This window comes from Patescibacteria group bacterium (assembly GCA_026417895.1).
Lineage (GTDB): Bacteria > Patescibacteriota > Patescibacteriia > UBA2591 > CALHIP01 > CALHIP01.
In genome coordinates, this window is sequence record JAOACJ010000003.1 from 1 (window position 1) to 57,333 (window position 57,333).

Here is a 57,333-nt window from a genome sequence, read left to right on the forward strand (position 1 = left end):
GTTCGGATTTCGTTCAGGAGATGGAGCCAGACAGGAAGTTTTGAAAAATTAGTGTTTGTTTCCGCCTCGCTGCTTCGCGGCTCGGTGGCCAAATTGCCCCAAATTTACGAGTCTTCGCCGAATTCGAAAGTGATTAATCTGGCCCAAAATTATCCTGAAATTTTCGAACAGCCAAATTTACTGAAAAAAAAGAGACAATTCGAGAAAGCAATGCCCGAATTATCTCCTTTGCTCCGGCGGCAGGACTCGAACCTGCAACCCACTGCTTAACAGGCAGTTGCTCTAACCATTGAGCTACGCCGGAATAAATACCCAAAGGACACTTTAAACTCTAAACTTTAAACAGAAAAATTATACACTCTTTTATTATTTTTGCAAGAAACGACGAAAACCAGCTAGCTGAGCGATCAATTTTTCAGCTTTTTCTGTTTTAGGAATTTTGCCCAGAATTTGTTTGATCGCTTCTCTCCTAAATTTTCTGGCATCTTTATCAATCTGCCAATTTCTGAATTGAAATCCCATAAGTTTATAGTATAAAGTCTAGAGTTTATATTTTATTAAATTTTGTTTTACAAAACTTAATAATAATCTTTTATTTTCTCAACGCCCTTCATTTCACGAATTCTTTCTAAAGCTTTGGCCTCAATTTGACGAATTCTCTCACGGGTGACATTAAATTTCTTGCCAACTTCTTCAAGGGTGTGAGCAATGCCGTTAACTAAACCAAACCTCATTTCTAAAATTTTCCTCTCTCGAGGAGGTAATTCTTTCACAATTTCTGTGACATATTCTTTTAAAATTTTTAAAGCGGCGGCGCGGTCTGGAGTAATCGTTTTTAAATCTTCAATAAAATCACTTAAGACTGCATCTTTATCTTCATCTCTACCCACTGTTGCATCTAAAGAGACTACATCTTGAGAAATCTCTAGCAAGCTTCTTACTTTTTCTATATCTTCTCCGGCTTCGGCAGCAATTTCCTCTGGTGTTGGTTCACGACTCAACATTTGGGTCAAAGATCTTGAAGCACGCTGTAAGCGATTTAAAACCTCAACCATATGAACGGGAATTCTAATTGTTCGTGAATGATCGGCTAGTGCCCGAGTTACGGCCTGAGTGATCCACCAGGTAGCATAGGTAGAAAATTTATAGCCCTTTCGCCAATCAAATTTTTCCACCGCCCGAAAAAGCCCAAGATTACCTTCCTGAATTAAGTCAAGAAAAGTTAAGCCATAACCAACAAATTTTTTGGCAATGGAAACAACTAATCTCAAATTAGCCTCAACTAATCGTTGCATGGCGGCTAAATCTCCTTTTTCTTTTCTTTTTGCTAGCTCAATTTCTTCCTCAGGTGTCAAAAGCGGAACCTTACCAATTTCTCTGAGATACATCTGGATAGAATCGATGGAAATTTTATCTAAATCAAAAAACTCGGGCGTAAATTCAGTTTTTGCTTTCGGCTCTTTTTTTTCCACTTCTAATAAAGAATCTTTTGATTCAATTATTTTAATGCCGGCCAGATCTAAACGATCAAGCAAAGATTCTAGTTCGTCGAGGTATTTTACAATATTGTTGGGAAAGGCAAAAATAATTTCATTTTCGGTAACAAAACCACGGCTATGCCCCTTCTTCATTAAGGCTTCAATTTTTTCCGGTGAGAAGACTGAATATTTTCTCTTTTTTCTTGGCATATTATAAATATTTTTTTAATTGTTGGGTTAATTGATTCACTTCTTCGCTTAACACTTTTATTACTTCCTGATCTTTTTCTTTTTCTGCCTTTTTTAAGTTTTCACTCATTAAATTTAATTTTTTAAAAATAAAATTCTTCTTTATTTTTTTAAAAAGGAATTCTAATTCTTTATCAACCGTTTTTTTATCCAGATTAACAAAATCTTTCTCAATGGCTAGGATCAAAAAATCTATTGTCGATTTAGTCTCTTCGTCTAAATCTTTAATAAATTCTTCGTAGCTAATCAATTTATTCTCCAAAGAAATAAGACTATAGCATTTTTTTAAATGGCTAAGAATTTTTTTTAATTTTTCATTCGTAAAAATTTCTTCATCTAATTCTTCGTAAAAAGAAGAAACTTGCTCGGGAAATTTAATTAGCAACCCCAAAAATCTTTCTTGCGTCTCTAATTCTTGGTTTTTTTCTTGAATAACTGGTGTTTCTTCTTTTACTTCTGATTTTTTTTGATTAATTTTTCTTAAACTTTCTCTTAAAATTTCATAAGAAAGATTGGCTTTTTCGGCTAACTTTTTTAACCAGAAATCTTGTTCAATCAAATTACCAATTTTAGCAATGATGGGTAAAAGAATCCTGGCGACTTTTTTCTGATCCTCAACTTGATGGGGGTTAAAATGAGTAAAGGCAGAGGAAAAATAATATTCCATAATCGGTTGAGCTCGGCTAATCGCTCCAAACCAAAGTTTTTTGTTCTCTCGAATACATTCGTCTGGATCTTTACCGGCCGGAAGTTGAATGATCTTCACATTCATTTCCTCGGTCAAAGCAATATCAATGCCCCTTTGCGTAGCTGTTTCACCAGCCGGATCTAGGTCAAAGGCTAAAAATAAATTTGAGGAATATCTTTTCAAAATTTTTACTTGCGTTAAGGTTAGGGCTGTACCAGAGGTAGCGACAACATTTTTTGTGCCGGCTTGCCAAGCAGTAAGCAAATCCATATTGCCTTCAACCAAAATAGCAAAATTTTCTTTTTTAATTGCTAGTTTGGCCTGATTCAATCCATAAAGCAAGCGAGATTTGTTATAAATTAAAGTTTCTGGAGTATTAATATATTTCGGCACCCCTTCTTTTTCTAAAGAAGGCAAAATCCGGCCGGAAAAGCCAACCGGCTGATTAAAGATGTCAAAAACAGGAAAAATAATTCGACCACGAAAACGGTCGTAATAATTAAAGGTTGGTTCTTGGATATTAGTTGTCGGTTCTTTAACAATCAAACCTGCTTCTTCGATGTCTTCGGTCTTAAAACCCTTTTTTGTAAGAAAGGTATAAAGAAGGTGCCTTTGGTGAGGAGCGTAGCCAATTTGCCATTCTTTAATTGTTTTTTGAGAAATTTTTCTTTCTTCAAGATATTTTCTGGCGCTTTCGCCACCTTTAGCATTTAAAAGATACCAATGGTAGTATTGAGCTGCTTCACGACAAATATCTAAAAGTTTTGTTCTTTTACTCGTCAAATGATAATCGCGCGTTTTTAAAATAATCCCGGCTTTCTTGGCTAAAATTCTTAAAGCCTGAGGAAAGTCAACACCTTCAATTTCCATAATAAAATCAAAAAGGCCCCCTCCTTTGCCGCAACCGAAACACTTCCAAATTTGTTTTTCTGGCGAGACAAAAAAACTCGGTACTTTTTCTTTATGAAAGGGACAAAGAGCTTTCATGTTTATCCCGGCTGGTGTAAGACGAACGTATTCAGAAACAATCTCAACTAAATCCAACTTTGCTTTTATCTCATCAATCGGACTAAGGTTGGCCATATTTTAAAATGAAATTATAAGGCTTAAGAATAAAAAGCCTTATTTAAATTATAAATAAATAAAACATCTTGTCAATTAAGAAATTTTATCTCTTCTCACGATTAGTAAAAATCTTTGATAAAAATTTCTAAGAAAAGGAACGTTTCATCAAAAACAAGGTTTCACCTGTTTTTACTTTCGAAGCTTTCATGTTTTATTAAAAATCTATATAAAATCCTCGCCAATCTCTTTGTGGCAACTTTACTAAATATCTATTTTACAAAGTCGTAATTGGTCCCGAAAAAGATTATTATTGCCGCCAGCAATTTTAATATCTTTGGTTGAATTTTGATGAAAAAATTTGATATACATAGAGCCATTGTATCAATTTCATCAAGCTTGACAAGTGTTAAAAAACATGCTTTAATTTTTCGTGAGGAAATAAAATATGAACGACCCTGAGAAAGAAAAGTTTTTTCAAGAAATAAAAAATTTAAATACTCTTAATAATAGCCAGTTAATGGAAAAATTAATCGAGGCAATGAAAGTTTTTGATCAGAACTTAAAAACAAAAACGCCCGGCATAGAGTCAATAATCAAAGCCATTGATGAAAATAAAACTGCAGAAGAAATTTTACAAATGCTTAATACTCAAGAGGCGATAGAACAAAACAACCGGTTGGTTGTCGAAATTATAACCGAATTATCTTATCGAAACATGCCGGTCAATGAAATTCTTGCAGCTATCAATAAAGGTTTAACTGCAACCGAGATTTGTCAAGTCTTTGAAATTAAGCCTGATGATTTTCAGGGTCCAAAACCTAATATTCCTGATATTTCTGAATCAATGTAATAAAAAATGTGCAAAAATAGCCAAACAATAATGGCTATTTTTATTTTTCTCCAACAAATTTTTAGGCGATTTTTTGTTAAATTTTATCTTTTATTTTAAAAAGACTTGCCACCAGTTTATCATTTTCTTTTTCTAATTTTGCGATTTCTTTTTCTTTGCCTTCTAATTTTAATTGGTGGCATTTTTTAGAGATTTCAGCCAGTTTTTGATGAAGCGGATTTTGAGGGTCAAATTTGGGAATGCCAACATGCTCCATTACTGAAGTACCACCAAATCCTCGCCCAATTGTTATCTTATATTTGTTTCTTAATTTAAGATAGTTTCTTAATTTAAAATAATAACCTCTGAGAGATCACCAACTAATTCTTTAAACTTTTCTGGATTGCCTGGCGTTTCAGATAAACTGCCGTAGTGCATGGGCATCACTTTTTTTGGTTGAATCATTTTAACGGCTTCGGCTGCTTCGTTTTCATTCATTGTATAAGTACCGCCAATCGGCAATAAAGCCAAATCAATTTTACCTAACTCAGTCATTTCTGGAATTTTGTCGGTATCACCAGCATGATAAATTCTTTGACCTTCAATTTCTAAAATAAAACCAACGGCTTTGCCCCGCGGATGAAACGGCTTGGTCAGGTTATAGGCTGGCACGGCTTTTATTTTGACACCATTAATCTCCTTTTCTTCGCCCTCTCTGATATTTTCCCCACCAATCAAAATTTCTGTTTCTGTCTTAGCAAGAATTTGAATTGACCTTTCATCTTTGTGATCGAAGTGGTCATGGGTACACAAAATTAAATCTGCTTTCTCGCCAAAAGAGATATTAAAGGGGTCAAGGTAAATAATCTGGTTTCCGTTTTTAATTTTAAAACTGGCGTGGCCAAGCCAAGTGATTTCTAAATTTTCTAATTGATAAGTTTTGGCCATATTTTTAATTTAAACGGAGGGTGTGGGAATCGAACCCACAAATCCCTTGCGGGATCCACGCTCTCCAGGCGTGTGCCTTACCATTCGGCGCAACCCTCCTCTTTTTTTATTTTATTTAATTTTTCAAAAAAATCAACCCTTCTTTATTTAACTATCTCTGTCTCAACGTGTTAACACGCTGGTTTATATGACAGGAAACTTAGAGAGTCGTCAATTTAGAGAGTCGTCAATTTAGAGGGTCGTCAATTTAGAGGGTCGTCAATGGTGAAAAAAATATAAAAATAAAGAGAATAATTTTTAATTTTTAAAAAATATAAATTATTTTTCAAAAAATCAATGTGGATAAACTTTTTTATTTAATTTTTGAAATTTCTAGAGTTGTTTTTAAAATTGTATCTGGATTTAAAGAGATTGAATCAATTCCTTCTTTGACTAAAAATTTAGCAAAATCAGGAAAATCACTTGGTGCCTGACCGCAAATACCAACCTTTCGACCATAACGATGGGCGGTTTTAATTAAATGACGAATTAATTTCTTAATTGCTTCATTTCTCTCATCAAAAAGATGAGAAACTAAATCTGAATCACGGTCAAGGCCTAATGTTAGTTGTGTCAAGTCATTTGAACCAATCGAAAAACCATCAAAAATTTTAGAAAATTCTTCAGCAAAAATAATATTGGAGGGAATTTCCGCCATAACATAAACTTTTAATGGTTTAAGTCCTTTTAATTTTTTTCTTAAACTAAATGAATCAATAATTTTTAAAACCTTCTTTCCCTCTTCCACTGTTCGACAAAAAGGAATCATCACCACAACATTATCTAAACCAAAAACTTCGCGAACTTTTTTAATAGCTAAGCATTCTAAACCAAATGCCTCTTTAAACTTTTCATCATAATATCTTGAAGCACCGCGCCAACCAATCATCGGATTAGCCTCTTTAGGTTCATATTGAGCACCGCCGATTAAATTGGCATATTCATTGGTTTTAAAATCAGAAAATCTGACAATAACCTCTTTCGGATAAAAAGCCGCACAGATTTTACCAATACCTTCGGCTAATTTATCAATAAAATACTGCTTCTTATCTTGATAGCCAAAAGTAAGTTGATCAATTTGTTTTTTGATCTTCGGCGGTTGTTGCTTATAATTAATGAGGGCTATGGGATGTATTTTAATTTGATTGGCAATGATAAATTCCTCTCGGGCTAAACCAACGCCATCGTTAGGTAAAAAAGATAGACTAAAAGCCTGATCGGGTTCGCCTAAATTCATCATTATTTTTATCTTCGGTCTTTTTAATTTGGCGAGATTAATTTTTCTAATTTTAAATGGCAAAAGCCCCTCATAAATAAAACCTCTTTCTCCTTCAGCACAAGAAACAGTGACTTCTTGACCATTTTTTAAAATTTTACTTGCCTTACCTGTGCCGACAACACAAGGTACACCAATTTCCCGTGAAACAATAGCGGCATGAGAGGTTCGGCCACCACTATCGGTGATAATAGCCGAAGCAATTTTCATCACTGGTTCAAAATCTGGATTAGTTACTCTAGCCACTAGCACTTCTCCTTTTTTAAAATTAACCAACTCTTTGATATTTCTTATCACCCTCACCTTACCTTGACCAATTTTAGAACCAACGGCTAAACCTTCAAGGATGGGTTTACATTTTTGATTTTTGATTTTTAATTTTTCTAAAACATATTCCTCAAGATAATCGACTTTTCTTCTTGAAACAACAGTTTCCGGTCTGGCTTGTAAAATATATAACTTTTTATCTTTTCCATCTTTGGCCCATTCAATATCCATTGGTCGTCCATAGTGTTTTTCAATTAAACAAGACCATCTGGCCAAAGTTAAAATCTCTTCATCAGTTAAAACGAATTTTTTCTGTTCTTTTTTCAAAACAGCCACATTTTTTGTTCCGCCTTGATGATTATAAATCAAGCGCCATTCTTTTGTACCCATTTTTTTCTCAATAATTGGTTGAAAGCCATTTTTTAAAGTTTTTTCAAAAACATAATATTGGTCAGGATTAATTTTCCCTTTGACAATATTTTCTCCTAAACCATAACCAGCATTAATTAAAACGACATCAGGAAAGCCTGTTTCCGTGTCGCATGAAAACATAACACCTGAACAAGCCAAATCGGAACGAACCATTTTTTGGACACCAACTGATAAAGCAACTTTTAAATGATCAAAACCCATATCTTCTCGATAAGAAATAGCTCGATCAGTAAAGAGAGAGGCAAGGCATTTTTTTACAGCCAAAAGCAGTTCTTTTTCACCGCGGATATTTAAAAACGACTCCTGTTGACCGGCAAAAGAAGCATTTGGCAAATCTTCAGCCGTGGCTGAAGAACGGACAGCCACGTCTAAATTTTTTGTTTTATACTTCTGACAAAGTTTTCGATAAGCCCGGATAACTTCTTTTTCCAATTCTTTTGGAAACTCCGTTTTCAAAATTAAATCTCTAATTTTCGCTCCCCTTTCTTTAAGGTTTCTGATATTTTTCCTTTCTAATCCTTTTAAAATTTTTACAATCTGAGATTTGAGATTTGATTTTTTCAAAAATTGCCAATAAAAAAAATCGGTGGTAGCAAAACCATCGGGAATATTAATCTGTTTGCCTAAGTGTCGCATCATCTCGCCCAAAGAAGCATTCTTACCGCCAACCAAGGAAATGCTTTTCATGCTTATTTCTCTGTACCAAACAATTAATTTTTTGGCCATCATTTCATTAATCAAAAATAAATATTTATTTTATTATTTTCTCTGTATACCGATTGAGCCATGGCATCGACCATTTTTTACCACTAAGACCACTCAACATACCACGCAAGGCAAGTAAACTACAGAAAATTAAACCTATTAAACCTATCACTTGGCCAATAAATGGAATTGGGAAAATTAAAAGGGAAAAGAGCTCCACGATAAAAATCACTACACCCTGTTTAGCGTGAAAATAAACAAATTCATCTTTTCTTTTCAAAAAATAAGGCAAAAAGGCAAAAACCCACAAATAGGCAGGAATTGCCCACAATCGAGAGATTAAACTAACTTTATCTTTGTCCATGTTAGAAATTAAACTCTTTAGTATTCTTCCTCGGGCAAGGTTGGCGTTTTGTTCTCTTTCTTTTCCGGTACTTCAGCTACCACTGCTTCAGTAGTCAAAAGTAAAGCGGCGACCGAGGCAGCGTTTTGAAGAGCTGTTCGTGTTACTTTCGCTGGGTCAATCACGCCGGCTTTAACCAAATCTTCAAAACAATCAGTAGCTGCATTATAACCGTAATTACCTTCATGTTTTTTTACTTCTTCTAAAACAACAGCTCCATCACGACCAGCATTTTCGGCAATCTGTTTAATTGGTTCTTCTAAGGCGGCTTTCAAAATTTCTAAACCAACCTTTTCGTCTCCTTCGACTTTTACTTTTTCTAAAGCTGGTAGACAACGAATTAAAGCTACACCACCACCGACGATAATTCCTTCTTCTACGGCTGCCTTTGTTGCCTCAACAGCATCTTCGACACGATGTTGTTTTTCTTTTTGTTCTGTTTCAGTTGCCGCTCCGACTTTAATAACAGCTACACCACCAACTAGTTTTGCTAGTCTTTCCTCTAATTTTTCCTTATCAAAATCACTCGTTGTCTCTTCTTTTTCTTTTTTAATTTGTGCAATTCTCTCTTTAATCTTCTTAGGATCGCCCTTACCTTCGACAATAGTGGTTTTCTCTTTGCTAGCCACTACTCGTCTCGCTCGACCCAAATCACTCAGGCTCACATTTTCTAATTTTAGACCGACCTCCTCGGAAATAACCTTGCCACCAGTTAAAACCGCAATGTCTTGTAACATTTCTTTTTTCCGATCACCAAAACCAGGGGCCTTCACGGCTAAAGTGTTGAAGGTGCCACGGAGTTTATTCACGACAAAAGTGGCTAAAGCCTCGCCTTCAATTTCATCAGCAATAACTACTAAATCTTTTTTGCCGCTCGTCGCCATTTTTTCCATTAATGGCAAAATGTCATTAAGTGCAGAAACTTTTTGATCGGTAATTAGAATATAAGGGTCTTCGTAAACCGCTTCCATTCTTTCAGGATTGGTAATCATATAAGGAGAAACATAGCCTTGGTCAAACTGCATCCCCTCGACAACTTCAACTTCAATACCAAAAGCTTGAGACTCTTCGACAGTAATGACGCCATCTTTACCAACTTTTTCCATCGCTTCAGCAATCATTTTACCAATCTCTTTACTATTAGCGGAAATAGAAGCAACATGTTCAATATCTTCTTTGCCTTTAACCGGTTGAGCAATCCTCTCTTTAATCTCTCTGACTATAGCCTCAACACCCTTTTCAATACCTCTTCTAATCGCTAATGGGTTCGTTCCAGCTGCCACATTTTTTAAACCACCATTAATCAAAGCCTGGGCTAAAACAATGGCGGTTGTTGTTCCGTCGCCGGCTACGTCATTGGTTTTTGAAGCTACCTCTTGAAGAAGTTGGGCACCGATATTTTGATATTTATCTTTGAGTTCAATCTCTTTAGCGATCGTCACTCCATCAGAAACAATCATTGGCGAACCAAACCCTTTATCAAGGGCGACGTTTCTCCCTTTTGGTCCTAAAGTCAACTTCACTACGTTAGCCAATTTATCAGCTCCTTTCTTAAGAGCTGCTCTGGCTTTTTCTGAGAATAAAATTTCTTTAGCCATATGATTACATTAATTAAAAATAAAAAATTAAAAAATAAATATAAAAAGTTGTTTATGATTCAATGATGCCAATAATATCACTTTCATCAATCACTAAAAATTCTTCTTTACCGATTTTCACCTCATCAGGAGAATACTTCTTAAAAATAACCTTGTCGCCAACCTTAACGCTCATAGGCGCCCGCTGACCATTTTCAAGAAGTTTACCTGGGCCAACGGCAATAACTTCACCTTTTTCTGGTTTTTCTTTCTCTGCTGTATCTGGCAAAACAATACCTGCCTTAGTTCTTTCGTCTTCTTCGATGGGTTTAATAATAACTTTATCATGAAGGGGTTTTAATTTAGTCATAGGTTTATTTTTATTAATTTTTAATTAAAATTTTTTTCTTAATAAATATAAATAGAAAATCAACCGTCTGCTGTCAAGAAATTTTTAATGAAGTTTTCCACAGGAGACCTAAACTCAACCAGAATAAAATTATACCAAAGGAAAGAGAAAAAAGCCAATGGTCAAAAAGACCGACAACTAACAGGGGAAAGAAAATAGAATGTAGAATAGAAAATTTTGAAAGAGAATAAAATAAAATGAAAAGAAATAAAATCAAACCGAGAATCCCTAATTCGGCTAAAACGAGTAAATAGATATTAGGTATTGGTTGGTAATCCCAAACAGAAAGGTTCGGATATTTTTGGGCAAGGTGAAGGGTATAATTTCCCAAACCCACACCAAAGAGAAAATTTTCTTGAATCACTTTTTGACTTTGTTGAAAACTGGAAATTCTTTCGCTCAGAGAAATTTTCTCTAGTCTTCCCTTTAGTTGGGCTCTTGTTATCAAATCATGAACAAAAAAACCACCAAAGATTAAAGCAGCAATCAGGACTAAACCAAAAAATTCAAAAAATGGTGTCCGAAGATGGGCTAAATTCTTTTTTAACAACACTAAACTAAAAATAATAATAGTTAAAATTAAAGAAACCAATCCTGCCCTTGAGTAAGTTAACAAAAGACCGATCGCAATCAGAGAGGTGGCTAAAAGAAAAAAATATTTTTGCCAAGTTTTTTGAGTGAGAAAATAAGCAAGGAAGGCGATAAAGATAACAAAAACTAAAAAACCAGCCAGGATATTAGGATGAGGCAATGAACCATAAATTCTTAAAAGTCGACCACCACCCACCTCAATAACGGAAACACCCGCCTGGGCTGGATCTTGTGCTGCCATACCTAGCCATTTTGAAGAAAAAACTTTTTGTTGAATAAATTGACTTAAACCCAAGAAAAATTGAACCAAACCTGCTAAAACTAAAGTAAAACCAGCTTTTATCAAATCAAAATTAATTTTCTGAAGAAGAAAAAACAAAATTACGCTTTGACAAATCCTTAACCACCAGTAAAAAGATAGGTTTCTATCTTTTGCCCAGAAAGTAGAAGAAATAGTAAAGAGCAAAAAAATTATTACAAGAATATAGAATTTAGGATTTTGAGTTTTAAATTTTGAATTTGTTTGAAAATTAGAAATTGAAAATTGAAAATTTTTTGAAATCAGTTTCTCTAAACAAAATAATAGTAAAAGAATAATGAAAACAATATCAATCGCGTATAAAGAAATCGTTCCCCATTCCCAATATCCCCCATTCAAAACCCCTTCTTTCAAAATCAACCTCGTCTGCCAAGGCAATAAGAAAAGAAAAAGATAGAAAAAGTATTCAACAATAAGATCTAATGACCTTTTCATAAAATTTTTTTCGATATTCTTCTCTTTTATCTTTATCGTGAAATTTTAGAATTTTATCATTTATTATAACACTTGTGCTTTTATTAGCCATTTCTTTTAAATGCTTTGGTATAATTTTTAATTGAAGCCAGCGATAGAATTTTTCCGAAAGACCATTAAAACTTCCTGAATGAATTTTTTCACAGAATTTTTTAAAAAATCGACTAAATGGTTTTAAAATAATTTTCCTTCTTACAATTGGTTCCTGAGGAAAATGGTTGGGTAGATATTTTTTGATCCATTGATTTTTTTCAACAAATCTCTCCCATATTCCATCGTCATAGATTGGATAAAGCCAGGCTAGCCAATAGATAAAATAAATGTCTGGTAGATCATTTTTTTCTTCCAGCATTATATTTTCTAAATTTAAAGAATCTTCGGTGATAAAAAAATTAAGACAAATTTTATCCTTTTTATCAGCCAGGGTTGGTCTGGCTTTAAAAATTTTTAAAATTAAAATAGAAAAAAATCTGGTAAGCCAAATTCGATTCTTGGTAGTGATAATAAATAAATCTAAATCATCTTCTTCTTTAGCATTAGAATAAGAAAGACCGTTGGCAACGGCAATAAGTCTGATAAATGGTAAAAGGGCCAAAAATTTAGCAATTTTTAATAATTTTTGATATTTTTTCTCGGCAATTAAATATCTTTGCTTTCTGATCCTTATTAAATCATCTCGCCATTTTAAAAAGTAAAACCCGTATTTATAGCTAATGAGTTTTTTTAATTCTTCGCTTTTTTCTAATTGTTCTTTTATTTCTTCGAGTTTCGGGGTTGAAAAATTGAGATTTGAAGATTGAAAAAACCATTTATAAGCCTCCCACGCCGTTAAGGGGTAATCAAAAATATCAAACCAGGCGATTGTCTTAAAGATATTTTTCCCCAATTCGTCCATATAACCCTAAACTTGGTAATTGAAATTTGAGATTTTTAATATTATACCACAATTTGACAGGTTTTGGATCTCTGCTAAAATATTTGTATATTCGTAATAAATTTGTAATTAGTAGAAGTCTATGCAAAAATATCTTCAAATTATTCAAGTCATTGTTTCAATTTTATTAATTGGCGCCATTCTTCTTCAAGGAAAGGGGGTTGGTCTTTCTGCGGTTTTCGGCGGCGAAAGTTCAGTTTTTCGTACTAAAAGAGGCATTGAAAAAACTCTTTTTATTATCACCGTTATCTTGGCGGTTTTATTTTTAGGTTTAGGGTTGGCAAATATTTTCATGGCGCGGTAAATTTAAATTAACAATGTTTAAGTTCTTTAGAAATTTTTTTATTGACTTAAAAGATAAAGAAGATAATTTGATTAAAATTATCAAAAAGCATTTAGACTGGGAGCGAGAATTGATTAGAAAATTGTTTTCTCAGAAGACAAAAGGAATTAAATTTTCTAGTTTAAAAAAATTAAGTTTAAAACAATTAAAATATCTCCCCTCTTTGTTAAGCAAGAAAGAAAAAATTACTCTTGGGGCTCTCTTAATTTTGACCATTTTCAGTCTAAGCATTCTTTTTCTCAGAATTTATCTTCACCTCCCGCTTAAACCAAGCGAGGGCGGAGAATATACCGAAGGGATTATTGGTCAACCAAGTTTAATTAATCCTATCTTTATCTCACCCGATAAAGTAGAAGCTGATGTCGCCAGGCTCGTTTTTTCTGGTCTAATCAAATGGCAAAATGGAGAGGCGGTTCCCGATCTGGCGGAAAAATGGGAGATAGAAAATGAAGGAAAAACTTTTGTTTTTTATCTTAGAAAAAATGTTTTTTGGCATGATGGACAAAAATTTAATGCCGATGACGTTGTCTTTACCTTTCAAGCAATTCAAGATAAAAGAACAAAAAGCCCGTTAAGAGAGAGTTTTCTTAATGTTGAAATACAAAAAATCAATGATGAAATAGTTCGGTTCTCTTTAGAAAAGCCATTTTCTCCGTTTTTAAGTTTTTTAACTTTCGGTGTCTTGCCAAAACATCTTTGGCAGAAGATACCTCCTGAGAATTTTATTTCTCATGAATTGAATTTTTCTCTTATTGGCACCGGGCCGTTTAAATTAAAAAGAATGGTAAAAAATAAACAAGGAGAAATTGAGAGTTTAACTTTAGAAAAAAATAAAAGGTATTATCTTAAATCCCCTTATCTATCAAAGTTAAATTTAAAATTTCTTAGAACAAAAGAAGAGGGGTTAGAAAATTTAAAAACAAAAAAAATTGAAGGCCTTTCTTCTCTAGGGAAAAATCAAATTGAAGAGAGTCTTTTAAAAACGGTAAATTATTATCAATTACCTCTCTCCTATTACACGGCTATTTTTTTCAACCAAAAAAGCGAAGTTCTGTCGAATAAAAAAATTAGAGAAGCCTTGTCTCTTTCTCTAAATAAACAAGAAATTGTGAAAAATTTAAAGAATGTAGAATTAATGGAAGGTGCGCTTATTAACCAAGATTTTAAAATAGAAAAAATTAAAAATTATGAATATAATCCATTGTTAGCAAAAGAAGTTTTAAAAGAAATTGGTTGGCAAAAGAAAGGTCAATGGTTAACTGATAAAAATAATAGGCTTTTGGAAATAAAGTTAATTACCTCAGATCATTTAAGACATAGCGAGATAGCAGAAGTCATCAAAGATTTTTGGCAAGATCTAGGTATAAAAACGGATTTAAAAATTTTTTCTAAAGATGATCTTCTTGAAGAAATCAAAAAAAGAAATTATGATGCTCTTTTATATAGTCTAATCGAGGGTTATGATCCTGATCCATTTTCTCTCTGGCATTCGTCTCAAATTGAAAGTGGACTCAATCTTTCTAATTTCAAAAATATAAAAGTTGATGCTCTTTTAGAAAAAGCAAGAATAGTTTTTGATAAAAGCGAAAGAAAAAAATATTATACTGAGTTTCAAGAAATAATTTCTAAAGAAATACCAGTTATTTTTCTTTATCAAAAGAGATTAGACTATTTTCTTGATCAAAAAATAAAAGGATTTAAGTCCCAAAATTTAATTTTTCCCTCTGATCGTTTTAATAATATTGAAAATTGGTATATTTATACAAAAAGAAGTAAAAAATAAAAACTTTAACTGCATTAACTTTTTGAGCCGATGTGGTGAAATTGGTAAACACGCACGGTTCAGAGCCGTGTGCCGCAAGGCTTGTGGGTTCGAATCCCACCATCGGCACCAGGTGAAATTTAAAAAGGCGAGTAGCCATTATTTCACCTTTTTTTAAGTTTGGCTAAGAGTCGCCTCTTTGAAAATTTATAAATTATTTTCTTTAATGGCTTGACGGATTATTTTTATCAAATCAAAATAAAATTTTAAATTATGAATGCTGGCTAAACGCAAGGCCAATGGTTCTTGGGTAATAAATAAATGACGCAAATAAGCCCGTGAATAATTTCGACAGGTCTCACAACGACAATTTTCGTCAATCGGTCTAAAATCTTTTTGATATTGAGTATTACGTAAATTTAATTCTTCATAAAATTTTGAATTTTGAATTGACTTTTTGAATTTTGAATTTTGAATTTTGAATTTGTAAATTTTAGCGTGCCTCGCTTCTCTTGTCGGAATAACACAGTCAAACATATCAATCCCTATTTTGACAGCTTGAACTATTTGTTCTGGTTTACCAACCCCCATTAAATATCTTGGTCTATTTTCGGGTAAAAGAGGTGCTAAATAATCTAAAATTTGCCACATTTTGTTCACTGGCTCGCCAACAGCTAAACCACCAACGGCATAACCGTCAAAGCCGATATTTAAAATTTCTTGGGCACTTTTCAAGCGTAAATCTTTAAAAATTGAACCTTGAATTATTCCGAATAAAAGAGGTTTTTTAATTTTGAATTCTGAATTTGTTTTTCGATCAAAAAATTTTTTACCCCTTTTTGCCCATAAAGTTGTCCGTTCTACCGCTTGTTCGGCTTCTTTTTTTGTACACGGCCAACCAACACACTCATCTAAGGACATTAAAATGTCCGAACCTAAATCAAGTTGAATTTGAATGGCTTTTTCCGGAGTTAAAAAAATTTTTCGACCATCAATTTCGGAAGAAAATTCTACACCATCATTTGTGATATTTCTCATTTTGGCCAAAGAAAAGACTTGAAAACCACCAGAGTCAGTTAGAATTGGTTGCGACCAATTCATAAAGTAATGCAGGCTACCAATTTTTTTAATAATTTTTTCGCCGGGCTGTAAAAATAAATGATAGGTATTAGATAAAATCATTTCTATCCCTATTTCTTTTAGTTCTTCAGAGGTTAAATTTTTTACTGCTGCCCGCGTGGCGATCGGCATGAAAATCGGTGTCTGAACAAAACCGTGAGCGGTTTCTAATTTCCCTGTTCTTGCCATTGACCTTTTTGATTTCTTAGTTATGATAAAAGACATAAAATAATGAAAAAAATAGAAAAATTTATTCTCTCTCAAAATTGGATAAAAGCTGATTTAATCACCTATTTGAGATTTTTCATCTTTGCTCCTTTGGTCATTTTCCTCTCTTTAATAAAATGGTATGCAACGGCGCTTATTTTTTATCTAATGGGTCTATTGACTGATGCTTTGGACGGCTATGTGGCTCGACTAAAAAATCAAGTCAAAGAAAAGGGGACAATTTTAGATGCTAGTGCTGATAAAATTTTTATTATTATCCCCTTTTTAATTTTAGGTTTCAGGTTTTTAAATCTAACCTTTGTCATTTTAGTTGTGGTTTTAGAAATTATCCACGTCCTAGTTGTCCTTTTCAGCCGCTTTCTTCGTCTTCCTTTAAAAACTGCAGCTAATTTTCCTAATCGAATTAAAATGTGGTTCCTTGGTTTAGGGCTTGGTTTTCTTCTTCTCGCTCCTTTTTCCCTCGCTTTTCTCTCTTCAACCTTTCTTCATTTAGCCATTGTTTCGTCATTTACTGGTACTTCTTTACAGATTGGTAAAATACTGAAAAATTGATTACGATAAAATTATCTTTCTTTTTTGCCTAAAACGAGAAATAGTTTTTCTCTTTCAATCTCTATTTCTTTTTTTTGTTTATTTAACAGTTTTTCCCTTCTTTCTATCTTGCTGGCCAGTGTCTGTTTTTTAAGGATGGCTAAATTTTTTTCGATAATTTTTGTCAATTTTTTTGAATCTGTTTGATAATAAATCTTGACTTTATCTTTGAGGGTCAATTTTTTCTCTTTTCGCCAAAAATTAATTTGTCGTACCAATTCTCTCAGCACCCCTTCTTCTCGGAGTTGGGGTGTTAAGGTAAAATCAAGTTCTACTGATTTTTCGGTCGTTGGTTGATAGATAATTTTTTTAATATTTAATTCATCCAAGATGATCTGTTCCAAATTTCTCTCTAATTTCTTGAGTTGAGGAAATTTAATGGTAATTTTATTCAATGGCTGACGAAGAGGAATTTTGTTTTTCGCTCGTTGTTCAAGACCAAGGTGGGTAATTTCCCTAATTATTTTCATTTGATCAATAATTTTTTGTTGAAACCAGTCTTGGCGCAGAGAGGGCCAATTTTCTAAATGGACAGATGTGGCTGGTCCTTTTATTGTTTGATAAATATACTCGGCTAAAAAGGGAGTAAAAGGAGCTAATATTTTAGCTAGATTAAGGATGATGTATCTCAAAGTTTTTAAGGCTGTTAATTTTATCTTTCTTTTTTCACTTTTAAATCTTTCACGGCTTCGCCGTAAATACCAAGTCGATAGTTCATCAATAAAATTAGCTAGAGAGCGGGCGGCATTGGTAATCTCATATCGCTCTAAACAATCACTAACATCTTTAATTAAAAGATTAAATTTAGCAACAATCCAGCGATCAAGAACATGAACAAGATCTTGAGTAGTAAGATTAGTAATTTTTATTTTCCCTCTATACATCTCGTAAAAAGAAACAACATTCCACAAAATCAAAAAAACTTTTTTCATCACCTCCTCAACTTGTTTTTCAGAAAAACATTTTGCTTCACCGGGCTGGTTAATGGTATAAAAATAAAAACGTAAAGTATCAGCCCCATATTGATTAATAATTTTTTCTGGTTCAACAACATTACCTCTCGATTTACTCATTTTTTCTCCTTTCTCATCTAAAACTAATCCATGGCAAATAACGTTTTTGTAGGCTGGTCCTTTTTCTAATAAAGTGGAAATGGCTAAAAGAGTATAAAACCAACCGCGGGTTTGATCTATACCTTCAGCGATATAGTCGGCCGGAAAAACTTCATTTTTTTCATATCTTTTTTTATTTTCAAAAGGATAATGGTGTTGGGCAAAAGGCATGGCCCCGGAGTCAAACCAGCAATCAATAACTTCCGGCACTCTTTTCATTTTTCCACCGCATTTTTCACACTGGAAGACAAATTCATCAATATAGGGCCGATGTGGATCTTGTACTTTGCGACCACTTAATTTTTCTAATTCTTCAAACGAACCAATCACTTTGGTATTATCGCATTTTTGAGATTCGAAATTCGAGGTTTGAGATTTACCAGTTTGGCACTGCCAAACTGGTAAAGGTGTTCCCCAGTATCTTTCTCTTGATAAAGCCCAATCTTTCACTTCCTTAAGCCAAACACCGAAACGTCCTTCTTTGATAAAAGAGGGAACCCAGTTTATTTTTTCATTGTTTTTAATCAATTCTTCTTTTATCTTCGGCTCACTCATTCTAATAAACCATGATTTTTTCGCGTAATATAAAAGTGACGAATCGCAACGCCAACAAAATGGATAATCATGATGAATTTTTTCTAATTTCCATAAAATATTTCTCTTTTTTAAATCATCAATCACATCTTTGTCTGCCTCTTTAACAAACTTCCCTTCACCAATAATTCCTTTAGCCATATTTCCATCAGGATTGACAGTCATTAAGATGGGAAAGGTAGGTAAATTTTGAATTTTGAATCTTGAATTTTGAATTTTAATCACTTCCATATCTTCTTCACCGAAAGCTGGAGCAATATGGACAATACCCGTTCCGTCTTCCATTGAAACAAACTCGCCAGAGATAACTTCATAAATCCGTCCTTCAACTTGAGCAGGATAAAGTCCTTCATATTTTTGACCAATTAAATCTTTACCTTGATATTTTTCAACAATTTCAAAGTTTTCTAAAACATTAAGTCGTGGTTCAGCCAAGATAAAATATTCATCATTAACTTTTACTTTAACATAAGTCGCTCCTGGATGAATGGCTAAAGCAACGTTGCCTGGCAATGTCCAAGGCGTGGTCGTCCAGACAAAAAAATAAGTATTGGGGTCATCAATTTTTTTAAATTTAAGATAAAGAGAAATGTCTTCAACATTTTCATAACCCAGAGCTACTTCATGGGAAGAAAGGGTCGTCCCACAACGCGGACAATGAGGAACAACTTTGTAATCTTGATAAAGTAAACCCTTTTGCCAAATCTGTTTTAGAATCCACCAAACTGTTTCAATATAATAATTCTCATAAGTAATGTAAGCATTTTTGTAATCCAGCCAAAAGGCAATTCTTTCAGAAAAATTTTCCCATTCTTTTTTATATTGCCAAACCGATTCTTTACATTTCTTATTAAACTTAGCAATACCATATTTTTCAATCTCCGGTTTTCCGCGCAAGCCCAATTTTTTTTCCATCTCCAATTCGACTGGTAAACCATGCGTATCCCAACCAGCCTTTCTTTCAACATAATAACCTTTCATTGTCTTATAACGACAAATGATATCTTTGAAAATTCGAGATAAAACATGATGAATACCAGGTAGGGCATTGGCGGTTGGGGGGCCTTCAAAAAAGACAAACGGTCTTCCCCTTTTTGTCTTCTTTAAAGTTTTTTCAAAAATTTTACTTCTTCGCCAGAAGGCTAAGATTTTCTTTTCAATTTGTGGAAGGTTAATAGACATATCTTTGTAAGATTATTTTAAATTTTTTCTTTCCGTTAATTTTGCAAAGCAAAATTTTGATGGTTTCTGTTTGGGAAGAAATTTATGTGCAGAAATTAATAATTTTTATGAACAGATGGTTTTTATTATATCAAGAAGTATCAAATTAGCAAGTCAAGGCCCTTATCTTATCACCAAAAAACAACTTAAAAACGATTCTAAATTTTAGAATCGTTCACTAATCTCGACGGTCATCGTATTCAATGGAACAACATCTTGAAGTAAGATAATTCAAATAAACCAACTTATTACTGTCTTATAAATTACCACGATCGTTATAAAATGTAAGACGTTCATTCTCGATAATGGAACTAAGGGGTTGGTTTTATAATTTAAACCAGCCCATTTTTTATGCCGAGATCTCTAAAGAGATTGGCGGGATAGTGAGATAAGATAGAATAAATTGTTTTAAGATATTTTCTGTCGATTTTTTTGTTTTTTAAAATATATTGTTTAAAAAGTCGTTCTGACCTCCAAGCAACATATTGCTTTATGGTGTTTAAATCAAAAACAATGTTTTTTTTCTTTTGTAAATTTAATTTATTTAATTTGGCAGAAATAATTTCTAAATAATTTTTATGGTCAGAAGACAGGGGGGGGTTTTTAAATTTACATAGATTCCAAATACTTGAACTGTTAATAATTTCTTTCAGAAAGTTGGATAATTCTTGCCATCTTTCTCTTTTTATTGATCTAAGCCTTGATAATAATTTTAATTTTTTGTATAAAGAAAATTTATTGATTAAATTTTTATATTCGATTGTTTCAAAGAATAAATGACTTAATTCATGAAGTATTAACTTCCAAATAGAATTAATATTTTTCCCCCCTCGATCCAATGATCCGAGAACTAAAATTATTTTATTTTCACCGACAGTAACTCCTCCTTGCCAGTAAATTTCAGATGGCATAATTATGAGATAAATTATTACCATATTTTTTATTGTACAATTGGCGCCATAAAATACACTCAGTTTATTAAGAAGAGAAGAAAGATGTTTTTTTATTAGAGGGTACGATTTTTTTAGAATTTTATAATTCTCTTCTAACGAATAATAATATTTCCCCCAAAATTTCTCAAAACGAGGCTGGAAAATTTCAAAAATATTTTTTAAATTATCGGTTAATTGCTCTAATTGAAGTTTTGTAAATCTTTGATAAATCAGACGCCAAATTTTTGATGGTTGATTAATAGGCTTTAAAAAACACTCTCTTAAAGCATTGGGATGTCTTTTCTTTTTTATTTCTTTTGCTATTTTTTTATATTTTTTTAAAGCCTCCTTTTCTTTCTTAGTCAAGTGGCCAAATTGTTTTATATTTTCTTTGTTATATTCATGGAAAACAGTTTTTCTGTAACCAGCGAAGTTATCGATCAAAAAAAAGAAGTTAGTCCATTTACTGACGATAAATTTTAATTTAATTTGTCTCATTTTATAATAATTACAACATTATCAAAAATATAATTTTTTATTTTTAAAAAATATCAATTATTCTGAAAAGTTGATCGCCATTTTCTTCAATAGAAAGTTTTTATTTTCTTCTCGCCACTATTTCCACAATGTAATGAAAATGAGAAATTGGTTTTTTGTCTTTGATTTTTCTTTCTTGATAAAATAATATCTCAAATCCTGTTTGGAAATATTTCTTCAACTCATTTTTTTTGAAAAAATGCCACCAGTGAGGTGGTTTTTTACTCCAAAAAGTATTTTCTTCTATTGGTTGATGTTTCTTTTTAAATTTTTTAAAAGAAGAATCTTTAACTGTAAAGGCAGAAATAATAAATATACCATTTTTAATTAAACTATTTTTAATTTTTTCAATTATTTTCTGAAATTCTGATTTTTTAATAAAATTTAAAGATTGTCTGGCTAAAATCAAGGAGTATTTATTTGGAATAAATTTAAATTTTTTAAAATCAAGACATTTTGCTTTGATCGACAGTTTATTTTTCTGGATAATTCTTTTTATTTCGCTGATAGAATTTTTATCAATATCAATCGCCTCAACTCCAAAACCATTTTTTGCTAAGAAAAAACTATCTCCTCCTCGACCTGCCCCCAGATCTAAAGTAAAGCCTTTAGGTATTTGATTAAGAAATTTTAATATTAAATAATAAGGTTTAATCATTTTCGAATTTTTAAAAATTTTATTTTTTATTCCACTACCCCCCTGCCTTTTGCCCAATCATCAAATTCTAAATTAGTGTCAAGAGGGTTGGCTTCTGTATAAATTTTTGCCCCAGTAAAAGCATCTTCGGCTTGGAAGGTCGTTTTTTCTAATAAGGTCAAAATTTTGCCTCGATCATCTTCATTTGGCGTTAAACCAATTTTAAAACTTGCCTCTAAAAAAGAATATGGTCCGCCGGCGTATGATGGAATCGAATCAATCTGCCAGATAATTTTTCTAGAAAAATTATCAAAAGAAAGATAGCCAACAGAGACCCTTTCTTCATTTAACCAATTAACTTTAGAAGGTAAAATGGTTTCAATCTTGATGTTTTTAATTTCATTTGTTGTATTAACTGGTCGTAAAAAAATAAAATAAGCAGTGGTTTCGCCGACGCGAGGCGGCAGCGGGCCACTCCCAATTTTTAAACCTTCATCGCTAAAATATCTTGCTTCGGTTTCGATTTTAACCCGACTGTTAATTTTTAATTTAATTTTATTGGCTTCGGTCTGAAACACGATGGTTTGTCGCCGGAATAAATTGGCTTCACTGACAAAAGAGACGTCAAGATAGGGATTAATTGGTTTATTTTTAGAAACCTCTTCATAAGATTTAAGCTTTAAAGAAAAAATTATTTCTCCCTCTTGGCCGGCCTCAATGCCTTCTAGGTCTTTAATTTGGCTTTTATCCCAGATTAGACATTTTTTTTCCCCTTGTTCAATTTTCCATTGATTACTGTCAATTTTTTTCTCAGCTGATTGCCAGGTCCAAAAAAGAGAAGAAAGTTTCTCAAGGTTTAAAAGTTCGACTTGATTAAAACAAAGTTTAAAAAGAGGGTCAAAAAACTTTTCTTCGCTGATATTTCTATAACTTAAATTAAAAGCAACCATCTCACCAAAATTAGCGCTCTGCTCTTCGTTAAAGGTTTGATTAATCCTTAACCCAGTGACGAAGCCTGGTTGAATGACTTTTAGAATAAATTCTTTTTCTTTTTGGAGATAATTTTTCCCGGCCTGAACAAGAATAATGATAACTCTAAATTTCCTCTCTTCTTCTTGTTGACGAGAAAAAAATCCCTTGAAGTCAAATTTTTTTTCTTCCCCTACTTCAAAAGTTGCCAACCACCATTTTTCTTTATTCTCTGAGATAGAGATCTCTGGCTCAGAAAAAGAAAGAGAAAAATCTTCTGGAGAGATAAGAATAATTTTTGTCTCAACTTTTTCCTGGCCGTTATTTTTAATAGTCAATCTAAATTCACCCTCCTCGCCTCTCATCAACTCGGTTGGATTAAAAATTTCCCAATCAAAAGGATAAGCTGTTAAAATAAATTCGCTTGAAGTTTCTTTTTTAAACCAAGAAGAAAAATTTGCTAACTGAAAAGTTAAAGTAGAAGAAAAAATTTTCTTCTCGCCTGGCTGGCCGAATATTTTCCCTTCGATTTTTATTTCTTTTTGTTCATTTTTTTTTATTTTTTCAAGATTAATCAAGCAACCGATCGGTAAAGTTTCATGACAAAGGGGTTCAATATTTTTTAAAAAAAAGTCTTCTTGCGGAAAATTAATCATCAATTCGGCATTAATTAAATCAGAATTTTCATAATTTTTAATCATAACTGACCAATGAAAATTTTGACCAATAACCACTGTTTCTGGTCTTTCAATTCTTAAGTCAACACTTTTCTCTTTTTGAGAAAGTTGAAAGCGGGAAATAAAAAAATAAACCAGAATGCTAAAGAAAATGATTGTCAAAACAAAAAAAGAAATAAGAAAAAATTGCCTTTTTGATTTTTGACTTTCTGGTTGAAAATTTTTTCTAAAATAAGAAAATCTGTTCAGGCTGTCAACATTCATAAACGAGACTTACAAAACTAACGCAAGTTGAAAAATAAAGATTTAATTTCTATTCTAATTATAAGCTAGAAATTTTATCTCTTCTTTTCAAAATTTTCTATGGCTCTAACCACTTCTGAATCGGATTTTAAATCTTCAACGAAAATAATATGTTCTTTATTAATTCGCATCTCGTCTTCGGGACCGTGTGGCTCCTGGCCCAATTTAACGATCGAGAGTTGAGGCGAACCATCTTGCCCCTCTGACTGTTTTTGAGCAAACTGAAGATAATAAACTTTTTTCAAAACTAAAACATCTTTTGTTTCTTTAGCGATCAAACCGAAATAAGCCTGACCGTTTGACAAAAAAACCGCCTGCCAGCTATTTTTTTTACCTCTTAAGCCGGAAAAAACAGAAGAATTTTCCAAAATCAAGACTCCTAATAAAATAACTAAAATCAGCAGAATGAAGAGTTTAAAGATTTTAAATGGTTGAAGCTTCTCTTTAAAGACAGAAATTTTTTTTAATTTTTCCAGAAAGCCCGATGATACCTCATTCTCTAAATGAGAAATTTTTGATTCTTGATAATTTTCTTTTTCAATCATAAAATTAATGGTTATTTATTGAAAGAAATTAAACTTTGATAGGTTTTCAGTGTTTCTTCAGCAGTCCTTTCCCATCGATATTCTTGTGCCTTTAAGAAAGCTCTCTTTCTCAACCTCTGCTGTTTTTCCTCATCAACTAATAAATCAATTAATGCTTGAGTAATTTCAGAAATACGGTAAGGATTAACAAAAACAGCATTGCCTTCACCAACAATTTCTGGTAGTGAGGAGAGTTGGCTGGTAATAACCGGCACCCCTTTAGCCATTGCTTCAATAACTGGTAGGCCAAAACCTTCATAAAGAGACGGAAAAATAAAAACTTTTGCCCCTTCCAATAAAGCATTTACATCTTCGGCTGGAATATAACCGGTCAGAATAATATCTTTTTTATAGAGAGATTTTTTAACCTTAGATTTTATCTTACTCTTAGCTGAACCGGCCTTGCCAATGAGAACTAATTGAATATCTTGAAAATTTGGGGGGAATTTTCCTGGTGTCTTTTTAACCTTTTCCTTAAAAGACTCGAAAGAAGAAATAAGACGACAGATATTTTTCCTCGTCTCAAGGGGTGAAAGAAAAAGAAAGTAATCATTTTTGATCTTATACTTCTCTTTTGCTTTCTGAACAGCTTCTTGTCCTAATTTCTGGAAAAATCTCTGATCAAGTCCGTGATAAATAACATTAATTTTTTCTGAAGGAATTTTTAAAATTTCTTCTAAATCTCTCTTTGTCGAGTGTGAAACGGTAATAATTTTTTCGACGCGAGGAAGAAACGACAAAAGCTCTTTTTCTTTTTTTTCAACATCTTTTTTAGAAAATAAATTTGGCAGTCTCAAAAAAGCAAGGTCATGGACAGTAACAACTGTTTTAATATCCAATTTTTGGGGTGAATGTGGAACGGTTGGAAGATGAAAAAGGTCAAGTCGTTCTTTTTTTAAAATTGCCTCAAAAAGATAAAGAGAGATTGGTTTAATGATATATTTTTTGTAAAGAAAAAAGGGATAAAAAACAAATTTTACATTCTTTTGGCTAAATTTTTTTATTTTTTTCTTTTTAATCCGATGGTCAAAAAATAAAACATATTCGTTTTGCTGATCAATTTTTAAAAGGTGTCTTAATAATTGATAAACATAGTGTCCAACGCCACCCGCCTCTCCTTTTTCTGGATTTAAAATTGTGCGACAATCAATACCGATTCTCATAAAATGATTTTTATAAGAGATTTTTATTTATTATACTACTTCCGCAAAAAGGGGGAAATGATATAATTGTGGAAAACAGCTTTTTTGATGATGTCTTGTTTATGAAATTAATTACTATCAATAAAAAAGCATATCATAATTATGAAATCTTGGAAACCTATGAAGCAGGTATTGTTCTAACCGGTCCAGAGGTGAAATCGGTTAAAGCCGGGAAAATTGATCTGACAGGTAGTTATGTTACCCTTGACAAAAGCAGTATTCCTTGGTTAACTAATCTTAACATTGCTCCTTATCCACCAGCCAAAGGTGATCAAGAAAATTATCAACCATCGAGACCACGAAAATTACTCCTTAAGAAAAAAGAGATTGCCTCTTTGATTGGTAAGACAAAAATGAAGGGCTTGACAATAATACCTTTAAAAGTGTATAATAAACATGGTTTTATTAAAATTGAAATTGGTTTAGGGCGAGGTAAGAAAAAGTTCGACAAGCGAGAGGAGATAAAGAAAAGAGAATTGGAAAGAAAAATTAAAGAAGAATTAAAATATAAAATCTAAAGAAAGTAATGACGGGGATGTAATAAAATCGAAAGGAAAGGAAACTGTAGAATGGCTTTCCGGTTGAGAGCGCCGAGAATGTTCTCGTCAATTATAGATGCCAATCAATATGCTTATGCGGTTGCTTAAAAATTAAGTAACCGACTTTGATCTAAAATTTCTGCTATTAGGTCAAAGTATTAAATCAAGTTCCGCTAAAAATAAAGAGCGGAGCAAGCAGAATTGGACATTTTGACTGTCTGAGTCAAAATGTCGACAAGAATCAGACTAGGTTTCGGAAGGTTTTGTCTGGTTTTCACTTCCGAACTAAAGAGATAACCAGACTATGAAAGTAGAAGTTCTCAGTTTTCTTCTCCTTGACGTGGGTGAGAAGCCCGCCATCTCCACCACATATTTTGTTAAAATAATTTAAAAATATTTTTTAATTTTTTATTTGTATTTTTAATTTTACTTGTAGTGAAGTATTATCGTCTAAACAACCAAATTACGGCACCGAAAGTACGCCTCATCGACGAGGAAGGTAAACATTTAGGTGTTTTTAGTATCGAAGAGGCGCGGCGTTTATCTCAACAAAAAAATCTTGATTTAGTAGAAATTTCACCAAAAGAAACGCCGCCAGTTGTTAGAATTGTTGACTTTGGTAAGTTCCTTTATGAAACAAAGAAAAAAGAAAGAAGTATCAAAAAGAGAAAACAGGAAATTAAAGGATTAAGACTTTCTTTAAGAGTAGGCAGACATGACTTAGAGGTAAAGAAAAAGCAGGTTTTGAAATTTTTAGAGGCTGGTCAAAGGGTAAAAATTGAACTGGTTTTAAGGGGCCGAGAAAAGACTCATTTTGATTTGGCCAAAAAAATTATTGATGAATTTATTAAAGGTTTAGGAGAAATTAAAATTGAACAACCGCTTGTTAGACAAGGTGACCGATTGACCGTTCTTATTTCTCGCTAATTTTCAATAAAATTTACCATTAATTTTACAAATGTATTTGCAGAAATTCTTCTCTGCTATTCATACTTATCACGACATATGAAAACTTATCAATCAATCGCTAAAAGATTTAAATTAACTAAAAGGGGTAAAATTGTCCATAAAAGTACTGGCCTTGATCATTTTCGAACAAAAAAAAGAGGAAAATATATCTTAGTTAAAAGAAAAAGAAAAAAAATTTCACCAGTTTATAAAAAAACTATTTTAAAGATCATGAAAATGAAATAGTGCGAAAGGGTTGGTTATCGGTTTTTTTACCTTACTCTTATTTTTAATAAAATTAATTAATAGATAAAACTTAACCAAAGATTATAAACATGGCGAGGGTTAAACGAGGAAAAAGTCATCTTAAAAAAAGAAAAAGACTCTTAAAAAGAGTTAAGGGTTATCGTTGGGGAAGAAAAAGGTTGATTAAATTAGCTAAAGTGGCTGCTCTAAAAGCAGGTGTTTATGCCTATCGTGATCGAAAAAGAAAAAAAAGAGAATTTAGAAAACTCTGGCAGATCAAAATCAATGCCGCTTGTCGAGAATTGGGTTTAACCTACTCTAAATTTATTGCTTTACTTAAAAAGGCAAAAATTGAATTGGATAGAAAAATTTTGGCTCAACTAGCTGAATTTTATCCGGAAATTTTTAAAAAGATTGTTGAAGAAATAAAAAAATAAAAATTTTTTGGGCCCGTGGTGTAGTCAGGTTTAACACGTCGCCCTGTCACGGCGAAGATCGCCGGTTCAAATCCGGTCGGGCCCGTTTTTTTATTGTCATCCAACCACCGAAAAAGACAGTGATAAAAATCAATAGACTGATTATTTGTCCAAATCTTAAATCAAAAATTATCGGTTGTGGATCAATTCGTAAAAATTCAATAAAAAAGCGAAAGGTGGAATAAAAAAGAGCCAAGGAAATAAAAGTTGAACCACTGATTTGGCTTTTTTTTATTCTCAAAATTAAAAACAAAAAGACAAAAAGACAAAAAATTGACTCAATAAAAAATAAAGGCTGAAAAAAATCATAGCGCTCAAAACCAGGTAAACGATTCTCTAGACTAATCGGGATTCTCAAAAAAGAATCGGTTGGCAAACCATAGATTTCTTGGTTGAAATAATTGCCCCAACGAATAATGGCGATACCTAAAGCAACGGCTGGCGAAAATAGATCAAGTAAAGTCCAAAGATTAAAATGATATTTTCGACTATAAAAATATAAAAATAAAAAGCCAAAAATCATGGCGCCAAAAATTCCCAAGCCCCCTTGCCAGAAAAATAAAATTTCTAAAGGATTCTGCCAATAATAATTGATCTCTAAAATAACATGATACAAACGGGCGCCAATTAAACTAAAAATAAAAAGCCAAAAAATTAAATTAATTATTATTTCTTTTTTTATGCCCTTCTCTTCAGCTAATTTAAGAGTAAGAAAAAATCCTAACCAGAAAGCTAAAAAAATAAAAAAGCCATACCAGTAAATCGTCAATGACCCAATGCGCAAGAGAACAGGATTTGGTAAGTAAGAATGAAAAAACATATTTAAATTATATCACTTTCAAAAATAAAATCCCCATTCTTCTGCCTGCCAGCGTAAGGCCTACTTCGCACACGGCGAATCAACCTTAACTTTGGCTACTTCCTGGTAAGGAGGGCTCCCAGTTTCGCCACTGACAGGCAGAAGAATGAAGACAGTTTTTTATTATGAAAATAATAGCAATTTTTAAAAATTTTGTCAAGGGTCTTGACAAAAAAATAAAAAATGTTATCTTAAATTAAGATGAAAAATAATCAAATTAAAAATTTTATTATTTTTGGTCTTTCTTTGGGCTGCTTTGTCCCCCTATTATTTTTTTTACCGAAAGCCGCTCAAGCCATCACCACTGCCACTTTAAGAATTGCTCACAATGACGGGGTCCAGTGTTATCTTAATAATCTTGAAGTTATTAACACCCTTAGCGAACCACAAACGCATCGTTATTGGAATAAAGAAATTAATGTAAAAAACTATCTTCAGAGTGGTCGCAATCTCTTAGCCTGTCGGGTCAGTAATGGTGATGGTAATCCAGGAACAGGTATTGGTTATTTTGATCTCGAATTGAAAGTTGATTCCCAGACGATCATCGCTAGTCGAAGCGGTGATTGGAAATATTTTGGTCAAAGTGGTAAAACTACTCCACCATCGATTGATAGTTATGGCCGAACCTGGTTTCATCCTTATTATGACGACAGCTCTTGGCGTACTGGTTCAACTCCATTTGGTGGATGGGGAGCGTCAATCTTGGGTCAAGCTCCTGATGATGGTTGGTTTCGTAAATCCTTTACTATTTCTTTTGACGAATCAATCTCACAAAATTGTCCTCGTTTTACCGATCGTCTAACTTGTCTTAATTATGGTTGCTGGTGGTATAATTCCGCCTGTTTCAATAACCCACCGCCCATCAATTGTGCTCAATTCAATAATGAAACAACGTGTTTCAACCGTGGTTGTTGGTGGCATGGCACAGAATGTTCTAACAGCCCTCGGCCACCAGAAAAAATTGGTTTTAGTCCCTTTGGTTGTATTAGACCAACAATTCATCGTTTTGGTCAATATAAAGATCTCTCACGCGGCCCATATCAAATTACCCTAGAAGATTATCAACCGTTAATTACTGGCCTAGTAAAATATGGAAATCGGGTTGAGATTTATGTTGATAATCAATCAATTGGCAAAGCAGTGGTCAAGGAAGGAGAGGATTCGGGCATTGCAAATTTTTATTTTAAACCAAAAGGAACAATTGTTCCATCTACGGATCAACTAAACTTTCATCGTTTAAAAATCGTAGCTGTCAATCCGCTTGACCAAAGTCTTTGTGCTAACGAGTTGGTGAGTTTTAGAATTAAACCGTATCCTGCTCCCATCATTCATCGTTTAGGAGAAATCCCTTATGTGATGCGAGCCAATAAATTAACGATTAAAACTAAAAATCCTTTAGTTACCGGTCTCGTTAAAAGCGGCTCGGTGGTCGAAGTTTTTGTTGATAATCAATCGGTTGGTCAAGCAAAAATTCAAAAGGGAAAAGAAATGGACAATTTTTATCTTACTCTTCCAACTTTGTCTTTAGGCCAACACAGCTTATACGCCATTGCTAAAAAGGCCGGTGCCGAATCAATTGTTTCAGCCCCTTCACAAATTTTTGAGTTTACGGTGAGAGAATAATTTTTTGAAAAATAAAAAGATGAATTGATTAATCATTTTTTATTTTAGCTAAAATTTTTATTTTTTTTCTTTTGATAATCTTCAATTGCTGCCCGAAGTGCCTGTTCAGCCAAAACCGAACAATGAATTTTCTGGGGCGGCAAACCACCGGCTTGTTCAGCCACGGCTTGATTAGATATTTTTAAAGCTTCATCTAAAGTTTTTCCTTTAATCATTTCCGTCAAAATTGAACTGGTGGCAATAGCGGCGGCACAGCCAAAGGTCATAAAACTTGCCTCGGTAATTACATTATCCTTAACCTTGATGAAAAGTTTCATGACGTCGCCACAGGCTTTATTACCTACTTCACCTACCCCATCAGCCTCTTTCATTTCGCCAAAATTACGAGGTTTGCGAAAATGGTCCATTATTTTATCACTATAGTAAGCCATATAAAGATTAGTTATTAGTTATTAGTTATTTGGTTATTTGGTTATTGGTTATTGGTTAATTTTTTTATAAAAAGGAGAGATTGAACGCAATTTTTTTATTATCTGGGGGAAAATTTTCAAAAAATAATTAATCTCTCTCTCTTTAGTAAACCGGCCTAAGGTTAGACGTAAAGAAGAATGCGCTTCTGCATCGGAAAGCCCGATCGCTTTTAAAACATGTGATGGGCGAAGACTTTTCGATGAACAGGCTGAACCAGTTGAGGCAGCGATACCAACCTCATTTAAGGCAAGAACCATTGCTTCGCCCTCAACACCCTCAATGGAAAAATTAAGATTATTTGGCAGGCGTAGATGGGGATGGCCATTAAGACGAACATCTTTAATTTTTTCAAAAATACCCTTGATCATTTTTTCTTTTAACTGGATTAATTTTTGATATTCTTCATTCATTGTCTCTCGGGCCAATTCAACGGCTTTGGCAAAGCCAACAATGCCGGCAACGTTTTCGGTCCCAGAACGAATTCCTTGTTCATGTCCACCACCATGTAAGAGTGGTTCAATTTTTACGCCCCGACGAAGATAGAGTAGTCCAATACCCTTTGGTCCATATAATTTGTGGGCTGAGGCAGAAAGTAAATCAACTCCCAACTCATCAACATTAATTGGTAGGTGACCAAAACTTTGAACAGCGTCCGTATGAAAGTAAATTGGTATTTTGATACCTATTTCATACCTTCTGGCTCTAATTTTCTTAACTATTTTCCCAATTTCTGCAATCGGCTGAATCGTTCCGATTTCATTATTAGCCTGCATTATTGAAATTAAAATTGTTTCATTAGTGATGGCTTTTTCGACTTCATTGAGATTAACCAAGCCATTCCTATCCACTGGCAGATAAGTAATTTTAAACCCTCTTTTTTCTAACCAATGACAAGGCTCTAAAACGGCGTGATGTTCAATTTGTGAAGTAATAATATGCTGACCAAATTTTTCGTTGGCTAAAGCCACTCCTTTAATGGCTAAATTATTGGACTCAGTCCCACCACTAGTAAAAATAATTTCCTCTTTTTTAGCGCTAATAAAATTAGCTATTATTTCGCGGGATTTTTCAATGGCCTCCTTAGCTTCTTGTCCTAATAAATAAATAGTTGAAGCGTTACCATATTTTTTTTTCAAATACGGCAACATTGCGACCAAAACTCTCTTATCTAGTGGTGTAGTTGCCGCATTATCGAAATAAACTTTTATTTTCATAAAACAAAATTTGAAAGCTTATATTTTTCTATTTTATCCTCTTTCTTTTTAAAAGTCAAGATGATATAATATAAAATAAATAGATGAAAAACCCTCCACAAACTTTAAAAATTATTCCCTTAGGCGGTTCAGAAGAGGTTGGCAAAAACTGCACCGTTTTTGAATACGGCCAAGAAATCATTGTTCTCGACCTCGGACTTGATTTTCCAACCGAAGAGACACCAGGTGTTGATTATATTATTCCTGATGTTAGTTATTTGAAAAAAAATAAAGAAAAAATAAAAGCTATTGTCATTAGTCACGGTCATCTTGACCACATTGGCGCTATTCCTTATATAATTTCTGAGATTGGCTATCCACCCATTTACGGCCTGCCCCTTACTATTGGATTAATTGGTGAACGCTTAGAAGAGTTTAATTTAGAAAAGAAAGTAAGGTTAAAGAGAGTTAACCTTGATTCAGTTTTAGAATTTAAAAACTTCCGCCTTTCTTTTTTCCATGTTAATCATAATATTCCTGATTCGATGGGTATTGTTTTTGAAACACCGGTTGGCAAAGTTGTCCACACCGGTGATTTTAAAATTGATTTAACACCAACGGATCAAAAACCAATTGATTTAGAAAAAATTAAAAATCTAGGTAAACAAGAAATCTTGGTTCTTCTTTCTGACAGTGTCAACGCCGCCGAGCCTGGCAAAACCGTTTCCGAACAACAAGTCGCAACAATGATTGATAACCTTTTTTCGAAAATCAAGGGCCGGATTATTTTTACTACCTTCTCCACCCTTATCACTCGTATCCAAGAATTAATCAAGGTGGCAGAAAAATATGGTCGGCGGGTCGTCATCGCTGGTCTAGCTATGGAGAAAACTTGTCGGGTTGCCATTGAGCTTGGTTATTTAAAAGTCAAACCAGAAACTTTAATTTGGCCCCATCAAATGAAAAAAATTTCGCCGGAAAAAATTGTTGTCCTTGCTTCCGGCTCACAGGGAATGGAAAATTCCGCCCTCTCTCGCATTTCTATTGGCAAACATCGTTTTGTTAAAATTAAAAAGGGCGATACGGTTATTTTTTCTTCTTCGCCAATTCCTGGTAATGAAAGGGCTATTCATGATTTAATGAATAACCTTGTTGATCACGGCGCCAAAGTAATCTACGAACCACTTTTTGGTATTCATGCCTCTGGTCATGCTCAACGGGATGACTTGAGGTTGATTCTTTCTTTAATTAAACCTCGATATTTTGTCCCAGCTTATGGTGAACATTATATGCAAGTTGCTCATGCGGAAATCGCTCAGGAAGTTGGTTTGTCTCCAGAAAATATTTTTATTTTAAATAATGGTGATTGTTTAGAAATCGATCAAAATAAAATTGCTCGCCTCATTAAAAACAAAGCACCAAATGAGGCTATTCTGGTTGACGGTCTGGGAGTTGGCGATATTAAACATGTCGTCTTACGCGATCGCAAAACTTTGTCAAAGGCCGGAATTTTTGTTATTATCTTATTAACTGAGAGAAAAAGAAAGATTATTAATCATTTAGAAGTTGTCTCGCGAGGTTTTGTTTTTCTCAAAGAATCAGAAAAATTAATTAAAGAAACAAAAAATAAAATCAAAAAAATTACCAAAAAATATCTCAAATCGCAAGCAAAAATTATTGATTGGGAGCCATTAAAAAATAAACTTCGCAATCAGATCGGCGATTTCCTTTTTTCCAAAACTGGTCGCCGACCAATGATTTTGCCTATAGTGATTGAGATATAATTTATTATTATTGAATAAAAACTTATGCCTCGTGTTTTTTCTGGTATGCGGCCAAGTGGTGAGTTGCATTTAGGCAACTACCTCGGCGCATTAAAAAATTGGCTAGCTCTACAGAATCAATATGAGTGTCTTTTTTGTATTGTTGATTATCATGCCATTACCACTCCTTTTGAACCAAAAAAAATGAAAAAGAAGATTTTTGATTTAGCCGTCAGTTATTTAGCCGCTGGTCTCGACCCAAAAAAATCAATTATTTTTATCCAATCAGAAGTTCCGGAAGTAACAGAATTGGCCTGGATTTTCAACAGCATCACACCGATTGGCGAATTAAAAAGAATGACCCAATTTAAAGAAAAATCAAAGCAACACCCCGAATCGGTAAATATCGGTCTACTTGATTATCCAGTTTTAATGGCGGCTGATATTTTACTTTATAAGGCAGAATTAGTGCCAGTTGGCGAAGACCAAGTTCAACACGTAGAATTAACACGGACCATTGCGAGAAAATTCAACAAAATCTTTGGCCCAACCTTTCCTGAACCAAAAGTAGTTCTTACTAAGGCGCCGCGAGTAATGAGTTTAAAGGATCCAACAAAAAAAATGAGTAAGACTGGTGATGAGGGTATTGCTTTAGTTGATCCACCAGAAATAATCTGGAAAAAACTTTCTATTGCTGTTACTGACCCGGCCAGAAAAAGAAGAACAGACCCTGGCGAGCCCAAAAAATGTAATCTTTATAGTTTGCACGAATTATTTACTGAGGAAAAAATAAAAAGAGAGATGGCTAAAAAATGCCGCACCGCTCAAGTCGGTTGTTTAGAATGTAAAAAAATTTTGGCTGAAAACATTGCCAAAGAATTAGCGCCATTTAGAAAAAAATATCTCGAATTATCGAAAAATCAAGGCCTAATAAATAAAATTTTAGCTGACGGTGCTCAACGAGCTAAGAAAATTGCTTCGGAAACACTCAATGAAGTTAAGAAAAAAATCGGTTTGAGATAAATGAGATAAAAAAAGAAATTAAATAACAAAAAGATCGCCAAAAATATGGCGATCTTTTTTATACTATCTATATTGATCTTTTTATCAATCTTTTATCCCTTCAAAAGTTTCTCAATTAAGTCACGAAATTCTTTTTCTTCTTTTGGCAAACCTGCCGCACCCTCTCTTTCATAAGCATTGCCAATCCGATAATAACGACAGCCAAAAACAAAGGTTGGGATCGAACCATAAGGATTAAATTCTTGAAAAACATTCATCTCTGTCTCGGGGACTGAACCTTCCTTTTGCGGAGTTAAAGTGTCATCTTCTTGGCCTTTATCTAGTTGCCAGTGATAGGCAATGATTTTTTTCTTTTGAACATACTCTTTTGCCACCTTATCAAAGGTTTCTTTTATCCATTGACAATGAGGACACCAACTAGTGGTAAAAAGTCTGACAATTGGTTTACCGTCTTTCTTACAAACTGGTTTGCCGGTATCAATAAAGGAACCGACTGGTGTTCCTGAAGGTTCTTGTGGTGTGGGTTGGTTTGGTGTTTCACTTAAAGCACCAGTTGCTTTATTTTCTAAAGCCATATCCGCTCTCATCTTATTCATTACTGTATAGGAATAAACCAGACTCAGGGTAGCAAAAAGAGCAATTCCGGTAATAATACCGAAAATAAAAGTCGTTTTTGGCGAAACAACTTCCCAAAATTTCTTTTTTGTTTGTTCTCCGTTCATAAAGTTAAAGTTAATAAATTAAAGAAGATTTTATTCTAACATTAATAAAAAATTTGTCAAGTTCTCTGAAGTTGTATTTTCTGTCCTAACCAATGATAAGCAACCTCACGAAATTTTGGTGTTAAATCAGAAACGAAAAATTGATGATTGTGGCTTTTGACTATTTTTTTTTCAATCTCTGAATTTTTTTCTAAAAATTCTTTTAATTTGAAAATTACTTCCTCTCCCGGATCAACGAGTCTGACTTGCCGGCCGATTTTTAATTGAATCTGGTGGCGCAGTAGAGGATAATGAGTACAGGCCATAATTAAAGTATCAATTTGCGCCATCTTTAATGGATGAAGATAAGATTTAATAATCCTTTTTGTCTCGGCTTTTTTCAGCCAACCTTCTTCAACTAAGGGAACAAGCAGCGGGGCAGCTTGGGAGAAAACTTTAAGAGCTGAATTCTTCTCCTGAATTAACTTTTCATAAATTCGAGAATTAACCGTGGCTCGAGTGCCGATGACGCCAATTCTTTTGTTTCTTGTTATTTTGACGGCTTTTTCGACAGCTGGTGTTACAACTTCAAAAATTGGTAGTGAAAAATTCTTTTTTAAATTTTCATAAGCCACGGCTGAAACGGTATTACAAGCCACAACGATAATCTTGGCCCCTTTTTTAATTAAAAAATCAGCTGCTTCTCGGGCATACTTTTCAATTACTTCTTTACCCCGACCACCATAGGGCGTACGAGCCGTATCACCAAAATATAGAATTTGATATTCGGGTAAAATTTCAAATATCTTCTTAACAACTGTTAAGCCGCCAATACCTGAATCAAAAACACCAATCATAAAAATGACCTCATCAGATTCTAATTTCAAAATCTTCGATTTTTAAATTTTCTTTACTAAACATTAGAATAATTAGAAATTAAACTGTTTTAAAATTAAATTGAATCCTTCATTCTTTTTAACCACTTCTCCATTTTTTTCCTATTTGAGGATATCTTTCTAATTTTTTTCTAAAAATTTCTTCAATTTCTCTCATCCTTTTTTCATTTGTTGCTTCAAAGCCCAAAACTAGAACCGGTAAATTAGAAGAGGCGCGCACCAACCCCCAACCATCATCAAATTCAACTCGTACTCCGTTAATGGTAATTAATTTTTCTTTACCAAATTCTTCTTCAAAATCTTTAGTCAATTTTTCAATTATCTGATATTTAATCTCATCAGGACAGTCAACATGCCAATTTGGCGAATTTACATAACGACGAGCCGGAGCAACTAATTCAGAAATTTTTTTCTTTTCCTCTGATAGATATTCTAACAATTTAAGGGCAGCGTAAATGGCATCATCATAACTGTAATAATCTTCTCGAAAAAAAATATGACCACTCCGTTCACCAGCTAAAGCCGCATCAACTTCTTGAGCTTTCTGTTTAATATAAGAATGTCCAACTTTCCACATTACTGGCACACCTCCATGAGCCTTAATATCTTCAGCTAAAGCCCGAGTTGATTTAACGTCAAAAACAATTTTTGCGCCCGGTCTTTTTTTTAGGACGAGACGAGAAAGTAGAATCAAAATTTGATCTGGCCAAACAGGTTCTCCATTTTCATCGACACAACCCAAACGATCGCCATCACCATCGAAGGCCATTCCTAAATCGGCTTTCACTTCTCGCACTTTTCTAGCTAATGCCTCTAAACTTGCAACAAGGGTTGGGTTTGGCTCATGATGAGGAAAGGAAAAGTCTAAATCACAATATTGTTCGATAACCTCACAGCCGGCTTCTTTTAAAATTGGCGGAACGATCGGTCCAGCCGTCCCATTGCCAGCATCAACAACCACTTTTAAAGGTCTTTTAATCTTGATTTTTTTTAACACATAATTTTTGTAATCTTCATTAATTTTCTCATATTTCTTAATCTGACCCACTCTTTGAATAAAATCTCCTCTCTCGATAATCTGACGAAGTTCTTCAATTCCTTCCGGCAGTAAAGTAGTAGAAAAACCATAGCCCAACTTAAAACCACTCCAACCGTTCGGATTATGTGAGGCAGTAACCATGGCCACGCCTTTAATTTTAAGATGATATTGAGCAAAGTATAAAATCGGGGTTAGTGTCATGCCCACGTCAGTAATATTAACACCAGTTGACACTAGACCACTTACAAAAAAATTTTTTAATCTCTCAGAATATTCACGAGCATCATAACCAACAACTACTTCCCTGATATTTTTTTGATCCAGAAAAGTACCAAAACCTTGACCAATAATTTTAACCGTTTCTTCATTTAAATCTTTATCAACTCGACCTCGAATGTCATATTCGCGAAAAATTGTTGGGTTGATTTGAGACATTTTTGTGATTAAATTTTTTTAATTATCTCTCTTGTCTTTTTCCCTAGAAAAGTTTGGGCTAAAAAATTTTTAATCTCTTCACTCGTCGGCGTTGATTCTTTCTTTAAACCTTCGAGCTGTTTCGAAAAAAATTCTCGCAGATTACTGATAATTCTTGAGTAAGGCAGAAAAGTGGCTCTTCCAGTTTGAGAAAATTTCTCTAGCTGAAGATTCATTTGTTCTAAAAATTCATAAAGAATAGCGTTGATTAATTCATCTTTTTGAAAACTTTCGTCTTTTTTAAGTTCTTCAACTCTTGTTGTATGACTCAAATAATGAAAAAAGCGATTGATCGTTTCTAAGCCAGCTATTTTGGGCAGAGTTAAAACAAACCTCAAAGCCTCAGGATTATTTTTTCTTATTTCTGGAGGAATCTCTAGTGGGACAGGGTTACTGTTTTTAAAACATTCAAACTTTTCTTCTAGCACCGTTTCTTTACTATTTAGTGTCAAATCAATAGCTAATAAAATGTCTTTTTCTTCACCAAGATAAATAATTAAATCAACACCGTTCTGGTCGTCACGAGGATCGCTTAACCAAATTTTGGCATTTTCACCAAAAAATTTTTTCGCTGCCAAAATTTCAGCTAAAACATTTTCCCATTCTTTACCTACTTTCCATTCGCCAGTTCCTATTTTCTCCCACCGAATCCTTCCCCAACAACTTAATGTTCTTTTTGTCTGTTCTGAATAATTTAAAAAGGAAATAATCATTTTTCTTTTTTCTCGATTTTCCATCATTTCTTGATAGACCTCTTGAGTCTGTCGAAAAATATTAGGAAAGATTTTCTCTTTTTCTAATTCCATAATATTGGCAAGTTAATTGTTAATAGAAATTTATTATATCACTTTTTAGCTAAAGCAACAAGGTTAAAGCTTTTAAGCCAGTTTGACTTTTGGCCTCTTTCTTCATAAAAAATATCTTGAACTTTAAAATGAACTTTTTCTAAGATTTTTTTTAACTCTTTTTTGGTAAAAGCGTGGTAAAATCTTTGAATAATTTCGTTTGAAGAAAGATGCCAGGGGACAAAGAAATCTTTCCAACCTAAATCTTGATATAATTTTGGTTTTTTTAAGCGCTGAATGAAATTATGAAAAAATAATTTTGGTTGCCAAAGATTCCAGCAAGTTAAAAAAAGATAGCCGTCAATCTTCAAAACACGATACGCCTCACTTAGTACCTTAATCTGTAATTTTTGCGAGGGGAGGTGTGGTAAAACGGCTATCATAAAAACTGCGTCAAATTCTTCGTCTCGAAATTCTAAATTTAAAGCGTCCATCACCAAAAATTCTGACCTTGTCATTGGGAATTTCTTTTTCGCCATTTCTACCAACCTCTCTGAGTTATCAATCCCTACATATTCAATGCTTTTTTCTTTGAGTAAATCATAAAGTCTTCCATTGCCACAGCCAATATCTAAAATTTTATCCCCATCGTTTAGATAAGCCAAAAATAATTTCATCACCCCCCAAGGCCATTGTCTGGTTTGAGAAAATTGCTCAGCAATTTTCTCATAATTTTTCTTTGTCTCCTCTAAAATTCTCTGAGCTATTTCTTCTCTCATATTTTTATTATAATCTATAGAAAATTTTTGAAAATATGTTAAAATGTCTAAAATAAAATTAACTTATCCCCTCTATGACCTTTAAAAAAAATCGTCATTTTCTCAAAGCCTGGGCAACTTTTACCGGAACAATTGTTGGTGTCGGTATCTTTGGTCTGCCTTATGTGGCGATGAAAGCTGGTTTTTTTGTCGTTCTTTTCTATTTTCTCGCCATTATTTTTTTAGCCATTATTGTTCATTCTCTTTTAGGTGAGGTTGCCCGCGATACCCATAAGGTAGCACGCATTCCTGGTTACGCCGAAGAATATATTGGCCCAAAAGCAAAGAATTTTGCTTTTATTGTTTCCTCTTTGTCTCTAGTTGGTGCCTTACTTGCTTATTTGATTATTGGTGGCGAATTTCTATATCTTTTTCTGAAACCATGGTTAGGTGGCTGGCCAATTTTCTATATCCTCCTCTTTTTTCTTTTTGGTGCTTTTTTAATCTATCGCGGCATTGAGATTATTTCTCGTTTTGAATTAGTTATGCTAATTATTTTTGTTTTTCTTCTTCTTTTTTTCCTCTGGCGAGCCATTCCTTTTATCAAATTTGAACATTTTACGACTTTTAATTCTCGTTTTCTCACCTTGCCTTATGGTGTTGTCCTTTTTGCTCTTTGGGGTATTGCTTTGATTCCTGAAGTTAAAGAAATGGTTGAAAGAGACCAGGAAAAATTAAGAAAAGTAATTATTTGGGGTATTTTGACCGCTGCTTTCTGTTATCTAATTTTTATTTTTGCCATTTTAGGCGCCTCTGGTCTAAAAACTTCAGAAAATGCTATTTCGGGTTTTGCTTTTGCTATTGGTGACCGCATTATTGCCATTGGTTATCTTTTTGGTTTGATTACCACTTTCACTTCTTTTATCACTTTGGGTTTAACATTAAAGAAAATTTTTTGGTATGATTTTAAAATTTCGCCAAAAATTTCTTGGGCCTTAACTTGTTTTATTCCCTTAACTTTATATTTCATCGGCGTGAAAAATTTCATTGAGGTTATTGGTTTAACTGGCGCGATTGCTTTGGGTTTAGAAGCAATCTTGGTAATTTTTATCTACAAAAATTTCATCCAACAAAGATTTCAACGACCAACGCCTTGGTGGCTTTATCCATTAGTTATTGCTTTGCTGATCGGCCTTGGTTTTGAAATTATCTATCTTCTTTCAAAATAAAACATCTAATTAATTTCAAAATTCGAAAAGTTTTTCTTAAGCCCTTTTTATTTTTTTTGACAATCTTTTAAATTTTTATTAAAATAAAAAAAATGACTTCGCACAAACAAAAAATTATCAAAATTATTCAAGAACTCTCTCAAAAAAAGTTTCAATCTGGCGAGAGTTTTTTATCTTTGTTCAGAAAATTAACTAAGAAATATCAAATATCACCCCCAAGTTATGTCGAAATTCTCTCGTCTTATAAATTACTGCGATCGCAGAAAAAAATAAGACGTTGTTTATTTTTTGAGGAAATGTTAAAAAAAAGACCGGTTCGCTCTCTTTCTGGTGTAGCCGTTGTCTCTGTTTTGACCAAACCTTATCCCTGTCCTGGCCAATGCCTTTATTGTCCAACTGAAAAGGGCTTTCCAAAAAGTTATTTGGCTGGCGAGCCAGCCGCCGAAAGAGCTCGTCTTTTGAACTATAATCCTTATTTACAGGTTAAAAAAAGGATTGAAACTTTACAAAAAACAGGACATTCAACCGACAAAATCGAATTGATTATTATCGGCGCCTCCTGGAGCGCTTATCCAAAAAGATATCAAGAATGGTTTATTAAAAGATGTTTTGATGGCGCTAATTTTTCAGCAAGTAAAAAATTAACGGAGGCACAGAAAAAAAATGAAAAAGCAAAAAATAGAATTATTGGTATTAGTGTGGAAACACGACCGGATTTAATCAGTTTAAAAGAAATAAAAAGAATGCGGGAATTGGGAATAACGAAGGTTGAGTTAGGTGTCCAAACACTCGATGAAAAAATTTTAACTAAGAATCAGCGTGGTCATGGTTTAAAAGAAATTGTTGAAGCAACAAAATTGTTGAGAAATGCTGGATTCAAAATTTGCTATCATCTTATGCCCGGACTTTATGGCTCGACACCCCAAAAAGATTTGGTAGTTTTTAAAAAATTATTTTCTGATTCAAATTTTCGACCAGATTACTTAAAAATTTATCCTTGTGTGGTAACCAAGGGTTCAAAACTTTATCAATTATGGAAAAGAGGAAAATACCAACCTTACGACGATAAAACTTTAATCAATTTATTGGTCCAGATAAAAAAAATTGTCCCTCCTTACGTGCGAATCATCCGAATCTTCCGCGATATTCCTTCACCAAAAATTTTTGGCGGAACAAAGATCTCCAATTTACGCGAGGTTGTCAAAAAAGAAATGGCAAAAAGGGGGTTGAAATGTCAATGCATCCGTTGTCGTGAAATTAAAAATTTAAAATTAAAAATTAAAAATTTAATTCTGGTCAAAAGAGAATATCAGGCTAATAATGGTAAAGAAATTTTTCTTTCTTTCGAGGATAAAAAAAATGACAAGATTCTTGCTTTTCTTCGTCTCTATCTGCCTCAATCTTCTATTTTAAACTCTATCTTCAAGGTTCTCAAAAAATCAGCTATCATTCGTGAACTCCACAGCTACGGCGAAATAGTAGAAATCGGTAAAAGAAAAAAGGGGGCCACCCAGCATCAAAACTTAGGCAAAAAACTTGTCCGCAAAGCCGAGCAACTGGCAAAAAAAATTGGTGCTAAAAAAATAGCTGTTATTTCCGGCGTCGGCGCTCGCCAATATTGGCGAAAAATTGGTTATAGACTTCAACAAAGTTATATGGTCAAAAATATTGGATAATTCTATTGACAGATTCCTCTAAGGGTAAAGCAGTGTTAATTTTAAGATAATTTTCTTTTTCTTGAATCGGTTCAAATTCTTTTTTTATTTTTTGATAAACTTGCCAATTTGCTTCAGAAATTGATTTCTCTCTATCTCTCTTTTCTAATCTTTTTTTGGCGACTTTTTTAGGGCAATAAAATTCAATAACAAAATAGGAAATTTTTAGTTTTCTGACTAAATCTATAGCTAATTGACGATAAATTTTTAAAGAAAAGGTGGCGTCTAAAATCACCTTCTTACCTTGTTTGAGAAATTTTTCCGCCTTTCTCATCATTTTTTGATAAACTAATAACTTGCTTTTAAAATCATATTTTGGTTTTTGAAAAATCTGACGACGGATAAGATCGCTATCTAAAATTTTCGCCTTAATTTTTTTGGCTAAAAGTTTTAAGCGTGTACTCCGACCGATGCCTGGTAAGCCAGCGCCAAGAATTAAAATCGGTTTTTGCCATTCCTGAACATATTTTCTAGCCAATCTAAAATATCTCTGGCTAATTTTTTGATAAAACAATTTTCGCCACCATGACAAATTTCTTTCCCCCAACCGGAAACTGAGAACTTTACCACAAACATAGGCGCGATAACATTTATAAAATAAAAGCAGTTTTGTCAAATTCTTCTCATGAGAAGATTCAATATATTTTTTGACAAAATAATCTGATAAATCTTTTCGGTTTAAAAAATCTAAATCCATAGCCAAAAAGGCAATTTCGTTGACCACGTCTTGATAGCGAAAACGATCATTAAATTCAATGCAGTCGAAAATATAAATTTTCTTTGGCGTGACAAAAATATTTCTCGTGTGGAGATCGCCATGACAGTCGCGAATCTTTTTCTCACCAATTCTTTGTTGAAATAATTTCTTATTTTTTTTAATAAATTCTTCCACTGATTTTTTAATGAAATAAAAATCTTTTTGAGAAACTGTTCTGCCAATAAATGATCGGGTCTGGGAAAAATTTTCCTGCCAATTTTTTTGAATAATTTTTAAAGAACCGAAATAAGAAATTTTTTTTGAAGTTTTGGCTTTTTGATGAAATTTAGCAACGATTTTGGCTAATTGATCAATGATTTTTTTGTTAATTTCTCCTTTTTTAACCCGACGATCCATTAAATATTTTTGCGGAATTTCTTTCATCTTTAAAACATAATCAATAATCTTACCTTGGCCACCTAATTTTAATTGACCATTTTTCTCAATCAGAGGTATTACTTCTAAATACATTGCTGGTGATAACCGTTGATTTAATTTCAATTCCTGAAAACAAAAAAATTTTCGTTTAGCTAATGTCGTGAAATCTAAATAGCCATAGTTAACTGGCTTTTTTATCTTATAAGCAAATTGGCCGGTTAAAAAATATCAGAAATATAGGTTTGCAGATGTTTAATTTTTTTTACTTTGTGAGGATAACTCTTGGGATTATTGAAAAAATTTATAATTTTTGTCCTTTTCATTTTTCGAAACATTAAAAAATCGCCCAAAAATTTCACAAAACATATGGGCAAAATTCATAATTTTTTCTTTGTCCCCAGCAGGAATCGAACCTGCAATCTTTGGCTCCGGAGGCCAACGTTTTTTCCATTAAACTATGGGGACTATTTAAAATAAAAAATCCCTTGAATAACTGAGATTAAAATCAAAATAATGATAATTAATTCTAAAATTTCTAAACGACGAGCATTAACAATCTCTAAAATAGTGGTCATATTCCCTTTCAAAAGAGAAATTTTTTGCTCTAAAATTGAAATTCTTTCTGGCAATTCAAGTTCTTGAGAGAAATCAAAATAAAGATCATTGTATTCTTTCTTCTCCCAAGCTGTTTCTGGTTTATCTAAAATCTCTAGGTTAGCAATCAAATCTTGGTGAAGAAAAATTGTTTCCTGAATTTCGGTAACAATTTTCGAAATGCCTGGCGAAAAAATTCTTTTTAAAGTAAAGGCTAAGTTTTGAAAACTTTGTGAAAATTCAACAAGAAGTTTGTCAACCTTTCTTTCATAGGCTTCTAAAGCTAATGATTGGGCCAGGAGAATGGCTAAAATTTCTCCGTATTTTTCGTCTTCTTTAAATAAAATTACTCGGTCAAATAAAACTTTATTTTCTAGAGACCTTGTGTCAACGACAATTTTAATTTTTTCAAAATTATAAAGTGACTTTTCTTTTATCAATGGCTCAATCAAAGAAAGAATCCTTTTTTCAAAAATTTCTGAGTTATTAATTAAAACAACGACTCCATACTTTAAAACTAGGAGATATTGTTTTCTTTTCGGATAGACGGCAAAATAAATATAGCTTGGATTGTAAGAGATAACGGTAAACATCTTGCGAAAGCGAGTATAAATTTCTTTAATTTCAAAATTTTTAGCTAACTCAATGGCTTTGATTTCTTTAATCTCTTTTTTTGGTTTTAGTTCCATATTTTTATATTTTTTTCAAAATTCTTCCCAATTGATAGAGTCTATACCAAAAATAGTTAAAAATAGAGTCAAAAGTACCAGGATATTCTTTGATTTCTCCTCCAAACCCTTTTTTAAAACGCGTTACACCTGGCCATTTTTTTTCATCAATCCCCCAAAAATCATAATATTTTAAACATAATCGTTTAGCTTCTTTGATTGCTGTCCAATGTAATAGGTAAGGAGCCATTACATTTCGGTGTTGATGATCAGAAGCGCCGTGAAGATAGGTAGCGGTATCAGCAAAAAAAATCATTAAATTACCGGCAATTATTTTTCCTTGATATTCAGCGAAAAAAAGTTTGATAAAATTTTTATCTAATCGAAACATTTTTCGATAGTAATTAAAAGGGTGAGTCTGGAACCTATCCCGCTGGGCTGTCTGGGATAAAAGCTTTAAAAAGATTTCAATCTCTTCTTCACTTTGACCAATTTTGATTCTCACTCCCTTCTTCTCTGCCAATTTTATATTATACCTTGTTTTTGGATGCATATTTTCTAAAATTTCCTTTTCGGATTTGGTCAAATCAAGTAAAATAGTCTTTGAAGGTTGGAGGTCGTTAATTTTTTTAAACGAAAAATTGAAAATTGAAACTTGAAAATTGTCTAGTGGCTCGAAACGCAGAAAGATAATATTCTCTTTTTTGGCCAAATCGTTAATTTTTCTAAAAAATATTTTTATTGTCTCAATATTATTCTCTCTTAAAATAGGTCCGCGCGGACAATATAGATAGCTTTTCTTTATTGGTAATAACATTCTTATCAGAAGAGTGATGCCAATTAATTGATCGTTTTTAAAAAATCCTAATCGCCAAATTTTTCGACCTAAGCTTTCTTGAAAATCACCCCATTCCCAACTTTGAAGAAATGGCGCCATTTCAAAGGAAGAAATAAAAGTCTGCCAAACTTCTTTTTCTTTAATTTCTTTAATTTCCATAGCCAAATTTTATCAAAATTCTTAAATTTATTCAATGATCTAAAATCTTGACAATGAGAAAAAAAGAAGTTTTGGTAATAAAAAATTAAATTTATAAGAAGGGAGATTAAAAAAATCTCCCTTTCTTTTAAAATTTTATTAATTAATCCTTGTCTTTGACGTCTTTGATCGCCACGACAATGAAGCCCTTTCGGATTCCGATTTTACTTTTGTCCCAAAGGTCAAATGTATCTTGCACACAGACCCAAAAAATGTCTCTTAGAATTTGAGCTTTAGTTCTGAATTCGTAAGACTTAAAGAAAGTTTTGTTGAGGATATCACCATCCCTTTGATTTTCAAACATAGCTGTTACCATTGCTCGACCGAAAGTCATAAAGGCTGATTTCTCCAAATTAAGGCTAAGAGTATAGAGTTTTTTAATATTCTCGTCGGCTATTTCACCGATTATTTCCTCATGCAAAGGATTTACTTCGTCCGAGGGTTCGATGATGTCGTCTGGTTGCATTATTGATAGTTGTTTAATAAGATGGTCAAACCAAGACACAATTGCCTCCTTTTTTGGGAGCTTTGATTGCCCCCGATATTTTCTTCTTCTTATCAAAAGAAGAGCTGGACAATGAAAATTAAAGAATTATAATTTAAAGATATGATATGAAAAATTTAACCAAAACTGATCCAAAATTGGCCAAAATTATTAGAAATGAAATTAGGCGGCAGCAAAATGGTCTAGTTCTAATTGCTTCGGAAAATTTTGCCTCTCAAGCAGTTTTAAAGGCTCTTGGCTCGCCTTTAACTAATAAATATTCTGAAGGCTATCCAGGACGAAGATACTATGGTGGCAATCAATTTATTGACGAGATAGAAAATTTAGCCATTGAAAGAGCGAAAAAACTTTTTTTACCAGAATCAGAGTGGAAAAATTGGCAAGTTAATGTCCAGCCATATTCTGGTTCGCCGGCTAATTTTGCTGTTTATGCGGCTCTACTTCAGCCAGGTGACAAATTAATGGGTATGACCCTTTCTCATGGTGGTCATTTAACCCACGGCCATAAAGTTAGTTTTTCGGGAAAATTTTTCACTCCCATCCAATACGGTCTCGATCCAAAAACTCATCTTTTAAATTACGAGGAAATTTTAAAATTAGCTAAAAAGGAAAAGCCAAAAATAATTGTCTGTGGCTATACGGCTTATCCGAGAAAAATTGATTTTAAAAAATTTGGCCAAATTGCCAAAAAGGTTAATGCCATTTTGATGGCCGATATCGCTCACCTGGCCGGTTTAATTGCTGCGAGAGTCTATCCATCTCCTTTTCCTTACGCTGATGTTGTCACGATGACTACTCATAAAACCCTGCGAGGACCAAGGGGGGCGATCATTTTTGCTAAAAATAAATATGCTGAAGCCATTAACAAAGCTGTCTTTCCCGGCCTTCAGGGCGGGCCACATGATAACAATACCGCCGCGATAGCCGTGGCTTTAGGCGAAGCCCTAAAACCAAGCTTTAGAAAATATGCACGCCAAATTATCAACAATGCTCGCGCCCTTGTCAAATCATTGGAAAAAAATGGTTTGAAAATTATCAGCGGTGGCACTGATTCTCATTTACTTTTAATTGATCTAACCGAGACAGGAATTTTTGGCCGAGAAGCAGAAAAATTATTAGAAGAGGTCTGTATTTATGTCAATCGAAACACCATCCCTTACGATCAGCGTTCGCCATTTGATCCTTCTGGTTTGCGTTTAGGAACGCCTGCTCTGACTACCAGGGGTATGAAGGAAAAAGAAATGAAATTGATTGGTAAAATGATAGCGAAAATAATTTTAAACCCAAAATCAAAAAAGATAAAAAAAGAGATAAAAAAAGAGGTTCAGAATTTAACAAAAAAATTTCCTCTTTATCAAAATTTATGAAAAAGGTTTTGGTCTTTAAAAACAAAAATTATCCGTTTAAGGGCTTATCAACCAAAAATTTATAAATCATCTTTGTTGCCAGCTAAATAAACAACCGCAATATTTTTGATGATAAAAATTAAATTTTTTAGCCAAAACTCGAGATTTTGACCAAAAATTTTTTTTATTTTCTTCAGTCAAAGAAAAGAAATTCAAGCCAAATTTCTGAGCAATTTTATTGCCTAAATGATTGATTAAAAATAATTTTTTATAAGGACTGATGCCTAAAGTTGTCGCAAAGGTATCATAGTTAAGTGTCTTGGCGAGTTGAGCGGTTTTTTCTAATCTCATTTGAAAGCAAATTTCACATCTTTTACCGCCTTCTGGCTCTTTTTCTAAACCTTTTATTTGTTGCCACCAAAAAGCTGAGTCATCCTCACCAGCTAAAAAATCTAAATGATAAATTTCTGCCATTTTTTTTGTCGCTTCTAATCTTCTTTGGTATTCTTCGGGTGGATAGATATTAGGATTATAAAAATAAAGAAAGGTTTTTTCTGACCGGTTTCTAAAAAAATCAGCTAAATAAATTCCGCAAATTGCACAACAAGTGTGAAGGACTAATTTCATAATTAAAAGATAAACATCGCATCACCAAAAGTATAAAAGCGATATTTTTTACGAACGGCCTCTTGATAGGCTTTTAAAAGAAAATTTTTACCGGCAAAGGTAGCCACTAAAATCAGATTTGTTGAGCGAGGTAAGTGAAAATTTGTAATTAAACCATCAATAAATTTAAATTGGTAGCCAGGATAAATAAAAAGGTCAACAAATTTTTTGCCCGCTGTTAACCAACCATTTTTTGCAAAACCTTCCAACGTTCGAACAACGGTCGTCCCGACAGCAATAATTCGCCGTCCCTCTTTTTTTGCTTGATTAAGACGTTGAGAAGTTTTTTTCTCAATCACTGCGAATTCTTCAGGAATGGCATCGGGAATTTTTTCCCCTTTAATTGGTTCAAAAGTAGCGCGTCCAATATGAAGAGTAATTTTCTCAAACCGAACACCTTGATTTTTCAATTTTTGAATTAACTTTTTTGTAAAGTGAAAACCGGCTGTTGGCGCAGCAGCTGAGCCAATTTCTTCAGCATAAACAGTTTGGTACTGCTTTCTTAAAACTGAATCTTGAATTTTTGGCTGAATATAAGGAGGGGTAGGTGTTTTGCCTAATTGATAAATTAGTTTTTCTAAATTTTCTCCTTTTTGGCTAAATTTTATCAATTTTTCTGGCTTTAAATCTTTTATAATTTCTGCTTCAAGTTTTGAAGAAAAAATTAATCTTTGACCAACCTTTAATCTTGGTCGACCGATGACTCGCCATAAATTTTCTCTTAAAGGCTGAGAGAATTCTTTTTTTTCTGGTCTTAATAAAATTATCTCTACCCGTCCACCGCTCGTTTTTCGACCATGAAGACGAGCCGGAAAGACTTTTGATCGATTCAAAACTAAAACATCTCCTTCTTTTAAAAATCTTCCAATTTCAAAAAAATAATGATGACCAATTTTTTTATTTTTTCTCTCTAAAACCATGAGACGGGAGTGGTCTCTTGGATAAATTAACTTTTGAGCAATTAAGTTTTTTGGCAATGAATAATTAAAATCTTCAAGGTTCATATAGATTTTTTAGGCAGTTCTGTTAAAATTTTATCATATTTATCATAAATTTTAAATTATGAAATTACTGCTCGGTGAACCTATTGCGGAAAAAATTTATCAAGAAATAAAAGAAGAAATGGCTAGGTTTAAAATAAAACCTGGCCTAGCGGTGATAATGGTTGGCAAAAACGAGGCTTCACAAGTTTACGTTGGATTAAAGGAAAAAACAGCTAAAAGACTAGGTTTTACTTTTAAAAAATTTTTATTTTCGTCAAAAATATCAGAGAAAAAAATTATTAAACTGATTAAAAGTCTAAATAAAAATAAAAAAATTCATGGCCTTATTGTCCAATTACCCCTACCTAAAAATTTGCATCCTTTAAAAATTATACGTTCAATTTTGCCGGAGAAAGATATCGATGGGTTTCATCCGAAAACAAAATTTATTTCTCCGATTCATCAAGCAATTTTAAAACTTTTATCTTTTTATAAAATTAAAATAAAAAATAAAAAAATAGCAATTTTGGCTAATTCTTTAATTTTCGCCCAACCGTTGGCTAGAATGCTAAGAAATAAAGGAGCGAAGGTCAAAATAATTCTCAAAAATAACTATTCCCCATACTCGCCCGAATATAGAAAATGTCTAAAAAGGGCTGACATTTTAATTATTGCTATTGGAAAACCGAAATTTTTAAAAAAAGAAATGGTCAAAAACAAAGCTGTCATTGTTGATATCGGCTATTCACGAGTTAAGAAAAAAGCCGTTGGTGATGTTGATTTTGAAAGTTGTGCGCAAAAAGTTAGCGCTCTTTCTCCGGTGCCAGGCGGCGTTGGTCCTTTAACTGTGGCTTATTTAATGAGAAATGTTTTAAAAGCCGCAAAAAATTAAATTTATAAAAATTTTTATTACAAAAGGTCTGGTCTAATATAAGTAAAAAATCCAAATTTAATAAAAAGATTATCAAAGCTCAAAGTAGGGTGGTATTATTTCTATATTTTTCTAGTCCTTTTTTTAAAATCTTCATTGCTTCTTTAAGTTTTGAACTTGATAAAACAAAGGCAATGCGAAATTCGTCTCTACCACCCTTTGGCGTGGCATAGAAACCAGTCCCTGGGGCAACTAAAACTGTTTTTCCTTGATCGGCAAATTTCGTCAACAACCACTCAGCAAAATGATCCGAATCTTTGAGCCATGGAATTTTGACGAATAAATAAAAAGCCCCTTTCGGCTCAACAGTAATTACCTCGGGAATAGTCCTCATCTCTTGAAAGACTATATCTCTTCTTTTTTTATATTCGAAAATAATTTTTTTAAGATATTTCTGAGAATTCTCTAAAAGAGGAACAACGGCTAACTGTTCAACCATTGGTAAAGAAAGTCTGGCTTGGGCAAATTTTATCGCCGACTCAATAACTCTTTTATTCTTACTGGCTAAAACACCAATTCGCGTCCCACAGGCCGAGAATTTTTTGAAACACTGTCTACTAAAATTACCCACTGAGAAATCTCTGGAAAATTCATCATTGAATAATGTTTTTCGCCATCATAAACAAACTCACGATAAGTCTCGTCGGTTATAATAAAGAGGTTATATTTTTTAGCAATTTTAGAAATTATGTTCAATTCCTCTTTCTTATAAACAGTACCGGTCGGATTGTTTGGATTACAAATAATGATACCTTTTGTTTTTCCATTAATTTTTCTTTCAATTTCTTTTCTATCGGGCAAATGAAAACCATTTTCTGCTAAAGTCTTAATTGGTTTTAACTTAATACCAGTCATTGAGGCATAACCATTATAATTAGTATAGAAAGGTTCAAAAACAATAATTTCTTCGCCTGGTTGACAAATGGTAGCAAAGGCAAATAGAATGGCTTCACTAGCACCAATCGTCACCACCACCTCTGAAAGGCTAAAATCAATTTTTACCCCCTTAAAATATTTCTGTCAAGCCCTTTTCACTGCAAGTAAACCATCAGAAGGTGTATAAGCCAAAACTTTTTCTTTGAAGTTTCTAATTCTCGCTAAAATTTCTTTTGGCGTTTCTAAGTCCGGTTGACCAATATGAACCTCAAAGACTTTAATACTTTTCTTTTTTATTTTTTCTAAAAGTGGCACAAATTTTCTGATCGGTGAGAATTGGGTCTCCTTAGCGCGAAACAAGATCTCTCTTCTGACTAAATTTTTATATTTTTCAGGCATATGCATTTTTTTGTGAAGAATTGCTGTTTATATTTTTATTGTTTTTTTTAGCCACTTTAAATAATTTCTTTCAACTTTCTCTAATGACCAAGAAAAAATAGCAGGAATTTGATAAGGATGATTTTTCTTGATCAATTCTTCAATCTTTCGATAATTTTTCTTTAAAGTTTTTATCATTATCGCCCATTCTTTTGCTTTTTCAATTTTTTGCATCCATAGATATTTTGAATCGATTGACCAATAGTTAATACAGACTGCTAATTTTTTCCTTAAAATTTTCTTTATTACTTGTTCGACTGACTTTTTATTAGGAAAGGTGGCGTAGACTAAAATCATAACTTATCAATTTAATTGTTTTTCATAGCCCACCGGAATAATGGCTAATGGTCTAAATGATTGTTTTAATTGCAAAATTTTGGCAATTTCATTTTCATCAAAAGCCCCAACCCAACAAGTTCCTAATCCTAAGGCGGTAGCGGCTAAAATTAAATTTTCTGTGGCCGCTGCTGAATCTTGAATGACGTACAGATTCCGACCGCGCTCGCCATATCTTGAAGCTGTTTTTTCGACATCAACTGCAACAACAATGACCAACGGTGCTTCAGAAATAAAATACTGACCAAGAGCTGCTTTAGCAATTTGTTTTTTTGTTTTTTGATCACGAACAACAATAAAATCTGTTGGATAAATTCCACCAGCCGACGGTGCCATTTTTGCCGCTTCAATAATTTTTTGAAGATCTTTGTCGGCCACATCTTTTTTAGAATCAAAGGAACGAACTGAATGTCTTTTCTTAATTGTTTGCCAAAAATCTATCATAACATTTTTAAAAATAATTATTTATCATTTCTTGTTCGACTAAATAAAACAATCGTTCAAAATAATAGATGGATATTTTTATATCTTAACTCAATAACCAATAGCAAGTCGCTCAATTAAAAAACTGTGGAAACCTTTACTCTTCATTGCTTCTTGGGTCCTTTGATAATCATATTCTACCCGATGATATTCTAAAGTCAAAAATTCGTTGTCAAAAATAATAAAACTGGCTTTTGGATTTTGATCACGTGGCTGGCCAACTGAACCGGGATTAATAATATAACGAGAATTTTTTTCAAATTTTAGAAACGTTTTATCCGGCGGAAACCGAAATTGATAAATTTTGTTATCTCTTTTTTCAAAAATCATAGGCAAATGAGAATGGCCAACAAAACAAATCTTTTCTTGAAAAAAACAGAAATTTTCTTTGGCTTGATAAATTTCCATTAGATATTCCCAGATTGGATCACGAATTGAACCATGGGTTAGAATAATATTTTCTTCTGGTTTTAAAGTTAAGGGTAGATTTTCTAAAAATTTTTTGTTTTCTTGAGAAATTTCAGAAGTATTAATTTTTATTGCTAAAGCAGCATAAGGATTAAAAAATTCTACGCCAATTTTTTTGATAACTGCTAAATCATGATTACCAGCTAAAGAAATTATTTTTTTCTTTCTAATCAATTCAATACATTCATTCGGATTTGGCCCATAACCAACAATATCACCTAGGTGCCAAATTTTTTCAATTTTCTTTTTTTCTAATTCAAAGATTACTGCCTTACAAGCTTCTAAATTTGAATGGATATCTGATAAAATACCTATTTTCACTCTTTTATTTTGATGGTCGTAAAAATATAAATCTCTGTTTCAGGATCACACCAGGCATCAGCTGGTAGTCCTGCCTTACGGAGACATAAAACATTTAGAAATTCTTCTAAATTGTAATTAAATTCTTTCGCCACTTCTGGTAAAAAGGTGCCGCCTTGAAAACCGCGTTTGATAATAACACCATGCTCACCTAATTTGATCTGAGAGGGATGAGAAATTTTTTTTAGAGGAGAAAGGATGGAAATTTCGATTTTTATTTTTGATAATTCTTCTAAAGTGATGGGTAAAAAGCGGTTGTCTCCGACAGCCGCCGCCACAGCCATTCTCGCGACTGCTTCCCCTAAAGGATATTGGGGTTCTAAATGACCAATACAACCTCGTAATTCTTCATCTTTTTTTAAAGTAACAAAAACGGCTCTTTTTTCTTTCAGTTTTTCAGATCCACTAGTTTGAATTTGAGGTATTTTTCTATATTTCAAATAAAATTCAATTGAATTTCGCGCTATTTTCAACAATGCTTTTCTTTCTTTTTCTGAAAAATTATTTTCCATTTTTTTAATTATATCTTAATCAGCAAAACGATAAAGACCATATTTTTTGGCTAAATTAATGGCTGCTTGATATTCCTTTAAAATAATACGACGAGAAAGCTCTGGACATTGAAAAGCCTTATAGCAAGGATAATATTGGTCCATAATATTAACAAATGTTTCTTTTGAAATTTCTTCAGCTAAAAATTTCATAATTTTTTCTGTCCCGGCCAAATCATTTGGTAGAATTAAATGTCGAACAATCAACCCTTTTTTAGCCACACCATTTTCAGTAATTAAATCTCCCACCTGCCGATGCATTTCTTTGATTGCTTCTTTCATTATTGCAAAATAATTTGGAGCTGAAGAATATTTTATTGCTCTTTGATTATCGAAATACTTTGCATCGGGCATATAAATATCAATAATTCCCTCTAAAACTTTTAAAGTTTCAACCGAATCATAGCCATTTGAGTTATAAACTAAAGGAATTTTTAATTTTTTCTCAATGGCTATTTCTAAGGCTTCTAAAATTTGTGGCACTTGTGGGGTGGGAGTAACTAAATTGATATTATGACAACCAATTTTTTGTAGATAAATCATTATTTCAGCTAAATTTTTAGCAGAAACCTCCTGACCATAATCTAATTGAGAAATTTCATAATTTTGACAAAAAATACAAGCCAAATTGCATGAAGTAAAAAAAATTGTCCCCGAGCCATAAACACCAACCAAAAATTTTTCTTCGCCAAAATGAGGATGAAAGGATGAAACTTTTGCTTTTCGACCTAAGCGACAAAAGCCTTTTTCATTTTTTAATCGATTAATCTTACATTTTCTTGGACAGATTTGGCAAGGATTTAAAAAAGCAATAGCTCTTTCAACCCTCTTTCTTAACTCTTTCTTCGACAAATTAAGATAAGAAGGAAACATTGATAAAGATTTTAATTTTTAATTTTTAATTTTCTAAATTTGTTAATTTCGTAGATAGCAATGCCAGTCGCCACTGCTACATTTAAAGATTCTTTCTTGCCATACATTGGCAGATAAATAATTTTATCAGCTCTTTTTAATAAACTCTGACAAACGCCCTTGACTTCGTTGCCAACAATTAAAAGTAAAGGAAATTTTGGTCTTAATTTTGTATAGCAAATACTTTTTTTGGTTTGTTCTAAAGCAACAATAAAAAAATCTTCCTTTTTTAATTTTTCCACGATTCGCCAACTCTGCCAACAGTGTTCCCAAGGAACTATTTTTTCGGCACCTAAAGCTGTCTTGTGTATTTTGATATTTAATTCTCTTTCTCTTTCTTTTCCTGTTTGCCGGCTAGCAAGAGAGGTAATACCGCCAAGATAAATTTTATCAATACCAGCTGCTTCAGCAGTCCGAAAAATTGCCCCAACATTAAAAATCGAACGAAGATTATCTAAAAGAAGATAAAATCTTTGGTCGGCCATAAAGTATCTTCAATGTCTTGGTTTTATCTAAATTGCTTATTTTGGCTCTACAGAGAGCTCTTTCTAAAATAGAAATTGATTGATCATATTGTTTTTTATTAACCGGATAAGGTGTACCATCTTTACCGCCATGAGCAAATGAATATCGGACCGGGTCATGAAAACTCGGCTTAGCCCCATAGATTAACTCCGAAATTAAAGCTAAAGCGCGTAATGTTTTTGGACCAATGCCTTGATAAGAAACCAACTCTTCATAATTTTTTGGTTGTTTTTCGTGAGCAATAAATAAATTTTTTATCATTCTTTTTTCTCCTTCTGGTTTCAATGGAATCCAGTGATATTTGGGCATATTTAAGACTCTAATTTTTTTAAAATCTTTTAAGAAATTTTGGAAAGGGGCACGAACAATTTCGGTAGAAATTTTTCTTGTTTTCTCACTCTCCTTAGCTACTAAATTTAGTGGTTTTGTTTTAAAATCGCAACAAACGGCTGAATGTGGTTCATTAACAAAATTAAAATTAGATGAATTAAGAGATAGCCAGTGATAGCGTCGAGCCATTTGAATTTCTGGATTCATTCCTTGTTGAATGACGGCCCAGTCTCCTTGCTTAGTAAAAATGAAAGTATGATGATAAATTTGAAAACCATCTTGTAAGCAAGAATTATCAATTTTGGCTGACATTTTTGAAGCATAAATAAGTTTTGGAACAAATTTCAGAGAAAATTTCTCGCCATATTCCTCAATTTCTGATGGCGCTTTTCTTGAAGTTTTTCCCTTACCGCCAACGACAAAAAGGCCAAAAGATTTTTCTGTCCCTCGTAATGCTTCCTTGATCGCCCCGCAAACAGTTGTACTCAAACCAGAAGAATGCCAATCAAAGCCTAGAAGACAGCCAAAAGACTGAAACCAATAAGGATCAGCAAGGCGAAATAAAATTTCTTTTTGACCAAATTCTAAAATCATCGCTTCAATGATGGCGCGGGCTAATTTTTTCATTCTGGCAAAAAGCCAGCTTGGCATCAAACCCCAATGAAGTGGTAAATTGGCAATTCCTGTTCGCATAGTTATTTTTCAAAACTATTCTTTAAAAATTTTATTTTCGTTTTGATCAACTTTAATTTTAACACCTAAAAATTTTTCCAGAAGCCAAAGATGAGTCAAAAGATGATTAGTTATTTTTGAAACCGTAAAGGCAAAAGGTTTTTTAGTTAAGGCCAGGTATAAGACAATCTGATCAGCTAAATAAGGGTCTAAGACTTTGTTTGAGTGAAAATAGGCTAAAAAATCTTTCGCTGCCTCTTGGCCGACTTTTTCCGCTGGCTTGCCAATTGCGCCTAACGAAGAAAAACCGGCTAGAGTATCTTCGAATTCTGCTTTTAAGAAAATAAACGTGCCTGGAGATAAGGCTGAAATTTTCTCTGTCTTAATTTTCTTAACGATCGTGATATTTTTTAAGATGCTAAGAACGGCCTCTTTTTGTCGTTCAGCAATAGAAAAATTTAGATTAGCCACCGTAGAAAGGCCAGAGATTTTTTGAAGTTTTCCTCTGGTTAAAAAATTTTTCTCCTCAATCTTTGCTGTTGGGGAAACAAATAGCCTCATTCTTCCTCCGCCCCTTGGATAAAAACCATATTTTTCAAGTTTACTTTCCGCTTTTATACCTAATTTCTCTATCGTAGGTAAAAAAACTTCTGAAAAATAATGAAAAGGTGGAGCTAAAGGATTATGCGTTCCACCTATTATTAAAACTTCAGAGGGGTGCTTAGAAAAAGCCAATGGTAGCAAAATAGTTTGGGCAACCAGCGTAGTTGAACCAGCGGTGCCAATATCAAATTCAAATTTGCCAAACTTAATTTTTTTAGGCTCAAATTTTAAAACTTGAGAACCAATTTTTGCTCCAGAAATTTTTGCTTGAGAAATTTTTTCCGCTGCCCTTACTGCTGCTAAATGTTGTGCTTGTAAACCAGGATTTTTTCTTTTGGCCCGGATATTAAAAATTTCAACAGCCTGATTGGTTATTATCGAAAGAGATAAACTTGTCCGCAAAATCTGACCACCCCCCTCACCATAACTTCCATCAATTCTTAATATTTTCCCCCTCATCATATTTTAAAAAAGTTAAAAAATTATTCACAAAAAAACGTATATACCTAAAAGTGAATAATTTTATTTAATTTCTGTGAGTTGCTTTTTGATTTCTTCTTTTATTCTTTTTACCTCTCGTTTGACTGTCTCGGTATTATATTCAGCGGAGTGAGCTGGAGAGCCAACATATGATGGTTTTTTCTGATCTAAATGTAAATTGAAAATTATTTCTTTTGGTGTCT

The 57,333-nt window shown here is 33.1% G+C and carries 58 protein-coding genes, 5 tRNA genes and 1 other RNA gene (1 of these 64 only partly in view); 18 read left to right on the plus strand and 46 right to left on the minus strand.

The window, feature by feature from the left end; all coding sequences use genetic code 11:
- Positions 1-231 precede the first annotated feature (231 nt).
- The 4 genes from N2259_00460 to dnaG all read right to left on the minus strand — a co-directional run bounded on the left by N2259_00460 (position 232) and on the right by dnaG (position 3,498).
- Positions 232-304 (minus strand) — tRNA-Asn (locus N2259_00460).
- A 62-nt stretch (positions 305-366) separates the two neighbouring features.
- Positions 367-522 carry a hypothetical protein gene (locus N2259_00465; protein MCX7778709.1) on the minus strand — a complete coding sequence of 52 codons (156 nt, stop codon included), beginning with the start codon at positions 520-522 and terminating at the stop codon, positions 367-369.
- A 56-nt stretch (positions 523-578) separates the two neighbouring features.
- Entirely contained in the window at positions 579-1,688 is a 1,110-nt protein-coding gene (locus N2259_00470; GenBank protein ID MCX7778710.1) for a sigma-70 family RNA polymerase sigma factor, read from the minus strand.
- A 1-nt stretch (position 1,689) separates the two neighbouring features.
- Positions 1,690-3,498: a DNA primase gene (gene dnaG, locus N2259_00475; GenBank protein ID MCX7778711.1), complete on the minus strand. Its 1,809-nt coding sequence runs from the start codon at positions 3,496-3,498 to the stop codon at positions 1,690-1,692.
- A gap of 427 nt (positions 3,499-3,925) precedes the next feature.
- Here dnaG and N2259_00480 point away from each other — a divergent pair, with 427 nt between their 5' ends.
- Positions 3,926-4,330 carry a hypothetical protein gene (locus tag N2259_00480; GenBank protein ID MCX7778712.1) on the plus strand — a complete coding sequence of 135 codons (405 nt, stop codon included), beginning with the start codon at positions 3,926-3,928 and terminating at the stop codon, positions 4,328-4,330.
- Positions 4,331-4,406: 76 nt separating this feature from the next.
- Here the strand turns inward: N2259_00480 and N2259_00485 are convergent, their stop codons facing one another.
- The 9 genes from N2259_00485 to N2259_00525 form a co-directional block, all read right to left on the minus strand.
- Complete coding sequence (locus N2259_00485) at positions 4,407-4,586, minus strand: hypothetical protein (GenBank protein ID MCX7778713.1); 180 nt, start codon at positions 4,584-4,586, stop codon at positions 4,407-4,409.
- Between the two features lie 68 nt (positions 4,587-4,654).
- A complete protein-coding gene (locus N2259_00490) occupies positions 4,655-5,257 on the minus strand; it encodes an MBL fold metallo-hydrolase (GenBank protein ID MCX7778714.1) in 603 nt (200 codons plus the stop codon).
- 14 nt (positions 5,258-5,271) lie between these two features.
- Positions 5,272-5,356, minus strand: a tRNA-Ser gene (locus N2259_00495).
- Between the two features lie 253 nt (positions 5,357-5,609).
- Positions 5,610-8,000, minus strand: a complete 2,391-nt coding sequence (ppsA, locus tag N2259_00500; protein ID MCX7778715.1) for a phosphoenolpyruvate synthase — start codon at positions 7,998-8,000, stop codon at positions 5,610-5,612.
- 22 nt (positions 8,001-8,022) lie between these two features.
- A complete protein-coding gene (locus tag N2259_00505; protein ID MCX7778716.1) occupies positions 8,023-8,340 on the minus strand; it encodes a hypothetical protein in 318 nt (105 codons plus the stop codon).
- Between the two features lie 17 nt (positions 8,341-8,357).
- On the minus strand, positions 8,358-9,977 hold the full coding sequence (gene groL / locus N2259_00510) for a chaperonin GroEL (protein ID MCX7778717.1): 1,620 nt from the start codon (positions 9,975-9,977) through the stop codon (positions 8,358-8,360).
- A gap of 52 nt (positions 9,978-10,029) precedes the next feature.
- Positions 10,030-10,326 carry a co-chaperone GroES gene (locus N2259_00515; protein ID MCX7778718.1) on the minus strand — a complete coding sequence of 99 codons (297 nt, stop codon included), beginning with the start codon at positions 10,324-10,326 and terminating at the stop codon, positions 10,030-10,032.
- Between the two features lie 73 nt (positions 10,327-10,399).
- Complete coding sequence (locus tag N2259_00520) at positions 10,400-11,710, minus strand: O-antigen ligase family protein (protein ID MCX7778719.1); 1,311 nt, start codon at positions 11,708-11,710, stop codon at positions 10,400-10,402.
- Positions 11,682-12,644 (minus strand): hypothetical protein, encoded by a 963-nt coding sequence (locus tag N2259_00525; protein MCX7778720.1) that lies wholly within the window; start codon positions 12,642-12,644, stop codon positions 11,682-11,684. Before N2259_00525 ends, N2259_00520 begins: the two co-directional genes overlap by 29 nt.
- Positions 12,645-12,765: 121 nt before the next feature.
- On the opposite strand from N2259_00525, the gene secG reads away from it, so the two are divergent.
- The 3 genes from secG to N2259_00540 all read left to right on the plus strand — a co-directional run bounded on the left by secG (position 12,766) and on the right by N2259_00540 (position 14,920).
- Complete coding sequence (gene secG / locus N2259_00530) at positions 12,766-12,987, plus strand: preprotein translocase subunit SecG (protein ID MCX7778721.1); 222 nt, start codon at positions 12,766-12,768, stop codon at positions 12,985-12,987.
- A gap of 13 nt (positions 12,988-13,000) precedes the next feature.
- On the plus strand, positions 13,001-14,809 hold the full coding sequence (locus tag N2259_00535; protein MCX7778722.1) for an ABC transporter substrate-binding protein: 1,809 nt from the start codon (positions 13,001-13,003) through the stop codon (positions 14,807-14,809).
- A 26-nt stretch (positions 14,810-14,835) separates the two neighbouring features.
- A tRNA-Leu gene (locus N2259_00540) sits at positions 14,836-14,920 on the plus strand.
- 75 nt (positions 14,921-14,995) lie between these two features.
- Here N2259_00540 and tgt read toward each other — a convergent pair.
- A complete protein-coding gene (gene tgt, locus N2259_00545) occupies positions 14,996-16,132 on the minus strand; it encodes a tRNA guanosine(34) transglycosylase Tgt (GenBank protein MCX7778723.1) in 1,137 nt (378 codons plus the stop codon).
- A 6-nt stretch (positions 16,133-16,138) separates the two neighbouring features.
- Here tgt and N2259_00550 point away from each other — a divergent pair, with 6 nt between their 5' ends.
- On the plus strand, positions 16,139-16,687 hold the full coding sequence (locus N2259_00550; protein ID MCX7778724.1) for a CDP-alcohol phosphatidyltransferase family protein: 549 nt from the start codon (positions 16,139-16,141) through the stop codon (positions 16,685-16,687).
- Positions 16,688-16,698: 11 nt separating this feature from the next.
- On the opposite strand, the gene ileS is transcribed toward N2259_00550, so the two are convergent.
- From ileS to N2259_00580, 6 genes are all read right to left on the minus strand, one after another.
- On the minus strand, positions 16,699-19,614 hold the full coding sequence (gene ileS, locus N2259_00555) for an isoleucine--tRNA ligase (protein ID MCX7778725.1): 2,916 nt from the start codon (positions 19,612-19,614) through the stop codon (positions 16,699-16,701).
- 371 nt (positions 19,615-19,985) lie between these two features.
- Complete coding sequence (locus N2259_00560; GenBank protein ID MCX7778726.1) at positions 19,986-21,083, minus strand: hypothetical protein; 1,098 nt, start codon at positions 21,081-21,083, stop codon at positions 19,986-19,988.
- A 100-nt stretch (positions 21,084-21,183) separates the two neighbouring features.
- Complete coding sequence (locus N2259_00565) at positions 21,184-21,780, minus strand: methyltransferase domain-containing protein (GenBank protein MCX7778727.1); 597 nt, start codon at positions 21,778-21,780, stop codon at positions 21,184-21,186.
- 26 nt (positions 21,781-21,806) lie between these two features.
- Positions 21,807-23,669 (minus strand): hypothetical protein, encoded by a 1,863-nt coding sequence (locus N2259_00570; GenBank protein MCX7778728.1) that lies wholly within the window; start codon positions 23,667-23,669, stop codon positions 21,807-21,809.
- A gap of 74 nt (positions 23,670-23,743) precedes the next feature.
- Positions 23,744-24,253, minus strand: coding sequence for a hypothetical protein (locus N2259_00575; GenBank protein ID MCX7778729.1), 510 nt, complete (start codon positions 24,251-24,253; stop codon positions 23,744-23,746).
- 11 nt (positions 24,254-24,264) lie between these two features.
- Positions 24,265-25,455: a glycosyltransferase family 4 protein gene (locus tag N2259_00580; protein ID MCX7778730.1), complete on the minus strand. Its 1,191-nt coding sequence runs from the start codon at positions 25,453-25,455 to the stop codon at positions 24,265-24,267.
- Positions 25,456-25,556: 101 nt separating this feature from the next.
- Here N2259_00580 and smpB point away from each other — a divergent pair, with 101 nt between their 5' ends.
- The 7 genes from smpB (at position 25,557) to N2259_00615 (ending at position 30,185) form a co-directional block, all read left to right on the plus strand.
- Complete coding sequence (gene smpB / locus N2259_00585; GenBank protein MCX7778731.1) at positions 25,557-26,012, plus strand: SsrA-binding protein SmpB; 456 nt, start codon at positions 25,557-25,559, stop codon at positions 26,010-26,012.
- A gap of 13 nt (positions 26,013-26,025) precedes the next feature.
- Positions 26,026-26,401: a transfer-messenger RNA gene (ssrA, locus tag N2259_00590) on the plus strand.
- Between the two features lie 67 nt (positions 26,402-26,468).
- On the plus strand, positions 26,469-26,960 hold the full coding sequence (infC, locus tag N2259_00595) for a translation initiation factor IF-3 (protein MCX7778732.1): 492 nt from the start codon (positions 26,469-26,471) through the stop codon (positions 26,958-26,960).
- 78 nt (positions 26,961-27,038) lie between these two features.
- Positions 27,039-27,227 carry a 50S ribosomal protein L35 gene (locus N2259_00600; protein ID MCX7778733.1) on the plus strand — a complete coding sequence of 63 codons (189 nt, stop codon included), beginning with the start codon at positions 27,039-27,041 and terminating at the stop codon, positions 27,225-27,227.
- Positions 27,228-27,316: 89 nt separating this feature from the next.
- Entirely contained in the window at positions 27,317-27,664 is a 348-nt protein-coding gene (rplT, locus tag N2259_00605) for a 50S ribosomal protein L20 (protein ID MCX7778734.1), read from the plus strand.
- Positions 27,665-27,673: 9 nt separating this feature from the next.
- A tRNA-Asp gene (locus N2259_00610) sits at positions 27,674-27,749 on the plus strand.
- Positions 27,750-28,763: 1,014 nt separating this feature from the next.
- Positions 28,764-30,185 (plus strand): hypothetical protein, encoded by a 1,422-nt coding sequence (locus N2259_00615; protein ID MCX7778735.1) that lies wholly within the window; start codon positions 28,764-28,766, stop codon positions 30,183-30,185.
- 44 nt (positions 30,186-30,229) lie between these two features.
- On the opposite strand, the gene nifU is transcribed toward N2259_00615, so the two are convergent.
- Both nifU and nifS read right to left on the minus strand, forming a co-directional pair.
- Entirely contained in the window at positions 30,230-30,616 is a 387-nt protein-coding gene (gene nifU, locus N2259_00620) for a Fe-S cluster assembly scaffold protein NifU (GenBank protein ID MCX7778736.1), read from the minus strand.
- A 48-nt stretch (positions 30,617-30,664) separates the two neighbouring features.
- Complete coding sequence (gene nifS, locus N2259_00625) at positions 30,665-31,870, minus strand: cysteine desulfurase NifS (protein ID MCX7778737.1); 1,206 nt, start codon at positions 31,868-31,870, stop codon at positions 30,665-30,667.
- An 83-nt stretch (positions 31,871-31,953) separates the two neighbouring features.
- Here nifS and N2259_00630 point away from each other — a divergent pair, with 83 nt between their 5' ends.
- Both N2259_00630 and trpS read left to right on the plus strand, forming a co-directional pair.
- The gene (locus N2259_00630; protein MCX7778738.1) at positions 31,954-33,633 is read left to right on the plus strand and encodes a ribonuclease J; all 1,680 of its coding nucleotides are present in this window, start codon (positions 31,954-31,956) and stop codon (positions 33,631-33,633) included.
- Between the two features lie 24 nt (positions 33,634-33,657).
- The gene (trpS, locus tag N2259_00635) at positions 33,658-34,635 is read left to right on the plus strand and encodes a tryptophan--tRNA ligase (protein MCX7778739.1); all 978 of its coding nucleotides are present in this window, start codon (positions 33,658-33,660) and stop codon (positions 34,633-34,635) included.
- A 92-nt stretch (positions 34,636-34,727) separates the two neighbouring features.
- On the opposite strand, the gene N2259_00640 is transcribed toward trpS, so the two are convergent.
- The 5 genes from N2259_00640 to N2259_00660 all read right to left on the minus strand — a co-directional run bounded on the left by N2259_00640 (position 34,728) and on the right by N2259_00660 (position 39,309).
- Positions 34,728-35,357, minus strand: coding sequence for a thioredoxin family protein (locus N2259_00640; GenBank protein ID MCX7778740.1), 630 nt, complete (start codon positions 35,355-35,357; stop codon positions 34,728-34,730).
- A gap of 56 nt (positions 35,358-35,413) precedes the next feature.
- A complete protein-coding gene (murI, locus tag N2259_00645; protein MCX7778741.1) occupies positions 35,414-36,193 on the minus strand; it encodes a glutamate racemase in 780 nt (259 codons plus the stop codon).
- A 118-nt stretch (positions 36,194-36,311) separates the two neighbouring features.
- Positions 36,312-37,706, minus strand: coding sequence for a phosphomannomutase/phosphoglucomutase (locus tag N2259_00650; GenBank protein ID MCX7778742.1), 1,395 nt, complete (start codon positions 37,704-37,706; stop codon positions 36,312-36,314).
- Between the two features lie 8 nt (positions 37,707-37,714).
- A complete protein-coding gene (locus tag N2259_00655; GenBank protein MCX7778743.1) occupies positions 37,715-38,551 on the minus strand; it encodes a hypothetical protein in 837 nt (278 codons plus the stop codon).
- 38 nt (positions 38,552-38,589) lie between these two features.
- Positions 38,590-39,309 (minus strand): methyltransferase domain-containing protein, encoded by a 720-nt coding sequence (locus N2259_00660; GenBank protein MCX7778744.1) that lies wholly within the window; start codon positions 39,307-39,309, stop codon positions 38,590-38,592.
- 74 nt (positions 39,310-39,383) lie between these two features.
- Between N2259_00660 and N2259_00665 the strand changes: the two genes are divergently transcribed.
- Together N2259_00665 and N2259_00670 are read left to right on the plus strand one after the other, a co-directional pair.
- Complete coding sequence (locus N2259_00665; protein MCX7778745.1) at positions 39,384-40,517, plus strand: amino acid permease; 1,134 nt, start codon at positions 39,384-39,386, stop codon at positions 40,515-40,517.
- 92 nt (positions 40,518-40,609) lie between these two features.
- The gene (locus N2259_00670) at positions 40,610-42,193 is read left to right on the plus strand and encodes a tRNA uridine(34) 5-carboxymethylaminomethyl modification radical SAM/GNAT enzyme Elp3 (protein MCX7778746.1); all 1,584 of its coding nucleotides are present in this window, start codon (positions 40,610-40,612) and stop codon (positions 42,191-42,193) included.
- On the opposite strand, the gene N2259_00675 is transcribed toward N2259_00670, so the two are convergent.
- The 5 genes from N2259_00675 to N2259_00695 all read right to left on the minus strand — a co-directional run bounded on the left by N2259_00675 (position 42,177) and on the right by N2259_00695 (position 46,131).
- A complete protein-coding gene (locus N2259_00675; GenBank protein ID MCX7778747.1) occupies positions 42,177-43,460 on the minus strand; it encodes an AAA family ATPase in 1,284 nt (427 codons plus the stop codon). The genes N2259_00670 and N2259_00675 overlap by 17 nt on opposite strands.
- A gap of 299 nt (positions 43,461-43,759) precedes the next feature.
- Positions 43,760-43,832, minus strand: a tRNA-Arg gene (locus N2259_00680).
- Positions 43,832-44,650, minus strand: coding sequence for an RMD1 family protein (locus tag N2259_00685; GenBank protein MCX7778748.1), 819 nt, complete (start codon positions 44,648-44,650; stop codon positions 43,832-43,834). The genes N2259_00680 and N2259_00685 overlap by 1 nt, the downstream gene beginning before the upstream one ends.
- Before the next feature lie 4 nt (positions 44,651-44,654).
- Positions 44,655-45,626 (minus strand): aminoacyltransferase, encoded by a 972-nt coding sequence (locus N2259_00690; protein MCX7778749.1) that lies wholly within the window; start codon positions 45,624-45,626, stop codon positions 44,655-44,657.
- Positions 45,627-45,768: 142 nt separating this feature from the next.
- Complete coding sequence (locus N2259_00695) at positions 45,769-46,131, minus strand: hypothetical protein (protein MCX7778750.1); 363 nt, start codon at positions 46,129-46,131, stop codon at positions 45,769-45,771.
- A gap of 146 nt (positions 46,132-46,277) precedes the next feature.
- Here N2259_00695 and N2259_00700 point away from each other — a divergent pair, with 146 nt between their 5' ends.
- Entirely contained in the window at positions 46,278-47,537 is a 1,260-nt protein-coding gene (locus N2259_00700) for a serine hydroxymethyltransferase (GenBank protein ID MCX7778751.1), read from the plus strand.
- A gap of 66 nt (positions 47,538-47,603) precedes the next feature.
- On the opposite strand, the gene N2259_00705 is transcribed toward N2259_00700, so the two are convergent.
- Together N2259_00705 and queA are read right to left on the minus strand one after the other, a co-directional pair.
- Positions 47,604-48,143, minus strand: a complete 540-nt coding sequence (locus N2259_00705) for an epoxyqueuosine reductase QueH (GenBank protein ID MCX7778752.1) — start codon at positions 48,141-48,143, stop codon at positions 47,604-47,606.
- Between the two features lie 2 nt (positions 48,144-48,145).
- On the minus strand, positions 48,146-49,186 hold the full coding sequence (gene queA / locus N2259_00710; GenBank protein MCX7778753.1) for a tRNA preQ1(34) S-adenosylmethionine ribosyltransferase-isomerase QueA: 1,041 nt from the start codon (positions 49,184-49,186) through the stop codon (positions 48,146-48,148).
- Positions 49,187-49,244: 58 nt separating this feature from the next.
- On the opposite strand from queA, the gene N2259_00715 reads away from it, so the two are divergent.
- On the plus strand, positions 49,245-50,057 hold the full coding sequence (locus N2259_00715) for a bifunctional 5,10-methylenetetrahydrofolate dehydrogenase/5,10-methenyltetrahydrofolate cyclohydrolase (protein MCX7778754.1): 813 nt from the start codon (positions 49,245-49,247) through the stop codon (positions 50,055-50,057).
- Between the two features lie 79 nt (positions 50,058-50,136).
- Here the strand turns inward: N2259_00715 and N2259_00720 are convergent, their stop codons facing one another.
- The 12 genes from N2259_00720 to N2259_00775 form a co-directional block, all read right to left on the minus strand.
- Positions 50,137-50,667: an aminotransferase class I/II-fold pyridoxal phosphate-dependent enzyme gene (locus N2259_00720; GenBank protein ID MCX7778755.1), complete on the minus strand. Its 531-nt coding sequence runs from the start codon at positions 50,665-50,667 to the stop codon at positions 50,137-50,139.
- Positions 50,601-51,071, minus strand: coding sequence for an aminotransferase class I/II-fold pyridoxal phosphate-dependent enzyme (locus N2259_00725; GenBank protein MCX7778756.1), 471 nt, complete (start codon positions 51,069-51,071; stop codon positions 50,601-50,603). Before N2259_00725 ends, N2259_00720 begins: the two co-directional genes overlap by 67 nt.
- Before the next feature lie 45 nt (positions 51,072-51,116).
- A complete protein-coding gene (locus N2259_00730; GenBank protein MCX7778757.1) occupies positions 51,117-51,371 on the minus strand; it encodes a hypothetical protein in 255 nt (84 codons plus the stop codon).
- A gap of 27 nt (positions 51,372-51,398) precedes the next feature.
- Positions 51,399-51,707, minus strand: coding sequence for a divalent-cation tolerance protein CutA (locus N2259_00735; protein MCX7778758.1), 309 nt, complete (start codon positions 51,705-51,707; stop codon positions 51,399-51,401).
- 6 nt (positions 51,708-51,713) lie between these two features.
- Positions 51,714-52,190, minus strand: coding sequence for a nitroreductase family protein (locus tag N2259_00740; GenBank protein ID MCX7778759.1), 477 nt, complete (start codon positions 52,188-52,190; stop codon positions 51,714-51,716).
- 90 nt (positions 52,191-52,280) lie between these two features.
- Positions 52,281-53,018 (minus strand): metallophosphoesterase family protein, encoded by a 738-nt coding sequence (locus N2259_00745; protein ID MCX7778760.1) that lies wholly within the window; start codon positions 53,016-53,018, stop codon positions 52,281-52,283.
- Entirely contained in the window at positions 53,015-53,569 is a 555-nt protein-coding gene (amrA, locus tag N2259_00750; GenBank protein MCX7778761.1) for an AmmeMemoRadiSam system protein A, read from the minus strand. The genes N2259_00745 and amrA overlap by 4 nt, the downstream gene beginning before the upstream one ends.
- A 15-nt stretch (positions 53,570-53,584) precedes the next feature.
- Entirely contained in the window at positions 53,585-54,481 is an 897-nt protein-coding gene (locus N2259_00755; GenBank protein MCX7778762.1) for a radical SAM protein, read from the minus strand.
- A gap of 11 nt (positions 54,482-54,492) precedes the next feature.
- Positions 54,493-55,005, minus strand: coding sequence for a TrmH family RNA methyltransferase (locus tag N2259_00760; GenBank protein ID MCX7778763.1), 513 nt, complete (start codon positions 55,003-55,005; stop codon positions 54,493-54,495).
- A complete protein-coding gene (locus N2259_00765; GenBank protein ID MCX7778764.1) occupies positions 54,971-56,068 on the minus strand; it encodes a DUF763 domain-containing protein in 1,098 nt (365 codons plus the stop codon). Before N2259_00765 ends, N2259_00760 begins: the two co-directional genes overlap by 35 nt.
- Before the next feature lie 15 nt (positions 56,069-56,083).
- Positions 56,084-57,109 (minus strand): RNA 3'-terminal phosphate cyclase, encoded by a 1,026-nt coding sequence (gene rtcA / locus N2259_00770; protein MCX7778765.1) that lies wholly within the window; start codon positions 57,107-57,109, stop codon positions 56,084-56,086.
- A gap of 63 nt (positions 57,110-57,172) precedes the next feature.
- Positions 57,173-57,333, minus strand: partial view of a hypothetical protein gene (locus tag N2259_00775; protein MCX7778766.1) — the 3' portion only. It continues 160 nt past the right edge of the window; the window shows 161 of its 321 coding nt (coding positions 161-321); its start codon lies beyond the right edge, outside the window; it ends in the stop codon at positions 57,173-57,175.

Excerpts from the sequence above, each read along its gene's own strand:
- N2259_00465 (MCX7778709.1), bottom strand. The coding sequence starts at position 522 with ATGGGATTTCAATTCAGAAATTGGCAGATTGATAAAGATGCCAGAAAA.
- N2259_00470 (MCX7778710.1), bottom strand. The coding sequence starts at position 1,688 with ATGCCAAGAAAAAAGAGAAAATATTCAGTCTTCTCACCGGAAAAAATT.
- dnaG (MCX7778711.1), bottom strand. The coding sequence starts at position 3,498 with ATGGCCAACCTTAGTCCGATTGATGAGATAAAAGCAAAGTTGGATTTA.
- N2259_00480 (MCX7778712.1), top strand. The coding sequence starts at position 3,926 with ATGAACGACCCTGAGAAAGAAAAGTTTTTTCAAGAAATAAAAAATTTA.
- N2259_00485 (MCX7778713.1), bottom strand. The coding sequence starts at position 4,586 with ATGGAGCATGTTGGCATTCCCAAATTTGACCCTCAAAATCCGCTTCAT.
- N2259_00490 (MCX7778714.1), bottom strand. The coding sequence starts at position 5,257 with ATGGCCAAAACTTATCAATTAGAAAATTTAGAAATCACTTGGCTTGGC.
- ppsA (MCX7778715.1), bottom strand. The coding sequence starts at position 8,000 with ATGATGGCCAAAAAATTAATTGTTTGGTACAGAGAAATAAGCATGAAA.
- N2259_00505 (MCX7778716.1), bottom strand. The coding sequence starts at position 8,340 with ATGGACAAAGATAAAGTTAGTTTAATCTCTCGATTGTGGGCAATTCCT.
- groL (MCX7778717.1), bottom strand. The coding sequence starts at position 9,977 with ATGGCTAAAGAAATTTTATTCTCAGAAAAAGCCAGAGCAGCTCTTAAG.
- N2259_00515 (MCX7778718.1), bottom strand. The coding sequence starts at position 10,326 with ATGACTAAATTAAAACCCCTTCATGATAAAGTTATTATTAAACCCATC.
- N2259_00520 (MCX7778719.1), bottom strand. The coding sequence starts at position 11,710 with ATGAAAAGGTCATTAGATCTTATTGTTGAATACTTTTTCTATCTTTTT.
- N2259_00525 (MCX7778720.1), bottom strand. The coding sequence starts at position 12,644 with ATGGACGAATTGGGGAAAAATATCTTTAAGACAATCGCCTGGTTTGAT.
- secG (MCX7778721.1), top strand. The coding sequence starts at position 12,766 with ATGCAAAAATATCTTCAAATTATTCAAGTCATTGTTTCAATTTTATTA.
- N2259_00535 (MCX7778722.1), top strand. The coding sequence starts at position 13,001 with ATGTTTAAGTTCTTTAGAAATTTTTTTATTGACTTAAAAGATAAAGAA.
- tgt (MCX7778723.1), bottom strand. The coding sequence starts at position 16,132 with ATGTCTTTTATCATAACTAAGAAATCAAAAAGGTCAATGGCAAGAACA.
- N2259_00550 (MCX7778724.1), top strand. The coding sequence starts at position 16,139 with ATGAAAAAAATAGAAAAATTTATTCTCTCTCAAAATTGGATAAAAGCT.
- ileS (MCX7778725.1), bottom strand. The coding sequence starts at position 19,614 with ATGTCTATTAACCTTCCACAAATTGAAAAGAAAATCTTAGCCTTCTGG.
- N2259_00560 (MCX7778726.1), bottom strand. The coding sequence starts at position 21,083 with ATGAGACAAATTAAATTAAAATTTATCGTCAGTAAATGGACTAACTTC.
- N2259_00565 (MCX7778727.1), bottom strand. The coding sequence starts at position 21,780 with ATGATTAAACCTTATTATTTAATATTAAAATTTCTTAATCAAATACCT.
- N2259_00570 (MCX7778728.1), bottom strand. The coding sequence starts at position 23,669 with ATGAATGTTGACAGCCTGAACAGATTTTCTTATTTTAGAAAAAATTTT.
- N2259_00575 (MCX7778729.1), bottom strand. The coding sequence starts at position 24,253 with ATGATTGAAAAAGAAAATTATCAAGAATCAAAAATTTCTCATTTAGAG.
- N2259_00580 (MCX7778730.1), bottom strand. The coding sequence starts at position 25,455 with ATGAGAATCGGTATTGATTGTCGCACAATTTTAAATCCAGAAAAAGGA.
- smpB (MCX7778731.1), top strand. The coding sequence starts at position 25,557 with ATGAAATTAATTACTATCAATAAAAAAGCATATCATAATTATGAAATC.
- N2259_00600 (MCX7778733.1), top strand. The coding sequence starts at position 27,039 with ATGAAAACTTATCAATCAATCGCTAAAAGATTTAAATTAACTAAAAGG.
- rplT (MCX7778734.1), top strand. The coding sequence starts at position 27,317 with ATGGCGAGGGTTAAACGAGGAAAAAGTCATCTTAAAAAAAGAAAAAGA.
- N2259_00615 (MCX7778735.1), top strand. The coding sequence starts at position 28,764 with ATGAAAAATAATCAAATTAAAAATTTTATTATTTTTGGTCTTTCTTTG.
- nifU (MCX7778736.1), bottom strand. The coding sequence starts at position 30,616 with ATGGCTTACTATAGTGATAAAATAATGGACCATTTTCGCAAACCTCGT.
- nifS (MCX7778737.1), bottom strand. The coding sequence starts at position 31,870 with ATGAAAATAAAAGTTTATTTCGATAATGCGGCAACTACACCACTAGAT.
- N2259_00630 (MCX7778738.1), top strand. The coding sequence starts at position 31,954 with ATGAAAAACCCTCCACAAACTTTAAAAATTATTCCCTTAGGCGGTTCA.
- trpS (MCX7778739.1), top strand. The coding sequence starts at position 33,658 with ATGCCTCGTGTTTTTTCTGGTATGCGGCCAAGTGGTGAGTTGCATTTA.
- N2259_00640 (MCX7778740.1), bottom strand. The coding sequence starts at position 35,357 with ATGAACGGAGAACAAACAAAAAAGAAATTTTGGGAAGTTGTTTCGCCA.
- murI (MCX7778741.1), bottom strand. The coding sequence starts at position 36,193 with ATGATTGGTGTTTTTGATTCAGGTATTGGCGGCTTAACAGTTGTTAAG.
- N2259_00650 (MCX7778742.1), bottom strand. The coding sequence starts at position 37,706 with ATGTCTCAAATCAACCCAACAATTTTTCGCGAATATGACATTCGAGGT.
- N2259_00655 (MCX7778743.1), bottom strand. The coding sequence starts at position 38,551 with ATGGAATTAGAAAAAGAGAAAATCTTTCCTAATATTTTTCGACAGACT.
- N2259_00660 (MCX7778744.1), bottom strand. The coding sequence starts at position 39,309 with ATGAGAGAAGAAATAGCTCAGAGAATTTTAGAGGAGACAAAGAAAAAT.
- N2259_00665 (MCX7778745.1), top strand. The coding sequence starts at position 39,384 with ATGACCTTTAAAAAAAATCGTCATTTTCTCAAAGCCTGGGCAACTTTT.
- N2259_00670 (MCX7778746.1), top strand. The coding sequence starts at position 40,610 with ATGACTTCGCACAAACAAAAAATTATCAAAATTATTCAAGAACTCTCT.
- N2259_00675 (MCX7778747.1), bottom strand. The coding sequence starts at position 43,460 with ATGTATTTAGAAGTAATACCTCTGATTGAGAAAAATGGTCAATTAAAA.
- N2259_00685 (MCX7778748.1), bottom strand. The coding sequence starts at position 44,650 with ATGGAACTAAAACCAAAAAAAGAGATTAAAGAAATCAAAGCCATTGAG.
- N2259_00690 (MCX7778749.1), bottom strand. The coding sequence starts at position 45,626 with ATGGAAATTAAAGAAATTAAAGAAAAAGAAGTTTGGCAGACTTTTATT.
- N2259_00695 (MCX7778750.1), bottom strand. The coding sequence starts at position 46,131 with ATGCAACCAGACGACATCATCGAACCCTCGGACGAAGTAAATCCTTTG.
- N2259_00700 (MCX7778751.1), top strand. The coding sequence starts at position 46,278 with ATGAAAAATTTAACCAAAACTGATCCAAAATTGGCCAAAATTATTAGA.
- N2259_00705 (MCX7778752.1), bottom strand. The coding sequence starts at position 48,143 with ATGAAATTAGTCCTTCACACTTGTTGTGCAATTTGCGGAATTTATTTA.
- queA (MCX7778753.1), bottom strand. The coding sequence starts at position 49,186 with ATGAACCTTGAAGATTTTAATTATTCATTGCCAAAAAACTTAATTGCT.
- N2259_00715 (MCX7778754.1), top strand. The coding sequence starts at position 49,245 with ATGAAATTACTGCTCGGTGAACCTATTGCGGAAAAAATTTATCAAGAA.
- N2259_00730 (MCX7778757.1), bottom strand. The coding sequence starts at position 51,371 with ATGCCTGAAAAATATAAAAATTTAGTCAGAAGAGAGATCTTGTTTCGC.
- N2259_00735 (MCX7778758.1), bottom strand. The coding sequence starts at position 51,707 with ATGATTTTAGTCTACGCCACCTTTCCTAATAAAAAGTCAGTCGAACAA.
- N2259_00740 (MCX7778759.1), bottom strand. The coding sequence starts at position 52,190 with ATGATAGATTTTTGGCAAACAATTAAGAAAAGACATTCAGTTCGTTCC.
- amrA (MCX7778761.1), bottom strand. The coding sequence starts at position 53,569 with ATGGAAAATAATTTTTCAGAAAAAGAAAGAAAAGCATTGTTGAAAATA.
- N2259_00755 (MCX7778762.1), bottom strand. The coding sequence starts at position 54,481 with ATGTTTCCTTCTTATCTTAATTTGTCGAAGAAAGAGTTAAGAAAGAGG.
- N2259_00760 (MCX7778763.1), bottom strand. The coding sequence starts at position 55,005 with ATGGCCGACCAAAGATTTTATCTTCTTTTAGATAATCTTCGTTCGATT.
- N2259_00765 (MCX7778764.1), bottom strand. The coding sequence starts at position 56,068 with ATGCGAACAGGAATTGCCAATTTACCACTTCATTGGGGTTTGATGCCA.
- rtcA (MCX7778765.1), bottom strand. The coding sequence starts at position 57,109 with ATGAGGGGGAAAATATTAAGAATTGATGGAAGTTATGGTGAGGGGGGT.